The sequence below is a fragment of the Maribacter zhoushanensis genome, from assembly GCF_029350975.1.
GTDB lineage: Bacteria > Bacteroidota > Bacteroidia > Flavobacteriales > Flavobacteriaceae > Maribacter > Maribacter zhoushanensis.
On record NZ_JARKMR010000003.1, the window covers coordinates 1 to 43,807 of the forward strand.

Below are 43,807 nucleotides of genomic sequence, written 5' to 3' on the forward strand. Positions count from 1 at the left end.
TTGCTAATTGCTAATTGCTAATTGCTAATTGCTAATTGCTAATTGCTAATTGCTAATTGCTAATTGCTAATTGCTAACAAAACCTCACCCTATATTGTTGTATTTTTGTAGCCTACAAAAAACATAAAACTATGAGTACAACAAATCATATTAGCACAAAGTGGTTGGGCAACATGTCCTTTGAAAGTAATAACCCATCTGGGCATTCATTGAGAATAGATATCGCCAAAGAAGACGGTGGTGATAGTAGCGGATTAAGACCTAAAGCATTAATGTTATCTTCATTAGCGGGTTGTTCAGGTTTAGACGTAGCGGCAATGTTCAAGAAGATGAAGTTAGAGGTAGATGAGTTTCATATTGAAACAATCGCAAACCTAACAGATGAGCACCCAAAGTTTTATGATAAAGTAGTTATTGAATACCATTTTCATGGTGAAAATTTAGCCGAGAAAAAACTACAAAGAGCAGTAGACCTATCCATCGAAAAATATTGTGGGGTAATGGAAATGTTCAGACAATTCGCCGAGCTTGATATTAAGACTTTTTTTCATAAGAAGTAAACAAATAAGTGCAAGTTCAAGTTCAAAAATCAAGTTCAAATAAAAATTATGCCGGATAAAAAGTTTGACCTTGAAGATAGATTGGTGGATTTTGCAGCTAACATTGTACTTTTTTGTAAAGACTTACCATCTGATATGACCGGTCAGTATTATGGTAATCAACTACTAAGATCAGCAGGGAGTTCTGCACTTAATTTTGGTGAAGCGCAAGGAACAAATACCGTTAAGGATTATATCAATAAAGCTTCTATATCTTTAAAAGAATTGAAGGAGTCTAGGGTCAATCTTAAGATATTGACTAAAGTAGAATATGGAAATGCATCTAAAAGAGTTGAAATATTAGACGAATTAGAACAATTAATAAGAATTATAGCAACAATCATTAAAAATAAAAAGTAACCAAAATTCAAATTTTAAAGGAGGTTTAAAGATTCTATTTAAGGGTTTTTGAACTTGAACTTGAACTTGAATTTGATTTTTGAACTTGAACTTGAATAGAATGCGCTGGACAATTAAACCAAAACCAAAACAAGAAGATATTGATGCTTTAGCAAGTGCTTTAAAGGTCGATGATTTGGTGGCGCAGCTTTTATTACAAAGAGGTATTTCTACGTATGATGAGGCGAAGGACTTTTTTCGTCCGCAGTTAGAAGATTTACATGATCCTTTTTTAATGAAGGATATGGATATTGCGGTGAACAGGATTGAAGAAGCCGTTGCCAATGGTGAGAATATTTTAGTGTATGGCGATTATGACGTAGATGGTACAACAGCCGTTGCTCTAATGTCATCGTATCTGTTGAGTTATTATCCTAATGTAGCCACATATATCCCTGATCGATATGCTGAGGGCTACGGCGTTTCTTATAAAGGCATCGATTTTGCGGAGGACAACGGATTTACATTGATCATTGCATTGGACTGTGGCGTAAAAGCCATAGACAAAGTTGCCTATGCAAAAGAGAAAGAAATCGATTTTATCATTTGCGACCACCACAGACCTGGTACTAAATTACCAAGTGCAATAGCTGTTTTAGACCCAAAACGTGAAGATTGTTCATATCCTTATGATGAATTATGTGGTTGTGGGGTCGGTTTTAAATTAATTCAGGCACTTGGTTCAAGAAGAGGAGAAACTATTGATGATGTTATTTATTACCTTGATTTAGTGGCAACTGCAATTGGGGCAGATATTGTTCCGATAACCGGAGAGAATCGGATATTAGCTTTTTATGGCCTGCAGGTTATCAATCAACAACCTAGAATCGGGTTTAAAGCCATTATTGATCAGATTAATAAAAAAGAGTTGACTATTACCGATGTAGTTTTCATTATTGCACCTAGAATTAATGCTGCCGGTAGAATGAAACATGGGCAATATGCGGTTAATCTTTTGACCGAAACCAATATGGATAAAGCAATTCAATTTGCTTCTGAAATTGAAAAATTCAATACAGATAGAAGAGGGCTGGATCAAGAAATTACGATAGAGGCACTAGGGCAAATTCAAGAAAACCAAGAGGAAGAAGGTTTCACATCCGTAGTGTATAAAGATTCATGGCATAAAGGGGTGATAGGTATTGTGGCATCAAGATTAACGGAAACGTATTATAGACCCACCCTAGTTTTTACCAAAAGTGGCGATAAGTTGGCGGCATCTGCAAGATCGGTTAGAGGTTTTGATGTGTATAATGCGCTAGAAGGATGTGCTGATTATATTGAGCAATTTGGCGGACATAAATATGCAGCTGGTTTAACCTTGTTAGAAGAGCAGTATAATAACTTTAAGCATCAGTTTGAGAAAGTGGTTAAAGAAACCATAGACCCCCAAATGTTGATACCGGAGATAACTATAGATACGGTTATTGAGTTGAAAGATATTACTCCTAAGTTGATGCGTATACTTAAACAATTTGCTCCATTTGGTCCCGGCAATATGTCTCCTATATTTATGGCAGAAGATTTACAGGATACCGGGTATGCAAAGGCCGTTGGTAAAGAAGAAGCACATTTAAAAATATCAGCGGTACAACAAGGCAGTCATAAAATTGACGGCATTGGTTTTAATATGGGTGACAAATTACCATTGGTAACAGGTAGAAAGCCCTTTAACGCCGTTTTTTCTATAGATGAAAATGAATGGCAAGGAAATGTCAGCCTTCAACTAAAACTAAAAGACATTAAATGAGAATAGAGCATATTGCTATTTGGGTTACTGATTTAGAAGCAATGCGAACGTTCTATGAAATGTATTTTAATGCGGTAGCAGGAGATAAATACCATAACCCTACCAAAAAATTTACATCTTACTTCTTAAGTTTTAAAGATGGCGCTCGTTTAGAAATCATGCATAAGCCAAGTATACAAGTAGCCAAGAATAATGCTGTACATACTGGTTTCATACATTTTGCCATATCAGTGGGCTCAAAAGAACAAGTAGATTTATTGACCGAAAAGTTGAGAAAAGACGGATTCACAATTGCCGGTGAACCTCGTACTACAGGCGATGGTTACTACGAAAGTGTTATTCTTGACCCAGAAGGAAATCAAATAGAAATCACCATTTAACAATACTATTTATAATTATTCTAAATAAGATGCATATATTTATACTAAATATGTAGATTCTTATGAATGATATCAACCCCATTTACCAAAATGATTTCGGAATTGCCTTTAAATGGAAAAAAGATAAACCTGGTCAGAACAATAAAGTGCAAGTTATTTTTAGGGATATTGGACTTTTACTTACATTAAGTGAACTAAGACATTTTTCTAAATGCATAGCAGATACCGTTAAAAGTGGAAAGGGTAATTTATGTGGCGATTGTAAAACAAAAGATACGTGCAGATCTTTATTGCTGAATACCCCTGCGCATCAAATTACATTTGCAATTAGTTATCAAGAAGCCATTGAAGTCAGAGATTTAATAAACGGTACTTTATTTAAGCTAGAATTAGATTCTTTTTTCGGTGAATTAGGTATCGGTTAATTACTGATACCAGTATAATTTTAAAGGAGAATTAATAGGGTATTCTGTATATGCCTTGTTATTAATTAAATATCTTTGAGTCACTATTTAGAGATTGCACTATGAGCGTTAATGATCCTTATGCAGCCTTAAAATTTAAGGAATTCAATATATTTCTTCTAGTACGTTTTGCCATGGTTTTTGCCTGGTCAATGCAGTTTATTGTTATTGAATGGCAAGTGTATTCCATGACAAAAGATCCCTTATCATTAGGTATCATTGGTTTAATGGAAGTAATACCTGCAGTGAGCATGGCACTTTTTGCAGGACATATTGTGGATCAAAAAGAGAAACGTAACCTACTCGTAAAATGTATTCTTGGTTTTTCTGTAATTAGTTTTGGTTTGTTTATGCTGAGTCTTCCTTCAGTTTTAGAAACGTATAAGACCAAAACAATTCTTTACGGAATATATGCCTTGGTTTTCTGTGGCGGTTTGGTACGCGCCTTTTTAGGACCAACTATATTTTCATTGATCGCTTTGATCGTTCCTAAAAAAATATACCCAAATGCGGCAACTTGGAGTAGTACAACATGGCAAATGGCATCAGTATTAGGTCCGGCTTTAGCAGGGTTTTCCATAAGTCTTATTGGTGTACATTGGTCTATGTGTGTCATCTTCGGTTTTTCATTATTGGCGTTGACGGCACTTTTCAATATTTCTAAGAAACCAATTTTAAATCCTAAGATAGGAGAACCAGTTTTTCAGAGTTTAAGAGAGGGGCTAACATTTGTATTCAAGACCAGAGCGGTATTAGGTGCTTTGACTTTAGATATGATTGCCGTACTTTTTGGTGGGGCAGTAGCATTGTTACCCATTTTTGCTCAAGATATATTGCATGTTGGTTCAGAAGGGTTCGGAGTATTAAGAGCTGCACCAGCAGTAGGTGCTGCGTTAACCATGTTGGGATCCACTAGATTTCCTTTACATAAAAATGCAGGAAAGAAATTATTAATTGCCGTATTTGGTTTCGGTGTGTGTATGATCGTATTTGGACTATCTACATATTTTTGGTTATCTGTTATTGCCTTGTTCTTAAGCGGAGCGGTAGACGGGGTATCAATGATTATTAGACAGACTATATTGCAATTAAAGACACCTGATAACATGCGTGGGCGTGTAGCTTCGGTAAATTCAATGTTTGTGGGTTCGTCTAATGAGTTGGGTGCTTTTGAGAGTGGCTTAACCGCAAAATTGATGGGTACGGTTACCGCCGTAGTTTTTGGAGGAACTATGACCTTATTGACAGTGGGGCTTACAGCAATTGTTTCGCCTAAATTTAGAAAGCTAGATTTACAGAAAGATGTAGAAGATCACGAGCGCTAACACGGTAGATTTACATCATAAAAAAAGCCCCTTTTTAAAGGGGCTTTTTTTATTGTAGGTAATGCTTAAGAAATTCATCATTAAGCGGGGAAACTTGTAGGTAAGCTTTAGATTTGGGAATCAACACTTATTCTAAACAACAGTGTAAAGATAGAACCAATGTCTAGTTTGTACTAACTTTTGTTGTGAACTAGAATATTTAACATGTAAGAAAAGAATTACACGTGGTTTGATAGGATATTAAGTTTTATTTTATCCATTTTCGATGAAACTTAAATAAGAATTGGGGATTGTTTAGTTGCCTTAAATGGACTAATTATTTTGAATTGTTTAATCCTAAATAATATCTAGAATTTTTATAAGTTAAGTTGTTTAAGGATTGACAGAAGAACATAAAATATTAAAAAAGCCCCTAAAATAGGGGCTATTCTTTACATTTTGTACACTTAAAATTTGGGTTTTAAGCTAGGTAAGCTTGTAGGTGATGTGAAGATTTGGGGTCAACACTTAAACTTAATAACACTGTAAAGATATAACGAAGGACTAGTTTTAAAAAACTATTGTTGTGAAAAGCTTATTTCTTGTTGTAAGAAAAAGATTACAAAATGAATTGTGTATTTCATCGGTGTTTTTATGGAAGTTTAGCTAAACTCTTTCAGTGAAAGTTGCATACCGTCAAACTCGGCATAAGTGTAGTAATTGATCCAATCGCCTAGATTGGTATATTTTGAATTTTCTTTCAATTCAATTTCTAAAGGAAGATGTCTATGACCAAAAATGAAATGGTCGTAATGGTTGGTTTCTAGTTTTCTATGCGCGTATTGTACCAGCCATTCTTTGTCTTCACCTAAAAATTTGGCATCATCGTCACCGCTGATCAATTTATTGCTGACAGAAAGATGTTTTGCCAACCGAACACCAATATCTGGGTGCAACCATTTAAAGAACCATTTGGCTACAGGATTGGTGAAAACCTTCTTCATCCTTTTAAAGCCTTTATCGTCTGGTCCTAGTCCGTCGCCATGACCAATAAAAAAGGAAGCTCCGTTAATGGAATATTGCTCAGGTTTATGATAAACAGGTATGTTAAGCTCTTCTTCAAAGTAACCGTTCATCCAAAGGTCATGATTACCTACAAAGTAGTGTATTTGAATGCCTGCATCAGACAGTTCTGCAAGCTTTCCTAATGTTCTGGTAAATCCTTTCGGGATAACGGTGTTGTATTCAAACCAAAAATCGAACAAATCGCCCATCAAGAAAATCACTTCGGCATCCGACTTAATCATATCTAACCAACGAATAAACTTAAGTTCTCTCACCCTACTTTCTTCCATAGTAGGTGCGCCTAGGTGGTTATCGCTAGCAAAATATACTTTTTTCCCTGCAGGAAGTTCAATGTTCGTCATCAGGGTGTAAATATAATAACTGTTTTGCGTACCAAGGGAATACGTGGATTAAAATAAGCATACGTGAATCTAAATTACACAGCGGCATCTTTCTCGTTCAGTACTATTTTTATAGGCAGGTGATCGCTATAACCTTTGTCGTTAAATGTAGATGAATTAGGTCTACCAAATTTTACGGGTTTTTGGTAAGAACCAGATGTAAGTTCTGGGTAGGCAATGATTTCTGCAGTACTTAATTTAAAAGGTAAATCTGATTTCTCTGATAAAATACTCTTTGAAATCATGAATTGATCAAGCATATTATATTCATTACCAAATACAAAAGTACCTATCTGCGCATCTAAAAACCGATGCATTACATTGTAGAAATACTTTAGGCGCACTCTATTACTTTTTACCAAAGCTTTGTTATTGATGGCTTTTAAATATGCTGTAATACTCTTGTTGAAGGGATTGTCATTAAAATCTCCCATTAATACGATGTTGGCATCATTACCTTGCTCTTCGTAAATTCTCTCGATCCAATAAGATAAATTTTCGGCAACCATAATTCTAAATGGCTCGCTTTCGAGTTCACCGCCAGATCTAGATGGCCAATGGTTAAGTACGCATACCAGCTTATTGCCATTGGCAGTATTGATATGAACTTGAAACAAATCTCTGGTAGTATTTCTTTTTATAATACGTAGACTAAACGTTTGCTGTTCTGGTCCGTACTTGGTTTTATCATAAATAAGGGCAGTGTCAATACCTCTTTTATCATCACCTTCAGAAATTACAAAACCGTAGTTCTTATTTAAGGCAGCACTCATGGCATCTATAAGTAGCTCAATAACATACTCGTTTTCTACCTCACAAACACCCAATATATCTGGACCTTCACCGTTATTGAATTTTGAAATAACAGCTGTTAGATTGGCTATTTTTTGGTCTAGAATAGCAGCACTCCATCCGTCGAGTTCCTTACCCAAGTGGTTGTTTAAAAATTCACTTCGCCTGGGAGAATTTTCTACATCGAACAGGTTTTCAAGATTCCACCAGTAAATATGATGCTTGGTCATGTGGTTATATATTAAGGAATTGCCCTAAAAATAAAACAATTTATAAGCTTGTAAAGAAAGTAAAAGGTTAAGTTTTGTTGAACTTAATTATCACTAGCATACCATTCTGCAAAAGAAGTATCTGTTTCTTGCAGTTTTAAAGAGAATAATGAAATGTTCTCTGGAAGGCGAGATTTAATTTTCGCTGCAAAATCGATTACCATATTTTCACTAGTAGGTTGGTAATCTGCCAAAATAACACTGTGTCCTCTATCAGTTAATTCTTTGGCAAGTTCAACATGAGGTGTGTTTTTATTGAATACCGTAGAATGATCAAAAATGTCAACGATATCTTCTTTGACTATTTTCTTTAGATCGCCAAAATCTATCACCATTCCTAATTTTACGTGGCTGGTGTCTGTAATAGGTCTACCTATAACGGTTACGGATAATTTATAGCTATGGCCGTGTACATTTCTACATTTACCGTCATAACCGTAAAGTGCATGTCCCGTTTCAAAATTGAATTGTTTGGTAATACGAATATTGCTCATAGCCTATAATTATATGGCAAAGGTAGGGAATCTTTAAAAGGATTTATATAGAGAAATCATTCTAAAACAATCTCGGTATTTCCAGTGATTAAGCTAACGTGGCAACAGTCTGCACCAACTTCATAATCTTCAGTGATGACCTCTTCAGCAGCAATAAAGCCTTTGAAAGTAAGTGTTTCCGTAGTATTTTGGTATTGAATACGATTGGCGTCACTAAGAATAGGGTAGAAACCTTGCTCTTTAAGGTATTGATATTCATCGCCGTTAAAATCTTCAGCTATATTTTTACCTGTTTCAGTATCTATGACCTCATAACTATCTAATGCAATAGCTTTGCCCGATGCATCTTTTATACTGACCGAAATGGTAACAAAATTTAGGGTGCATATAGCCGTAGCACAATCTTGTTGTTCAATAGAATCATCTTTGTCGTTACAGGCAATAAGAAATATAGATAGAAAAACTAATGTGATTTTTGCGAACATAAAACTGGTTTTTAATAAGATGCTCAAATACCGATTAGTTGCGTAGGCTGTTGAATTACCTCTTGTACTTCTTCTTTGCGCGCATTTTGTTTACGAAATAAATGATCAAAACAGATAGTGCAAGAACTGGAAATACTAGGTTACCGTTTAAAAATTGAAAGAAATCCATACTAATTATTTAGAAACAGAACGACGCCCTGATTCAGTTATTGTTTATTTTTTAAATTTTGACAGTGCGTTTCTAGTAAAATCAGAAAGGGCTAATTTTCCGGTGATAGCTGCGCGTTCTGTCAATAAGGTATCCCAATGGTCGGTACCTTCCCATAAAACTTTCTTCCATTCAGTTAAAGCTTCAGCATTATAGCTAGCCAATTTGTGAATGAAGAAATCGAGTTCCTTATCCATTTCCTGTGCAGAGTCGTACACTTTATTGAACAAGCCTTTTTCTTGAGCCCAATACGCACTTTTCCATTCTGTAGGTGCCAAAGACATTTCGCCCATAGCGGCAGTACCTATTTTACGAGCTACAGCAGGGGCAATTACTAAAGGAGCAATACCAATACTAAGCTCAGAAAGTTTAATAGATGAGTTTACGTTAGAATACACATAATCACAAGCAGCGGCAAGACCAACGCCACCACCAACAGTTTTGCCATGTACACGACCTACAATTACCTTTTTACACGTACGCATGGCATTGATGACATGTGCAAAACCGCTAAAAAATGCTTTACCTTCTTCAAGATTAGAAACTTCAAGTAACTCATCAAAAGAAGCACCGGCACAAAAAGCTTTTTCTCCTTCAGATTTTAATAGGATAACAGATACGGCCTCATCTTCAGAAAGCTCATTAATAGTGTCTGTTAAGCGTTCTAGAAGTTCAGAAACGAATGAATTACTAGCAGGATGCCCAAACTCTACATGAGCAACTTTACCATCTATTCGTGTATATAAACTTCCATTTTTTCTTGAAGTGACCATAGCATTTTATTTTACTTGATAATCGAGATTACATACTTTGAGATTTGTCTCAAAGTAGCTGATACAAAATTACGGATTTTGCAATAAAGGTTTGAATTTGTTTCTGAATTTCCATACTAGTGCACCACCTCTAATAAACATCCAAACGGTGAAAGCAAGCCATATACCTGTTAATCCCCAGTGAAGATATTTACCTAAAAATAGCATGGGCACAAAGCCTAAAAAAGTAGCTACAAGCAAGGTATTTCGTAAATATTTCATTTCACCAAGACCTTTAAAAACTCCATCTAAAACAAAGGCAGTGCTATTAAACGGAAGCCCCAGAATAATAATATAGAAGATGCCGTAAAAAGCAGAAAGCACCAAAGGCTCATTAGAAAATAAGCTACCCAATGGTTTGTAGAAAATAGTAGCCAAAGCCATAATGACCAGGCTAACAATGAGGCCATATTTCGTAATCTTTTTAGCCAATAACCAGAGTCCGTCATAATTGCGTTCCCCTAATAATCTACCGCCCATTATATTACCAGCGGCACCATAGCCATCAATAAAAAAGGCAGAAAACAACCATAGATTTATGGCAATGGTATGCGCCCCTATGTATTTATCACCGAGTGCAGTAGCTTCTCTAACGGCAAGAATAAGCGCAGTGTTCAAGGCAATGGCACGAACAAATAAATTTAAGCTCATGACTACTAAACGACCAAGTTCTTGGTGAACAGGTAATTTTAGTTTTAGGCTAATATCGGTCTTCGTTAAAAGTAAATAGAATGCCATGATTGCCATTATCGCTTGTGCCAACAAACTGGCATAGGCGGCACCTTCTAAATACATGGCAGGGATGAATCCTTCAATACCATATACAAAGGCAAAATCAAGAATAACGTTCAAGACCGCTCCTGTAATAGCAATGACCATAGGCCAATAGGTGTTCTGTAATCCGCGGAAAATACCCATCACAGCGAAAACGAATAAGGTTAATGGAAAACCCCATACCCGAATGGAGTAGTAGCTAATACAGTATTGCAATATTTTTCCTTTGGCATTTAAAAGTTCAAAGATTTCTTGAACAACAAAAATGGTAGATAGCAAAACTAGAATACTCAATGCAATGTTGAGGTAAATAGCCTGTGCGGGCAGTGTTTTAACGGCTTCTAATTTACCGGCACCTAAGTATTGTGAAATAATGGAAGATATAGCACTACGCGTTTGCCCAAGAATCCAGATCAGCATAGAAAGAAAAGAACCTACAATACCTGCTGCGGCAAGAGATTCTAGCCCGTCTAACGGAATATTCCCCACAATAGCCGTATCTGTTATGGACAATAGCGGTTCGGCAATACCTGCAATAGTTGCAGGGATGGCCAAGGCGTTTATAGATTTAAAATTAACGGAAGTTTTCAAAAAATAGGGTTTCTATAGTACAAGTTCGTAGCAATGAAAAGGATGTTCACTTTGTTTTGGAAAAAAGATATCTCCTAATTTGGTATAACCACGCTGCTCGTAAAATTTCTGATTTCTTTTGTTCTGGCTAAAGGTATCTAACCTAACGGATACGGCATTGTTTTCTCTGGCAAAACTTTCGCCGAAGTCCATTAAACGTTGGGCAAAACCTTTACTTTGATATTTAGGGTGCACTGCTAGGCGATGAATATAGTAGTTGTTTACATTTTCTGTTAGCCAGTTTACAGAAGTGTATTCTTCATCCATAAGAAGAGAAACAACAATACAACCTACTATTTCGTTATCAATTTGAAGCACATAAAGTTCATTGCGTTCTATGTCATTTTCAAATGCCAGTTTAGAAGGGTAATCGGTCGTCCATTGGTAAATACCATTGGCTTCCATAGCAATTCTACAAGCATCTGTCATTTTAAGAATTTTGGGTATTTGCGATATCTTTGCCGGTGCTATCATAAAAGCGATTTAATTAAATTGTAAATTTAGAGTTATAAACAACACTTTTTATCATGATGAATATTCTTGTTCCGATCGGGACCTCCTCAAATGCGAATCAAACATTACAATATGCAGTAGATTTTGCACAAGACTTTGGTGCAGAAATATATGTAATGGAAGTTTTTAATGTCAGCGGAAAAACAGGAACGCTTGCCAATATAACACAAAAGGTAGCCGATAATTCAAAGGAAAGATTAAAGGAAGTAGTCGGTACAGTAGATACAAAAGACGTCTCTATAAAAATAGCAAGCTTTAACGGTGAGCTAAAAGACGGACTAAAAGAAATTGATAAGGGTATTGGTATAGATTTAATTATACTGGCGCCTAGAAGTAATGACATTAAGGAAGAGAATTATTTAGGGCAAACTTCAGGAGCCATTATAAAAAGAACGAACATACCAACATTGATCGTACCAAAAGGAACAGCGTATAAGTCGTTTAAAAATATATTAGTTGCTTTTAAATCTGGTATTCTAAAAAGAAAGAGAATTCTTGATCCATTAATTGAGATGAAGAATAAGCACAACGCCAATGTAAATTTATTGATGGTGAAAACTCCCGGATATTCAGATGACGATTTAAAGATAAATACGGCATTGATGGACATTTCTTCGCAGTTGACCTTTACAGAAAACTCAACAACGTATCATGGCGTTTTAGAGCATTTTCAAGCAAAACAACCCGATTTATTGTGTGTTTTTAGAAGAAAACGTGGTTTTTTCAAGAAATTATGGGAAAAGAGTACCATTTCAAAATCAGAGTTTTATGCCCCTGTACCGGTATTGGTGCTTAGTGTAAAGAAAGATTAAGTAGTGCTTTGTTGGCATAGTAAAATGTTTTGGGGGATTAGCCTGCCCGACTTTTTAGGCGGGCTCAGTTGGCTACCCGCCCATGCCGAAAAAAGCATGTTCGGGCAGGGAGCGCAATTTTTCAGATAATGAGTTATATATATGTTCTTTACAGCGATATTTTCAAAAGGTTCTATGTTGGAATGACTGACGATTTAGAGAATCGTTTGGTAACACATAATTCTAGTAAGGTAAAAAGCACAAAGCCTTATGTACCTTGGCGAATTGTTCATACGGAGGAATACAATAATAAACAAGAGGCTAGAGTAAGAGAAAAGTATTTAAAATCGGCTGCAGGAAGAAGATGGAGAAAGAGTAATATTATTTTGGGGGATTAGCCTGCCCGACTTTTTAGGCGGGCTCAGTTTGTTGACCCATAAAGCCGAAAAGATACTTTTGAGAAGAGAGTAAGATCTCTATGAAAATGAATTATATTTACAAGCTTTAACGCGATACATACGGAAAATCATTTTTTCGCTTAATTTATATTAAATATTTTGGGGGATTAGCTCAGTTGGCTAGAGCGCTTGCCTGGCAGGCAAGAGGTCACCGGTTCGAATCCGGTATTCTCCACGTCTTTATAGCCTTCACGAAAGTGAGGGCTTTTTTTATGGTTTTTAGTAAATAGTGTAATCAAAGAAGTGCGTCCTGAAGGTTTTCTTAAAGGTTACCACTACCTGACCGCTATTCTACATATTGGGCTTTTCAAAGTTTAAACTTCCTTTACAAAAGACTATTCTTCACAAGAAATTCGCCAAAAGCTATTTTAACAACTTTTTCAGATATACAATATCATGAATAATAAAATGTTATTATAACACGATTATTAATGATATATAAACCCCCCAAAAAAGAAATCATTAAAATGAAGAAATTTATTTTCACTTTTCTATCCATAATATGTTTATTCAGTTGCTCTGAGAATGATACTGAAGAACAATTAAACCTTATAAATATTCAATTAAACTTAAATCAAGTAGAAGAATACTCAAATGACTATGACTTTACAGACTTTATGGTAAAAGTATACGATTCTAAAGAAGATTATTTTAATGAAACAAATACTGTGTTTTCAGGTAATATAGATACTACTGGCAAAATCTCAATTTCGGAAAATTTAGAGGAAAAGAGTTACTATGTAGATATTTATACAGAAGATAAAGTGTTGAGTAATTGGGAAGTAATAGATTTAGATGTAGACGCTTCTAATATTATAAAGTTTTCCCCTGCAAACAACAATGAGTTTTATGCTGAGGTGTACATGACAGATAATAGAAGGTTCGTTGGTAATTGGTCTTTTCTATCTTATGAGCAGATTAATAATGACAATGAAGAAAGAACGCATAAAGTGTTTTTATCCATCAACAAGGAATATACGGCCACTTCATATGAAACGTATGAAGAAGTAGCATATCAATTACATTTTAAATTACTTGGAAATGGTCTTTTGGAATTGGCTGCCATAGAACCTAGTCCAGATAATTACCCAGTAAGCCAGACTAGTTCACAAGATTTAGTAGTACAGATAGAACAAGATGGGTTATTACATTTCACAAATTACGCTGGTAATAAAGCGGTTTATGTTAGAAATTAGATAGAATTTTACTCACTACATATTAAGAATTATAAAAGCCTTCACATTTTTGAAGGCTTTTATAATTTACCTTTTCAAAATTCCTATTTGTAAGTTAACAAATAGGAATGTTCTAGTTTTTAGGTTACAATATCATTCTACAAACTAGAACTAATACAAAACAACGTATCATCTACGTTCACTGGTGGAGTAGATATTTTGTACAGAATAATACCAGATGCGTGTGTTGTGTACTCATTTAGTTTCTCACCAAATTCATTGGTAATATAACCTACAACATCACCTTTTTTAACGGCATAACCAGCTTTATGGTCGCTATAGAAAAGTCCTGTTTCGGTAGCACTTATGTACGTTGGGTTGTTTAGCTGAATAAGATTGGCATGCGGAGCAGTTCCTTTATCGTACATATCCATATTGTTCAACATGTTATATACGCCGTTTTTTATAAAGCTTACGGCATCTTTCTGAACATTGCCCAATTTTCCACTTTCAAAGCTCAAGGCTATTTTACCATCTTGTGAGGCTTGTTTAAAAACATACTTTGCGGGTTCATTGTCTTTTAAGGTAAAAGGGTATGAAACAATGTACTCAAATCCACTAATTTCAGTTAGTTCCCTAGCTTTTTTAGTTTGTTCAGGGTAGTTTTGGTTGTCGTAGAATAGCGCAAACGGAATAAGGTCTTCATTAACACCACCTCCATGAATATCTAAAAAAACATCACTTACAGGTATTATGGTATTTGTAATAAAATCTGCTATTTTCTGGGTGACACTACCAGAGGATTTACCTGGAAAAGCACCGTTAAGATTCACCCGGTCATACGGATTAACGATAGAAGTTCTTGAAAAGAAAGAACTGGTGTTTGCAATAGGTATGATGATTAAAGTACCATTTAAGCTATCCATATTTATTTCTCTCAAAAGCTCTTGAACCCCTACAATAGGTGGGTATTCAAACCCGTGAACTCCCGCTACTACTGTAAAAACAGGCCCCTCATTCTTACCTTTTAATATAGAAATAGGTAAAAAGACTTTATTATTTCTAGAATCTTGAAATTCTATACGAATGTTGTCTTTTGATGGTCTTGTCGCATTTGAAAATACTTGGTTAAAGTTGTTTTGAGCTAATGCGGTAGAAAGCGAGAAAAATATGAAAAGGGAAGAAAGAAGTTTTGACATGATAAGATATTTTAGTTCTGATTTGTATGGTATGACTAAGGTATTAAAAACGTAGTAGCTAGTAAAACTTTCCACAGAGCACAATTAAGGCATACAAACAGATAAAACTTTTTACTTAATACTATTTTGCAGCCAACAATCAACTAAATCCCTAACTTGCAGGTGCTTCATTAAGCAAATCGTTTACAATTATGATAAATAATGAAATCAATACCATTTGGTTAGACCTTAATGAGGAATTGTATCATTTTATTCTAGGTAAAGTAAAAGATGAGCAACAGGCAAAAGATCTTCATCAAGATGTGTTCTTAAAGATACAGACCAAAATTCATCAACTGCAGCACACGTCTAAACTGACATCTTGGGTATATCAGATTACGCGAAATACGATTATAGACTATTTTAGAAAGCAACAAAATCCTACTGTTGATGTGGTAGATTTTGATATGCCAGAGAAAGAAGCCCATGATTTTGATTATTCTAAATTGACCAATTGCATCAATCAGAAAATAGGTGAGTTATCTGCCCAACATAAAGAAGCTATTGTCTTGACTACATTTCAAGAATATTCTCAAAAAGAGCTGGCAAAGCATTTGAACATATCGTATTCGGGCACAAAATCAAGAGTTCAAAAAGCTAGGGAAATTTTAAAAGTTCAGTTGCTTTCTTGCCCCAATGTAGCCTCTGACCCATCAGGTAAATTACTTGATTTTGAAAATAATGAAGAATAGCTACGTCTTTTTCTAGTGTAGCACGTCTATCTATTATAAACCTTAATTAAGTTATGATGGATAATCAAAAACAAGTTACCGTACAAATACTAAATGCTTTTACTGAAAATGATAAAGGCGGCAACCCTGCAGGTGTTGTATTGAATGCCGATGCTTTATCGCATGAAAATAAATTAACCATTGCCCAGAAAGTAGGACTTTCAGAAACCGCGTTTATATCGCAATCTAAGACGGCAGATTATAAATTAGATTTCTACACACCCACCAAGCAAATAGCACATTGTGGGCACGCCACCGTTGCCGCTTTCTCCTATTTAAAACAATTGGGATTATTAAAGTCTAATTCTTCTTCTAAAGAGACCATAGACGGAAATAGAAAAATAGAAATACAAGACGATTTAGCATTTATGGAGCAAACGGCTCCCTCGTATATAGATGTATCAGAGAAAAAGAATGCTATTTTGAATTCCTTAGGATTGAGCAAAAAAGACCTTTTGCCCAATGCACCAATGCAAGTGGTCAATACAGGAAATTCCTTTCTGTTGATTCCCGTGAAAGATGCAAAGACCTTAGAAGATATTTCGCCAGATTTTGATGACATAGAGAGTATCAGTGAGGCATATGATTTAATAGGGTATTATATATTCACCACTGATACCACAGCAGAGATTGACGCCACTGCCAGAATGTTTGCACCACGTTATGGCATCCTTGAAGAAGCAGGTACAGGAATGGCCGCAGGTCCGTTAGCAAGTTATTTGTTTCATGTGTTGCAGTTAAAGAAAACCACGTTTAAAATTCAGCAAGGCAAATACATGAGTCCGCCATCTTCAAGTGTTATTGAAGTACAATTGCAAGTGAAAAATGAGCATATAACCGGATTAATGGCTGGTGGTAAAGGGGTAGTAGCAGCGCAGGTTGAAATTGATTTTACTGAATAATGGTGAAATGGTGAAGACAACTATTGTCATTTTGAACGTCGTCCTAATGCTACTGTGCTAATACTTAACTTTTTAGTTTACCATTAATGATTCAGTATTGTTAAAGGCTGAAAACTTGAAGATTCAAGTTTAAATGTTAAACTTGTTATGTTTATTTAGAATAAGTAAAAATAATTTGTGTGTGTCTAGGTGATGAATTAGATTTGACCTCTATTTAAAATAAATCTAAATAAAATATAATGAAAAGAGTTATTCTGGCGGTAGGTATTATCGGTCTAACATTAGTAGGTTGTTCATCAGATGATGATTCAGCAGCAGAAGTTGTAATAGACAATTCTACCGAGGCATCAGCGGTAATAGAAAATTATGCAGACTTGGTATTGGCTAATTATCAAGCTGCTTTAGTAGACGCAGAAGCTATGAATGTAGCTATACAAACTTTTGTTACAACACCAACAGAAGAAAATTTTGAGGCAGCCAAAGAAGCTTGGTTGACTTCTAGAGAAAGCTATGGTCCTTCAGAGGCGTTTCGTTTTGCAAACGGACCTATAGATACGGGAGATACTGAAGAAATTGAAGGATATTTAAACTCTTGGCCTTTAGATGAGGCGTATATTGATTATGTAGAAGGTGATGAAACTGCAGGAATTGTAAATAATGCGGAAGATTTTCCAATAATATCCAAAGAAATTTTAACTGGTGAGAACGGTAATGGTGGTGAAGAAAATGTTGCTATTGGTTACCATGCAATTGAATTTTTACTTTGGGGTCAAGATTTAACGGCACCTTCTGAAAATTTAGCTGGGCAAAGAGTATATACTGATTTTGTAGATGGTGGTACTGCTGCTAACCAAGATCGTAGAAGAGATTATTTAGCGGTAGTTGCTGATTTGTTGACAGATCATTTACAAGTTGTAATTGAGGAGTGGACAGGTGATTACAGATCAACTTTTCTGGCTTTAGACGAAGATGAAGCGTTGGATAATATGATCAGCAGTATTGCAGAGCTATCAAGAAGCGAATTAGCTATTGAGCGTATGGCCGTAGCATTACAAAACCAAGACCAAGAAGATGAGCATTCTTGTTTCAGTGATAATACAGACAGGGATATTAGGTTGAACTTGGCAGGTATCGTAAATGTATATACCGGAGCATATGGTAATGTTAGCGGTAGTTCTATACAAGACTTGGTAGAAGAAGCAGATGCTGATTTAGCTTCAGAGTTAGATGCTTTGTTGGCTACAGCGGTTGCAGATGTAGATGCAACATTGGATCCTTTTGATTTGGCGATCGTTGATGGCGAATCTAGTGTAGAAGGAGCAAAAGTACAAACAGCCGTACAGGCATTGGTTGCTTTTGGCGATAAGCTTTTAGAAGCTAAAGTTGCTTTGGATATCGATTAAATATAAAGTAATGCACTTCTTGTATAATGGATTGTGTTAAGCGGTCCTGTTTAACGGAATAGTAAATTAAAACTGGATTTTTTAAAATCCAGTTTTGTTGTTATATAAAATGAACAGAATTTCAATAACGTTTTTATGTCTGCTGCTTATTATTGTTGCCTCTTGTGGTAAAGATGAGGTAATTATTCCCTTAATGGCAGAGGAAGGAGAAGAACTATCCGGTGGTTCTACATCATCAAGTAATTTTTCTGCAGAAGCCTTTGGTTTTGCTTCCCCAGATCTTACGTTCGATGAACGTGTAACCTTTGGGGTGGGCAATTCTCTTTTTAATCAAAGTTGGGTAACCGCACCGGCATCTACAACCGCAAGAGATGGTCTAGGTCCTTTTTTCAATGCAAGAAATTGTTCTGGGTGCCATTTTAAAGATGGTAGAGGGCGTCCTCCAGAGTATGATGGTGAGTTTTCAACCGGTCTTTTGCTACGCTTGGGTATTTTACAAACTAATGAAAACGGCGAAAATATTGGTGATCCCATATATGGTACTCAATTTCAAGACAATTCTATTTTAAGCGTTGATAAAGAAGGTACGATCATTGTTACCTATACTCCTTTAGTAGAAACCTATGCAGATGGTACCGAGGTAGCTTTGCAAATGCCAGAATATTCATTTACTGGTCTAAGTTATGGTGGTTTAAGTGCCTTAACAAGAATATCGCCCAGAGTAGCCAATCAAATGATTGGTTTGGGGCTGTTAGATGCTATACCAGAAGCAACCTTATTAAGTTATGCCGACCCTAATGATACCGATAACGATGGTATTTCGGGGAAAACCAATCAAGTCTACGATGTTGAAACGGGAACTAAGGTGATAGGTCGTTTTGGTTGGAAAGCCAATCAACCTAATATAAAACAACAAGTAGCGGCTGCATTTTCTGGAGACTTGGGTATAACGTCATCACTTTTTCCTAATGAAAACTGTCCCGATCCTTTAGATTGTAATGATTATCCCAACGGGGGCACACCAGAAATACCGGATGATAACTTAGAAAACGTCACTTTTTACGCGGCTTCGCTATCGGTGCCTGAAAGAAGAGATGTTGACGATCAAGATGTTTTAGAAGGTAAAGAGTTGTTCGTAAGCATAGACTGTGCTAAATGCCACATACCAAAACTAGAGACCGGTGTATATGAAATAGAGGCATTGGCAAACCAGACCATTCGCCCTTATACAGATTTATTGTTGCATGATATGGGAGATGGGCTAGCTGACGGTCTACCCGATTTTGATGCAAACGGTAATGAATGGAGAACACCGCCATTGTGGGGTATAGGATTAATAGAAACAGTAAACGGTCATACCAATCTATTGCATGATGGTAGGGCCAGAAATATAGAAGAGGCCATAGTATGGCACGGTGGTGAAGCTTTGGCTTCAAAAGATAAATTCAAGGAACTTTCTGCAGAAGAAAGAAATAAAATTATTCAGTTTTTAAATACACTTTAAGAAGATGAAAAAGACAATAGTATGTATAGCATTGGTAGCGTTCGCATTCTCATGCGGTAATGACGATAGTGTAACTAATGAAGAGCCCCAATCGTTACCTGTTGAAGAAGGGCGTAGCCAGCAAATATCAGATGTATATGATTATCAGATTAAGGTAAATCAAGCAGCACATGTGGCGGTTTTAAACAATTTGGTAACACAAAGTTTGGTCTTTGAGGAAACAGCTACTGAAACTGAGCTATTAGCTTTACAAGATGCTTGGAAAACAGCTTTTTTAAATTGGAAAAGTAATGAGGTATTTAACCTAGGTGCCATTCAGAGTTCATTTATACATACTAGAATCAATCAATGGCCAACCAATTACGAGGCATTGGAAGAAAATATTGCAAGCGAAGAAACGCTGAACAATGATTTTGTATCTAGTGTAGGGGCAAATACTAAAGGGTACAGTGCCATTGAATATTTGTTATTTCATGAAACCAATGCTGTAATACTTACCGAATTAACAACAGGTGAAAATGCCGAAAGGCGCATGCAGTACTTATTGGCACTGATAGAAAATTTAGCGGAACAAGCAGAATTTTTACAAACGTTTTGGGAAGGTGTAGAACCTAGTTTTAAGAGTAATTTAGAGACCGGTGTCAATGGAAGTCAAAACCAAGTGGTCAATGCAATTATTGCCTCATTAGAGGCTATGAAGGGTACTAAAATAGAAGAAGCGCTAAATGCCGAAACTGATGGCGAAACTTATTTTGAGGCATATAGGAGCAGAACCAGTAAAGAAGCCTTGATTGTTAACCTAAATACGTTGTACAAAAGCTATTTGGGTGCATATGAAGCCCAAACAGGTTTTGGTCTAGATGATTATTTAATAGAGGTATTGAACAGGCCAGATTTAGACATTGCGTTGCAAGAAGCTTTTGTAGTTGCTATGAGCGATTTAGAGGCTATTGACGGAGCAATTGAAGATACTTTGGTGACAGATGTTGCGGCACTTGAGACCCTTAGAACAGATTTACAAACAATTATTGGTTTGTTTAAGACAGATTTTTCAAGCGCGGCCAATATAGTGGTTACCTTTAACGATACAGATGGAGATTAAATAGTACAGGTAAATAAGTTAAGGCTTGTTACATCATAAGTACAGCAATTATAATTAAGGTTAAAAGCAACTTTTCATTACTAAGTTCTTTTAACCTTGTTTGTTTTTAATTTAACCCACTTCATAATTACGATTTCAAAATTGAATGTTGTTTCTGAATTTCCTACTTTATAAATAGCTGATTCATGTACCAAATAAGATGGATGATGTAGTTCTCAGTTACCGTTTTTAAATACCGTGATTACCCTATTTCCTTATTACATTTTAGGTAGCATTTTGAGTTTTTAATATCATATCTCGTAATGTTTCCTTCTCTTTTTACGGTTATCCGTAATGCTACATTGAAGAAAAATACTACCTTTCTAGTCGGTTTTAAAACACTACTTCCCCTGCCGTTTTAAAGTTTTAGTATTCAACATGTTGTTGTGTTCAATTCAAAAAAATATTATTAAAACTAAAATAGTAAATGTATTTATCTAAAATTTATATAAATAATTTCAGAAACTTTAAGAACAAAGAAATTGAATTTAATGATGGTGTAAATGTAATAATTGGACACAATAATGCTGGAAAAACTAATTTAGTTAAAGCTTTATCATTAGTAGTGGATAACGATAGACCAAAACGATTGAATATAGATGACTTTAATAAGAATGTAACTTTAGACGAGCTTAAAAAAAATCCGCCTAAGATTAGTATATCTGTTACTATAACTAAAGGCGAAGAAGAAACTTCTGATGATTTAGTAACAATCTCTAATTGGTTAACAAAACTAGATAATTCATATGAGGCTTTATTAACTTATGAGTTTTTTTTACCTGAAAAACAAAGAGAAAAATATATAAAAGCGTTATCCTCAATAACAGATAAAACACCTATCGGAATTAACAAAGCTTGGAAATTAATAAAACATGAATTTATAAGATTTTATGGATATAAAATTTGGGGTGGAGAAATATTAAATCAAGCCACGGCTGATTCAGAATCATTACAAAAATTTGATTTTCAATTTTTAGACGCTATTCGTGATGTAGAGAGAGATATGTTAACAGGTCGTAATACTCTTTTAAGAGAAGTCTTTGATTTCTTTATAGATTACGAAATTAAAATTGATGAACGAAAGACTCGAGAAGTAAAACATGCTGAAATTAAAGCAAAAAAAGAATTATTTTCAGAACAAGCAGATGTTCTAATAAAAAACTTGGGGGATAGAATAGAGAACGGAAAACAAGAAATTCTTTCATATGCCAATAAAACAGGTGCATCTTTCTATAACGCAACTCCTACTTTTGAAGGGAGTATCTCCGAAAATGAAATGTATTCGGTATTAAAACTTATTGTAGAATATAAATCAGGTATTAAGATTCCTGCAACTCATAATGGATTAGGTTATAATAATTTAATTTTTATGTCTTTACTACTTGCAAAGATGCAGGTTAATGCAGATGTTGACTATTTAGATAGTAATGCAAAGGTATTTACAACTCTTGCTATTGAAGAGCCTGAAGCGCACCTTCACCCTGCAATGCAGTATAAGTTTCTTAAATTTTTAAATGAAAATAAAAAAGAAAAAAAAGTACGTCAAATATTTGTAACTACTCATTCGACACATATTACTTCAGCAGTTTCCTTAGATGAAATTATTTGTCTTCATAATGAAAATGGAGAAACATCTATAGGTTACCCTAATAAAGTATTTCCTGTAGACAAGAATAAAAAATATGTTCAACGTTTTTTGGATGCAACAAAATCCGATATGCTTTTTGCTCCAAAAATTATTTTTGTTGAAGGATTAGCAGAGCAATTATTAATGTCTCTTTTTGCTAAATACTATAATATACAATCAGAAAAAGAATTCAATTTAAAACAAGAAACAGAACCAACAGATGAAATATATTCTTCTAAAACTATAGAAGATAACCATATCGCTATTATAAATGTAAACGGAAGATATTTTGAGCATTTCCTGTATTTATTTGATAAAAATCAACCAAATACCATTCATAAAAAAATTGCTTGTTTAACAGACAAAGACCCAACTTCAAAATTAAAAACAGAATCTAAGTATCGTAAATGCTATCCATTTGAATACTTGCAAGATTTAACTTTGAATGACTATAAAGATAACTCAACTGATAATATCACAAAATATCAAACTCACCCTAATATTCGATTTTTTAGTCAAGATCCAAATCAAGGAAAAACATTTGAATATGACCTTGTACTTTTTAATCCAAGTCTGAAATTACTGATAACGGAATCTATGAGTAATACTACTCAAATAGAAAGTTTAATGAACCTATATAAGGATAACACAAAAGGGGTCTCAGATTTTTTAGAAATACTTACTTATGGTTCTGACACAAATCCTAACAAACAAAACATTGCAATTAGAGATGGTATAAATAGTTCTAATTGGACAAATGATGATGATAAAAAGAAAGCCATTATCGCATCAAGATATTTAATTTCCATAGGAAAAGGTGAAAATGCTTTAGAATTAGCATATATATTAGAAGATAATTTAAATAAATTCGGCACAGCTGAATATATCGAATTTACAGTTCCAACTTATATTAAAGAAACAATAAATTGGATATGTCAATAACTACTATAAACTCTGATTACAAAATAACTGATATTGACAATAATTTCAAGGTTTCGGCTGGTCCTGGTGCAGGTAAAACTTATTGGTTGGTAAACCATATTAAGAATATATTACATAATTCAGATAAGCTATCAATAACAAGAAGAGTAGCGTGTATCACATATACAAATACTGCTGTTGAAACTATTTATAAGCGTTTAGGTACTTCATCTGCACAAGTAGAAGTATCTACAATACACAGTTTTTTATATCAGCATATAGTGAAGCCATATGTTTCATTTATTGCTGAGGAATATAATATAGATATCAGTAAGGTTGATGGTCATGATGAAATAAAAACAAGTTTTAAAAAAGTTAGTAATTGGATAGAAGATCACCCAAATTCTTCAACCTTAAGACACCCTTTCACTTTTAATCAATTAACTAGATTACAAAACAATAAAACAGCATTAATTAATTGGTTTAATTCTATTGCTTATAATTATAATCCAACAAACAATGATATTGACATTAGTCTTGTTCGTTCTGAGGCTTACTATATAGAAGGTAATGACAGAAGGTATTTAAATAGAATTTGTTTAAACGCTTTAGAGCATAATCTAATTGAATACAAGAAGCAATATTGGAATGAAGGTAAGGTTTCACATGATGATGTATTATTTTTTAGTTTCCAACTACTAAAAAAGTTCCCATTTATATCTGATGTATTACTAGCTAAGTTTCCATATTTAATAATTGATGAATTTCAAGATAGTAATCCAATTCAATTAGAAATTTTCAAAATATTAGGTTTAAGTGGAATAAAAACTGGTGTTATTGGAGACCCTATACAATCTATCTATGGATTTCAAGGTGCAAATCACACTCAGTTTAATTCTTTTACACTACCTAATCTAAGAGAGTATACTCTTAACGAAAACAGAAGGAGTAGTAATGAAATAATAGATGTTCTCAATTCGATTAGAACAGATATAAGCCAAGTAAAATATAGGAATGTTACAATCGAAAAACCTATCATTTATATAGGAGATATGACTATTGCTTTACAAAGAGCAAAAGAAAAGTGTGCATTGGAAAATGTTCAAACTCTGTCAAGGAGCAACTTTCTTTCCAACGCCTTGAAAACTGAGATAAATGGTGTTGGCTTAGATAGTAAACTTTTAGAAAAACTGTTAATAAAGGATTCTAATAGGGATAGAAAATACTTAATACACTCTTGTATAAAATCAATAGCTTATGCTAGAGAGAACAAATTTAAAGATGCTATTAAAGAATTAGAAAAACTCTTTAGCTATAAGGTTGATAAAATAAGAGGGAAACGTAAATCCTTAAAATATATTTCAATATTATTAAATGCATATGATGAATATAAATCTGCTTCTTTAATACAGTTTTCTGAATTTGTTAGATTAAACGTTGATTCAAATATGACGAAAGTTAGCAGAGGTGCCGTCAAGTTGTTTTATGAAAATCAAACCTTCAATCAATTATCACTTTGTGTTTCAATACCTGAAGATTTAAGTTTACACAAAACAATTCATAAATCAAAAGGTGACGAATTTAATAATGTTCTACTAGTTCTAAAAAAAGAAAGTGACATTAACTTTTTAATTACCCCAGATTTAGAAAATTTAGAAGAGCAAAGAATTAATTATGTAGCTGTGAGTAGAGCAGCAAATAAACTTTTTATATCTGTACCAACATTAAATGTGGTAAAACAACAAGCATTAAATCATTTGTTTGATATTAATAACGTTTAAAAAACTACATATAAAAAAGAACTAAGCTATAAAAAAATCAAATTCTCCCTTAATCTGAAACAATATTATTCTAGGCTCATAGCTTCTAAAATCACATATTTTTGAGCTTTTTTCGTTTGCTCAATTAAGTACTTTATCAAACAACTATTTACAATCAAAACCGTTATAACCAATCAACTTAAACTACAAAATGGGATTAGATTTAATAACGCAAAGAGATTGTGAAGTAAAAGAAATTGTACCTCAAGAAGAACTTTTAAATCAAATTAAAGACCGCAATAGAGGTTTTGCAGTTTTAAATATGATTATTGAAAGTGGTAAAACCAGAGAAGAAGCACTAGAAACTTCATTTACACAGACCTTAGTGACACCAGAAGGAAATAAAAATGTAAGTGTAAAAGTTTCTGATTTAATTGAAAAGACCAACCATTTAGAACAGTTAGGGAAGAAGTGCGAAAATTGCCCTATTTCACAAAATACAGCATTTGGTTGTGTTGGATATGTCTCTTATCCAATTTCACAAAAATGTGAAAAATGGCTTGCAACAATTGCCGAAGAATCAAATAAAAAAGGGTTACCGTATTCTACAACAATAGTTTTTATTGAAGATCAAAATGTAAGCGGACAACGATTTGGCGAAATGCGTAATCACGGGCAAACATTCTTTGAAAGTTCAAAACCAACAGAAATTGTTTTAAGCAAAAGTCTCTTTAAAAAGAAAACAATAGACACAAATAAACTACTAGAAGTAACTGTATTAAATGGGCTAATGCAAACCACTCATATCAACTACTTATTAATGTTATTTGGTGGTATTGTTTCGGATCACGTGGAACCAAAAGACAGATATTCTAAATTCAACAATGAAGACAAAAAGTATGTTTATCTAGACTTGAATTTACCAAAAGACAGTGACAAAAGTATTCTGGAATTCTATAATTATTTTCAGCATCTATTTATAGCATTAATGAACGGGCACGATGTATTTATGGATTGAGAACTTTACTTGTTAAGCAAAGTTTATATCTCAAATAAATACTTTAAACTGTTTAATACGGGGTTTTCTATAAAGCCGTATGTATTCCTATCACAGAATATATACTACTCAACCTTATTTCTTATTTTTAGATAATGAAAGAAGGCTTAATAAAAGATACTTATGAACTAATAATAAAAGAAATACAGACTGTTATTACGGTTTGTTATCTAGTGGCTGTTGGTATAGGTATGATTTTTAATTATAAAAAGTATGCTGAGTTTGGCATTAATATTTTTGATTACGGTGACGTTTTTGATTTTTTAATAGCTCCATTTGCAGATGTTTACATCATTCTTTTTGCAGCGGCATCTACACTGTTTATTTCCATACTATTTTACCTTGATTATGTTTGGTTAAAGAGATGGCCTAAATCATATTCAAAAATGAATTTAGGGCGCGATAAAAAGAAGTGGTTTAAACAATACAGAATTACAGTAATAGCGATAAGTTTTATTATATACTTGTTTTTATCTGCTGGTTTTTACGGTAAATACACGAAGAAAAAAATAACCAATCAAAGAGATATTACCATTACTATGGTAGATAATGAAATGAAGAAGGGTAAGCTCATTGGCAAGACCAAGGATATTGTTTTCTTATTAAATGATGACGGTGTTTTTGCAATACCCCTTACTTCTGTGGTAAAACAGATAAAAATAAAGTAATGGGCATTTTCGGCATGTCTAAAAAAGGGAGTGATAAGTCCCGTGTATTAAACACGGACAATGGCATTTTAGGTCCCACATTTCTTGAAGGTTTTACGGAGCATATAAAAAACCCTAAAGAATTACACTCGCATGAATGGCGAAGAAAACTGGGCAGTTCTTCAGGCCACAGTAAATTTAAAATTAAATACTACGGAGAACTTCACGAAAATTATAATAACCTTATTGTAGAAACTAATTTTGCACCAGCTTTGATAGTTGCTGTTCATGTAGTGTCTGGTGAAGAAATACTTTTATTTGACGGTTGTAAACACGGCTATAATGCCATGTTTTGCGATACTTTTACAAAAGAGCAAATTACGAATAGACCAATAACAAATCATTATAAGGACAGCAAAGCAAATGATATTTTTGAAATAACCATTTCTACTTATAACGGTATTGACTATGAAGATGAGTTTAGAGAAGAGGTAGATGAGAATGGGCTGTTAGAACTTATAGACGGTACTAAAATAGATTTTGAAAGTGTAAAACGTAATGGCTATGATTCATTACAAATTTGGGCAACAAATGATAACGGAGAAATCATAGAATTAGTATCTGAAGAATTGGCTTAAATATGTTCTTTTAGTAATTCATTGTTATTTATTTTTTGATCAATTTCTCTAGCGTATCAGAATGGTTTAAATGTTAAAATCACACAAAAATTTTTATGCCGTTCATCGATTATTGTAATGCGTTCAGCGTCAATAATTAAGATAATTTGTAAGAAAAAATTAATAAATCCTACCTTTTTTTGTAGGAAAGTATCATTAAAATATAATATATTTACCATCCAATCAGAAGTTTCGAATAGTTTTGTTCCCCCACAAAAGTTTATGAAATTCTATGTAAAGTACTTCTTGGGCAAGACTCAAAGTAGGTAATTATATAAGTATTAAAGGAATGAAAAATTCATTGAAAATTGCAGCGATTGCTTTTTCTTTATCAATTTTATTTACATTTTATTATTCTTACACTAGCATTGTTGATCAAGATGCTCAAGCTAACATCGAGCATTTTGATGGTAGCCTTAATACCGTGCAAAGTATAGCTGTTGCAGGTGTTTCCAATGTTTCGGCTAACGGTACTATTGGTAATGAAGACCTAAAGGCGGCAACGAAACAAACTTTCTTCAACGGCTTAATTTCCGCAATTACTTTAAAATATTTATCTGCTGCAGATAAAGACATTTAATCCCTTGTAAACAGCGTATCTAACTTGCTAAAACTTTTCGCACTCTAAGGGTTGAAATTGGAGCTGTTCATTGTATTTTAAAACCGTTTTCATTTTTGTAGGAAAAATATGAGTACGTACAAAACAACAACTTGTTTAGCAATTGAAATCTGGTATTCTAATGATTTACTTTTCAAGAGCCACAAAAGAATTTAAACATAATATATAGGTCTTAGAATGGTGGGTATAATAAAGCGCTTAGCTAATTTTGTTTTCAAAAGAATATAGCGTAATTCAATTTGTAAGGGTATTAATTAAATTATTCTTCAACGTATTAAGCATCAAATATTTAGTCTCTTAAAGTTCAAATTGTTTAAAAACTTACGTTACATTGTAAGAATCTATCCACGTGAATTTCCTAACTTTCGGCATTATATAAGTAGTTGCAAATAGTTTTGTTCCCCCAATAAAATTTATGAAATACTATGTAAATACTTCATTATCAAGGCTCAAAATGAGTAATTATATAAATGTTTAATTTAATTTTTAAAGGAATGAAAAATTCAATGAAAATGATGGCAATAGCTTTTGCTTCATCAATTTTATTAACTTCTTGTTATTCTTACACAAGTGTTGTAGGTAGTGGCGCACAAGGTAACAGTCAAAAAACAGAGTGGAACCATTACGTAGTTTACGGTTTGGCTCCTGTAGGTGTTTCTGATTCTAAGGCTATGGCCGGTGGTGCAGAAAACTATACGGTTACTACAAAACAAACATTTGTTAATGGTTTGGTATCTGCTCTTACTTTTGGTATTTATACACCAACTACAACTACAGTTACTAAATAATTATATTACAAAAATGGAGGTTGCTTTTTAGCAACTTCCATTTTATGATTTTATATATCATGAAGAAAATTATCTTTTACATTGCTGCAATTATCGCCTTCTTTATGCTGATCAATATTGCAAGTATTCTAATATCTGATTTTAGTAGGCTAACCGACTATGGTTTTGGCTATTTGGCAGGTAAGGTGATATTGTTTTTCATTTTTACCGCTGTTGCTATATTTTTGCGAAAAGAGGTGATTCGCCCTAAAGAGATTTCTTAGAAAATAATCTATTCCCAATTTTTATTATTTATTGAAGTAGCTAGAATTTTCTTTTAGTTACTATCTCCCTAATACCCTAATATCCACCAAAAAGTACACAACATTCGAAAATGTGTGTAAGTCCTAACGGCATCTTGGCACATACCTTTGTCCTATTCTTTTAGACATTTAAAAAATAGGCGATATGAGTACAACACAATTTGGTAAAAAAGGGTGGACCCCTGATAGAATCAAAAGCCTTAAAGGCAAAACATATATAATTACCGGAACAACCAGTGGTACTGGTTTTGAGGCGGCAAGAATACTGCTGAAAAAAGGGGCTAAAGTGGTAATGCTGAACCGTAACCCTAAAAAGGTTGCCGATACGTTGACAACCTTAAAGCAAGAACTTGGCAATGCCATACCGGTAAGCAATATAGAAATGGACTTGGCATCATTGGCATCGGTTAGGAAAGCTGCGGAAGAAGTACTGAGAACCGTGCCACAAATAGATGCCCTTATGTGCAATGCCGCCATTGCGCAAGTACCCAAACAAACATTTACGGAAGATGGTTTTGAAAGTCAGTTAGGGGTAAACCACTACGGTAATTTCTTATTGCAGGCTTTACTGTACCCGCGTATAGAAGAATCAAAAGGGCGTATAGTGACAGTGGGCAGTATGGGTTATAATCTAGGTATTAAGACCATACAGTTCAATGATATGAACTGGGACAAGAATTATAACCCCAACGCGGTATATAGCCAAAGTAAGCTGGCACAGATTATGACTGTTTATGAATTACAGGATAAACTGAAAGCAGCGGGAAAAACTGGTGTAAAATCTTATGCCTGCCACCCTGGAGCTTCTTCAACATCATTGATCAAGACCAGCGGTAGCTTGTTGACAAGATTTATTTGGCAGATCATGAAATTAACACCCATGGTACAATCTGCAGAGAAAGGGGCATACCCAGAATTGATGTGTGCCATCGAGCCAGATTTGGATCAAACCGCATTTTATGGACCAACAGGTAAAAACTATTGGACAGGTCCGGTTGGGGAATGTAAACTAGAACCACACGCAAAAGACAAGCCGGTTATGGAAAAGCTTTGGGAGCTTTCGGAAAAGGAAACAGGTGTAACGTGGAATTTGTAAATTAGTAAATGACCAAAATTATAGATATGGATATTTTAAAAGAAGCTACAAATTGGGCAAAGGCAGAGTTGTTTTCAACTCCGTTCTTCATGCTGTTCGGTTTAGCATTTTTAGTGGCAAGCTTAGGGTTTTGGCAATTGGGCAAAACAGATATCGCCAGAGCGTATATAATTCCTACATTGGTAGCGGGCAGTTTACTTTTGATAATTGGGTTGGGATTGTTCTTTACCAATAAATCAAGAATTCCCCAATTTGAAAAAGCCTACAAAACAGATGCACCGGCGTTTGTAGCATCAGAATTGGAGCGTGCCGAAGCTACCTTAAAAGAATATGATACTATTGTATTTAAGGCGATACCCATCATAATTATAGCTTGTGCCATAGTACTGCTATTTGTAAGTACACCGGTTTGGAGAGCTAGTATGATTACTACCATAGCCATGCTGACGGTTATTTTATTGGTAGATGGTACCGCCCATGCCAGAATAGATGGGTATAATAAACAATTACAATTTGCAGCTAAAGAAATGAACAAGTAGTATGCAGCATTTTAAAACATTATCATCCTATATAGCGTATTTGGAACTACCTGGTCCGGAACACCCTATGTTGAGTGTATTTTCGGCAACGGGAGATGGTTTTTTACCATGCCCCAAAGAAAGTTCGCCGCCCATTACCAACGATTGTTATACCATTAGTTTTAAGAAGTTTGTACAGGGTGATTTAAACTACGGTCGAACTAAGTACGATTTCAATAACGGAGCGCTATTTTTTATAGCGCCAAGGCAAGTATTGCAATGGAACGAGGCAGCGGTATTTGAGCAAAAAGGTTTTTCGATCAGCTTTCACGAGGACTTTTTAAAAGGAACGGAGTTGGCGCATCAAATCAAAAAATATGGTTTCTTTTCCTACTCGGTCAATGAAGCATTGCACCTTTCACCAAAAGAAGAAAAGCAGATAGAATCCATTGTCGAGAATATTGAGGTTGAATATCAAAATAACCAAGACGAGTTCAGTAAGGACATTATTATTTCTCAATTGAGCACCTTGTTGAAATACGCCAATCGCTTTTATGAGCGACAATTTTTGAACAGAAAAGAACTTTCTACAAGTTTGTTAGAACGGTTTAATACGCAGTTGTTGAAGTACGTAGAATCTGGTCAGCTACAGGAAAATGGAATACCTAGCATAGAACAGATTGCTGATAAAATGGCAATTTCGCAACGTTATCTAAGCGACACCTTAAAAAAGGAGACCGGTAAGACCACCACGGAAAATTTGCAATTGTTGTTAATAGATGAAGCTAAGAATATGTTGCTGCATCCCAGTAAAAGTATTGCTGAGGTAGCATATGAATTAGGTTTTGAATATCCACACTATTTTTCAAGGTTGTTCAAAAAGAAAGAAGGTATTAGCCCAACGGCTTATCGTGAGAAGTTTAGTGTGAACTAGTAATAAATTTTCTAATTTAGAAAAATGAAAAAGCTTAATACAGTTCAGATTATTGCCATAGTTGTAAGTGTTGCAGGTGCAATCATGGTCATACTTAACGCTACTATTGAAGACATTACATATAAGGAAGTATTAGCTTTTGATCAGCTGGTTTTTTGGTCAGGTATTTTGTTATGGGGTTTTGGTGGTATGCTTGCCCATAAAAGAAAATCAAAAACAATAGAGGAGGATTAAATAAGCCAGTTTCAATACCGGTTATTATAAAAATTTAAAGGCATTAGTGCTAATTCTTTACAGATATTGGTCATAATTCATATTAAAGAATAATGAATGTTTTAAATCAAATACAAAGCCCTCACTAAATTTATAATGAGGGCTTTTTAATTAATTTATGTCTAACAGGATGCTGTTTTATTCTTTCACCAACTCCTTGCTCAGTTCCTCTAAAGAAACCCCTTTGGTTTCTGGCATTTTGGTTATAGCCCATATAAGTTGCAATACCATCATGCCACAGAAAAAGTAATAGATATACCATACCTGGTCTTTCAATACACCTTGTGCAGAATCTAAGAAAAACGGAGTGATCAGTGTTATAATCGCTGCAAATACCCAATGTACACTAACACCCCAAGATTGCCCGTATGCACGAACGCTATTAGGGAATATTTCTGAGATAAATACCCAAATAACCGCACCTTGCCCAATGGCATGAGAAGCAACAAAAGTACAGATGAAGGTAATGGTAAGTGTAGATCCTAAATTCATTTGAAAACAAAGACCCACCATAATTAAACTAATAATGTAACCTATAGATCCAATAATGATCAATTGTCTTCTACCTAATTTATCCAATAAACGTATACCAATAAAGGTGAATACAAGGTTAACGATACCAATGGCAATAGAATTAAATAAAGATTCTTTACCACCTAACCCGGCCTGTTCTAAAATTTCTGGTGCATAGTACAGCACAAAATTAATACCTGATAATTGATTGAAAAATGCAATAAAGAAAGCCAGCCAAAGCACCTTTGAGTATTTCTTTTGAAACAGTTTTTCGCTTTTGGTGGTATGTTGCAAATCGGTCTTTATTTCAGCTAAATGTTGAGAAGCCTTTTCTTTAGGGTATATAATCTCTAATATTTTCAATGAAGCTTCATCGTCTTTTTTATGTAAGGCCAACCATCTTGGACTTTCTGGTACGGTCAATACCATTACCGTGTATATCAACGCGGGTATGGCTTCAACACCCAACATCCAACGCCAATCGTTAGCACCATCAAAACCTTTTAATAACCAGTTAGAAACAAAGGCGATTAAAATACCGAATACCAACCAAAACTGATAGAGTCCGCCAAGCTTACCACGATTCTCTTTAGATGTAATTTCAGAAATATAAATAGGAGCGGCAACAGATGAAATACCAACACCAACACCGCCAATGAAACGAAATACGGAAAAGGAATATGGGTCTTGCGCCAAGGCAGATCCCAAGGCAGAAACCAAGAATAAGATACCTACCCAAAGTAAGGTCTTTTTACGTCCTAAATTTTTGGTAGGAATTCCACCAAAAAGAGATCCTACAACTGTTCCCCAAAGTGCCATACTCATTATAAAGGTACCGTGAAATAGGGGTGAGGTGTTCCACAACTGTTTTATGGGTTCGTTAGCGCCACTGATAACAACGGTGTCAAATCCGAATAAAAATCCTGCAAGCGCTACGGTTATAGACCAAACGATAATTCTGTTCATTGTTGAGTATTAAGTTGTAGTTAAATATAATGAATGAAATCCGTTAATTCTTAATCTAAAAGAACAATAAAAAAAATAGAGATTTGCTACCTTGTGGTATAATTAAAAATTGAACCATGAAAGATTTAAAAAATAAAGTAGCCTATATAACAGGAGGCACCAAGGGTATTGGATTTGCTGTTGCACAAACATTGTTAAAACAAGGCATGAGAGTTGCCGTTAGTGGTCGATCTCAAGAGAGCGTAGATCAGGCGCTAAAAGATTTTGATAACGAAGCGGTTTTAGGTATTGTTTCTGATGTTGGCAAGATAGCGGATGAAAAGAGTGCAGTAACTAAAATTATGGAGAAATGGGGTCAGGTAGATGTGGTTTTAGCAAATGCCGGAGTTGGTAATTTTGCGCCCATAGATGAGATGACAGATGATGAATGGCATCAAATGATAAATACTAACCTAAATGGAGCTTTCCATACATTGAAGGCATCTGTTGAAGAGTTGAAAAAGTCAAAAGGATATTACATAACATTGGCAAGTTTGGCAGGTACCAATTTCTTTGCAAAAGGAGCTGGGTACAACGCTTCTAAATTTGGAGTAGTTGGCTTTACGCAAGCGGCAATGCTAGATTTAAGACAGTATGATATTAAAGTATCTACTATTATGCCGGGATCTGTGTCCACACATTTTAATAACAACGAACCAGATGAAAAAGATGCATGGAAAATTCAACCAGAAGATATTGGTGAATTGGTATTGGATCTTTTACAAATGAACGAAAGAACCTTACCTAGTAAAATAGAGGTAAGGCCTACAAGACCGGACAAGAAATAGTATTACACTTCTTTCTCTGTAAAAGGAATGTCAGCATTACAGATTTCTGTAATCAACTGACCAAGTATCTGCTCGAAATCAGAAATTACCTCATTATTTATAATGTGATTTTTTGGTCCTCGAGCAGCTTCTTTTTGAGCGAATAGCAAAGTGCCATCGGCAAAATTCTTAAGGGATATAATACCTGCTTGTATGGTTAGATTTTCTGTGGGATGCGTTTTGAAAAACATTAATCCGTAGCAAAGTAATTGAAACGCTTTGCTGAATTGGTACTCATCTGTCAAGACATCCCAATCCATTAGTTCAACATTACGGCGTTCTACCTTACCTGTTTTGTAATCTATGATACGGGTTATGCCATCATATTCATCTACGCGATCTAATTTTCCTTTTAAGATAATAGGGAAATCTAACCCTGGTACAGTTAATGGTACAGACAATGCCTGTTCTAGCGCAATAATTTTAATGCTATGGTCTTTTATAGCAGCTATTTCAGCATCAATAAACGTTTGTATGTATTTCAGGATAACATGAAAAGAAATATAATTTTTACCGGAACTTATGTTTCCTTCTTTGTACGTTTTCTCAAAATTACGTGCTACTGATGTAGAAACGTTTTTACGAATATCGTTCAGTAATTCTTTGGTTAAGGTTTTTCCAACTAGCGGTGTGTATAGCTCTTCTAAACTATCATGAACAATGGTGCCAAAGGTATTTGGTGCCAAAGTTTCCTCTACTTGCATGACTTCATTGATATTCAATAAATTCTGCTTATAAAAATCAATAGGGTTTCTAATATAATTACTCAGTGAGCTTGGTGAAAAGCCTTTTCTTGCTTTCTCACGAATAAGCTCCATTAAACTTTTTGTCTTATCAACCTGCTCTATTTCTTTTGTAATAGGCTGAATAGTGGGTGTGGCAATAAAAGATTTTATATCTGTTCTATTGTCGTCAGTTAATAGTTGGGTAATTAACCTACTTCTTTCGCCACCTTCTAAAGCATCTGGTTCTGTATTATAAAGAACGTATACATTTTTGGCACGTTGCAGTAAACGATAAAAGTGATAGGTATAAACCGCATCTTTCTCTTTATATGTAGGTAATCCGTTTTTTATTTTTAGGTCAAAGGGTATAAATGAGTTATTAGATTTCCCTGATGGTAAAACCCCCTCATTTACAGAAGTAATAATAATTGTTTCAAAATCTAGCAATCTACTTTCTAACATCCCCATAATCTGGATACCTTCAATAGGATTCCCCTGAAAATCTAAAGTTTCTGAACTCAATAATTGACTAAACAGATGCTTAAGACTTTTTAGATTATTGATGTATGTAAAGCTTGTGCATAAATCTTTTAATTGATTGAATAGGGTGAAAAATTTATATAACTGTTCTAATAGTAAAGAATTCTGTTTTACAATTTCTATAATTCTGATGGACTGAATAAGTGCCAGAAAGTTATCTATAAGCTTGTTTGGATTATTCTTTACATCTTCAAAAAGTAAATGTATAGCCGCATTTTCTGGTAGCAGTTCACGTATTTGAGTATTGGTGATGTAAGACCAGTTATTCGTTTTGATTTTTGAAACTAAACGCTCTGTAGAGACTTCGTTAGCATCAAATAGTAATACAGCATATGAATGTGTCAAAAGATTCAGTAAATGCTTGTAGAACCATCCCTTTTCGGTTTTTTGTTCATGAAACTCAATAAGGTTGGTAAAAAAGCTAGCCAATGTTGTAGATTCTAGCTTTTGCCCCATGGTAATATTCGTGGCAGGAATATTGTCAGGAATAGAATTCAACAACGGATTCAATAATTCTTCATTACCTAGAACAATAGCAGCGTTACGCAAGGAGTCTGGGGATTCATTTTTTATGTTGTACAGCAAGTCACCCACATAATTGACTTGTGAGATATTTTTAGGAACACCAATAATTTCAATATTCTTTTTGGTATTGTAGTAATTGGTGAGCCCTGCAAGAGGTTTGTCTTTTAAAATATTCCAAGTGCTTTGGTAGTTGCGTATAAAAAAACCAGCATCATGAATATTGTCTTGTAGAAAGTAAGGGTCAATATCCCAATAAATAGAAGCATCTGTCTTTTCAAGAATGGTTTGGATGAGAATACTTTCTGCCGTGTTCAGTGCATTAAAACCTAAGAACACATGTTTTTTGTTGGTGTTGCTGAGGTAATTTGGTAATTCTGAAACCGAGGTTTTGTAAATAAGACCCTGGTGTCCTAGTCCCTGTTCAAGTAACCGGTTATTAAACTGATGGTATATACCCTCAAGATACCTCCAGAAATGAAGATAATTTTCAATCATCTCAGAATTATCTGTATTTAATGACCAGTGGTTTACCTCTTGTATAGCGGCTACATTTTGGTATAAGGTAGATGCGTCAACTAAATAACGATCAACTTCATTAAAATCTTGTAAAAGTATTTGTCCCCATTTTAAGAAAGAATCGAAAGATTCTTTTTCATAGTCCCCTACTTTTAAATAGGCATTATAGAGTTCAAATAATTGCGTGGTAGTATTTGCGGTAACTAAGTTAGAAACCTTTTCTATGAAATCTTCTATACTATAGATTTCTGGAGCAAGTACTGTTTTGGTAAGAGATTGCGATAATATTTTTTTAAGAAAAACACCTGCACGTTTACTGGGTAGAATAAAAACTACATTACCAGTATCTGGGTTATTCTTTATTACTTCTTGTACTACATCTTTTATAAAGCTCTGCATGGTGTAAAAATAAAAAAGCTCCGCAATATTGCGGAGCTTTTATTTATTAAAACACTTAGGTTTTTATTAAACTTATTTTACTAAGTTAATTTCTACCCTTCTGTTTTGAGCTCTACCAGCTCTTGTATTGTTTGTAGCCATTGGCTTAGACTCACCGTAACCTACAGCAGATAATCTAAACTCTTCGATTCCTTTGTCTACTAAGAATTCTTTTACAGAAAGAGCTCTTGACTCAGAAAGGCTTTGGTTTAATTTTTCGCTACCTACGCTGTCAGTATGACCTTCAACAGTAAACTTAGCGTTAGGGTATTCTTTAAGGATTGTGATAATGTCAACCATTACAGAAGTAGATTCAGCTTTGATAGAAGATTTACCTGTATCAAATAAGATAGTTCTAGCGTAATCGTTCAATTGCTTTTGAACTTCTTCAGTTACTTCAGGACAACCAGCGTTAGCTACTGTACCAGCAACATCTGGACATTGATCATCTTTGTCAAGTACACCGTCACCGTCTTTATCAGCCCAAGGACAACCTTTGTTTTCAGCAGGACCAGCTTCAGAAGGACAAGCGTCATCTTTATCAGCAACACCGTCACCATCAGCATCAGGACAACCAGCTAAAGCAGGAAGACCAGCTTCGTTAGGACAAGCATCATCTTTATCAGCAACACCGTCACCGTCAGCATCAGGACATCCGTTCATTTCTTTAGAACCAGCTTCGTTAGGACAAGCATCTTTGCTGTCTTCGATGCCATCACCGTCAGAATCAGGACAACCGTTGAATGCTTCAAGACCAGCAACTTCTGGACAAGCATCATCTTTATCGTAGATACCATCACCATCAGTATCAGTACCACCAAATTTAACTGAAATACCAGCTAAGTGTTGGAAGTGAGGAGCTAAGTAATCTTCGAAAGCATGCTTGTAAGAAGATTGTAATGTAAGACCTAAGTTTTCAGAAAACCAGATGTTTACACCAACACCACCATTTGCAGTACCAGCACCGATTTCATCGATCCAAGTATAACCACCACCGATTTCTACGAAAGGATCGATAACAGTTTGTCTTTTTATGATATCATATTTAATTGTACCATCTATAGCGTAGTGAGATAAATCGTCAACGCTAGTATCACCTAATTTGCTGATTTTGTTAAGAGAACCTCTTGCACCAACAGAGAAACCATCTCCAATTGACTTAGATACTCCTACGTAAGAGATAGAAGGTAAAATGTTCCAGTGATCGTTCACATTGAAGAATTCGTTACCGAAAGAACTTACATCCGAAGTTGGATATACGTCAATGGCATTAACCCCAAATTGCACTTGCCAAGGGTTATTCTCGTCTTGCGCTTGTATGCTGTTGATACCTACTACAAGTAGGGCAACCGCCAATAATTTGCTAAGATGTTTCATGTATTAAATTTTAAGTTTAAGTGTTTATTAGCTGCAAATGTAACTTGTTAAATATTATTAACAAAATCAATTTCCTATTTTTTTTAGCGCTTTTAATAGATTAAATGCTGCATTTAAACGATTTTTAATTCTTTTCCAACTTCTGTAAACGCCTTAATGGCCGCATCTAAATGTTCTTTAGAATGTGCCGCAGATAGTTGAACCCTAATACGGGCCTTGCCTTTTGGCACTACCGGATAGAAAAAACCGATAACATAAATGCCCCTTTCCAACAATTTGTTGGCCATATCTTGCGATAATTTTGCATCGTACAACATTACGGGGACAATGGCAGAATCTCCATCAACAATGTCAAAGCCTGCGTTTTTAATGCCTTTTTTAAAGTATGCAGTATTTTCTTGCAACTTATCTCTTAAAGAAGTGTCATTCTCCAGCATGTCAAACACCTTAATAGATGCCCCTACAATTGCTGGTGCCAAGGAGTTTGAGAATAGATAGGGTCTAGATCTTTGTCTTAATAAGGTGATGATTTCTTTTTTACCTGTTGTATATCCGCCCATGGCGCCACCTAATGCTTTACCTAAGGTCCCTGTAATAATGTCAATTCTGCCCATTACACCTTTTTCCTCTAAGGTTCCTTTACCTTTCTCACCTATAAATCCGGTTGCATGGCATTCATCGATCATTACTAAAGCATCATATTTATCGGCTAGATCACAAATCTTATCTAACGGAGCTACAATACCGTCCATGGAGAACACGCCATCGGTAACGATAATTTTAAAACGAGCTCCGTCTTCGTTCGCTTTTATCAGCTGCGCTTCTAAATCTGCCATGTCGCTATTTGCATAACGGTAGCGCTTTGCTTTACACAAACGAACACCGTCAATTATAGAAGCATGGTTTAAAGAGTCAGATATGATGGCATCTTCTGCAGTAAGCAAAGGTTCAAACACTCCGCCATTAGCATCAAAGGCAGCGGCATATAATATGGTATCCTCTGTGCCATAGAAATGTGCAATCTTTTGTTCTAAGGTTTTGTGAATATCTTGTGTACCACAGATAAAACGAACAGAAGACATACCAAAGCCATGCGTATCCATAGCATCTTTAGCGGCTTGTATAACATCTGGGTGAGATGAAAGACCTAAATAATTATTGGCGCAAAAATTTATAACCTCTTGTCCTGTATTAATTTTTATAACGGCATCTTGTGGAGAAACAATTACCCGTTCCTCTTTAAAGAGTCCGTCATTTTTAATGTTCTCAATTTCTTGCTGTAAATGTTCTTTGATTTTTCCGTACATATTCCTTTATATATAATCTAATTCTATTTCTGTGTTTATGTATACAATGATTTTGTGATCAATTGTGTAGCCCATATTTGAAAAACTCTGGGCATATGCATTTATTTGATGATGGTATTTGGGGTTTTGTTCCCCAGTTTTATAATCTATAATGGTAGCGTGGTTATTTTTAATCACTACCCTATCTGGTCTTTGAACGGTACCATCTGCAAGTAATAAGTCGCGTTCATTTAATACCTCTACATCACTTTGGTAAAACTGGGTCAAATCTTTATGAAAGATGACCTTTTTTACAATTTCCTTTATCCCGTTTACTTCTTGCTCTTTGATCAGTCCTTTTTGTAGTGCCATTTGTACTGCTCTATCTAAATTTGAAGTCGTGTAAATAGCTCCTAATATATAATGTATAACATTACCTTGGTTAATGGCAATATCTAAACCCTCATCCCATAAAGTACCTGCTAGTGCAAGTATCTTAAAATCGGGTCTATTTTTATTAGTATATATATAAGGTATAGTTAATTGGTCTGTACTAGTTTGTTCTTTAGTGCTTTGTAGCGGTAATTCTCCAAAATCATATGATAATTTATCTTGTTGATATTCGTCAATACTCTTTAAAAAATGAATGAATAGCCCAGAGTAGTAATTGGTATTGTGTTCGCCCTTTTTATCTAGTTTGTTGGCGCTAATGATAAACAGTGCTTTAACCGCTCTGGTAAGTACTACGTACAAAAGGTTAAAGGCATCTAGCTGTAATTTTTGATGGTCTATTTCATACAGCAATGATTCTAACTCGCCATATTCTTGTACTTCTTGTTTTTTATTGATGAGAACTTCAGAAAAACCGAGAAATTCCTTTTTATTTACCGGAAGCCATAATTTAGGATCAATTTCTTCATAAACGTTAGAATCGGCATATGGGAAAATAACTACCGGAAACTCTAAACCTTTAGATTTGTGAATGGTCATGATCTGTACCGATTCAATATTTTCTGGTGTACTAATGCTTGCCGAATTACCTTTCTTGTCCCAATAATCTAAAAAAGACTGCATATCTGAACCATATTTCTGTTCAACGTCAAAAACAAGATCCATAAAAGCAGAAAGGTGAGCGTCAGAAGTAGGGATTAAGTCAAAGGTTTTTATGGCATAAGCTAATCCATCAAACACCGAAGCCTGTCTAAGTTTAGAAGCGTCAAATCCATATATTTCTAAAAGGTGTGCATCTAGCTTGCCTAGGTTCTCATAGATGTAGGCGTGCTTATCATTTTTTCCTTCAGATAGAAAATTTAAAATCTCATATTGAATCTCTTGTTCAGTAGGCTGAACCATATATCGAATAAGCTGCACCAAGAAAATTGCTTTTGCACTTTCGCTTAGTAACAAAGAGTCAGACGAAACAACAGGTATTTTATGCTGCATTAAAAAATCTGCCAACAGTAGACCATGCTTTTTCTTTCTAATGATAATACAGATGTCACTATTGGTGTAGCCTTGGTCTAAGCATTGCTGAATAGTAGTTAAGGTGTTTGCAGCATATTCGTCATCGTTATCTTCTTCTAATAGGGAAATATGTACATAGCCACCTTCTTTCTGATTGGTTTCTTGGGTATTTCCTTTTTTAAAGAACTCTTGGTAAATGTCGTTCTCTAAAAACGGACTTATACTTTGAAAAAAGTTGTTGTTGAAATTGATGACTTCTGCATAACTTCTGTAGTTTTTGGGTAAAGTTACCAGGTCTGATGCTATGGTAAACGGATGCGTTTGGTGTGTTGCCAGTTCTAGAAACTGTTCGGCCTTACCACCACGCCATCTATAAATAGCTTGTTTTGGGTCGCCCACCAAAAACAAGGAGCCGGTACTACCTAATTCATCTTCACCTTCCATGGCACTCCCAATTAAAGGAATGAGGTTTTCCCATTGCATTTGTGAAGTATCTTGAAATTCATCTATAAAGTAATGACGGTATTTTTCTCCAAGTCGCTCGTAAATAAACGGTGCAGGTTGATCCTTGACCTCTTTGGCAATTAGGGTGTTGAATTCTGAAATAGACAATTGGTCTTTTTCTTCTTGAATAATCTTCAGCTCTTTTTGAATGGCGTTCAACAATGCAAAAGGGATAATGTTTCTATTGATATTGGCATAGAGTCCCCTTTTATAAATCAATTGCTTTATGGCTTGGTAATGCTGAAGTAGTTGTGGTGCTAAATCTTCTGGTGCATTTTTAACAGTAGCTTTTACAATTTTGCCTTGAATTAAATTATCCTCTAGTTTGTTATTGTAAAGTTGGGTAGGCGTAAAGTTGCCGGCTATTATTTTCTTAAAATGATTAGGTAATGTTTCTCTTGGGAAATCTTTAAGGTCTAATCCTGTTGCAGTGATAGTATCAATAGAAGCAGAGGCTAGTTCAATAATACGTGCCTCTAGAGTTTTTGTTTGTTTTTTAAGATGGGTTTGTAATTTTAGGAAGTCGCCTAATTCAACATCTTTTAATTGCTTTAAATGTTCAGCATTGTTTTCATCGAAAATGAGTTTACCTATTTTTAAAAGATCAAATCCAATATCCCAGCTACGGTCATCTTCAATTTTTTCTAAAGCAAAATCTAAAAGCACCTTTGTGAATTCTGGGTCTTCACCTGCTTTACTGATTACACGTTCAACGGCTTCTTGTAAAAGAAGATCCACATCAAGTACCACCTCAAAATTTTGCGGGATCTTTAAGTCTTTTGCAAAAGTTCTTATTAGTCTGTGTGTAAACTTATCAATGGTTGAAATATCAAAAAATGCGTAATTGTGTAATATTTGTTTTAACCGAAGTTTGCTTAGTGCGGGTAATTCTTCAAAAGTATAACTAGTTTCATTTAAGATGTCATTGAATAACGGATTTGCATCTTCAATAGACGTAGTATTAGAGAATTCGAACAAGCTGTTCAAGATTCTATGTTTCATTTCATTTACCGCTTTATTGGTAAATGTGATAGCTAAAATCTTTCTAAAATTTTGAGGAGAAGCCAGTATAATTTTCAAGTATACCTTGGCAAGAGCATAAGTTTTGCCGGATCCCGCAGAAGCATTGTATATGGTAAAAGAATTACTAGACACAGATTTTTACCGCAAATTAAGGATTCCTGTACAGTTCTTAACAAATTATTACGTGAATATAAATGTTAAAATCCGTAACTTTGAAATACAATTAATATAAATCTAAAAATACATAAATTATGGCTTTTGAACTACCAAAATTGCCTTACGCTTATGATGCTCTTGAGCCTCATATTGATGCAAGGACAATGGAAATACATCATACAAAACATCATAACGGTTATACAACGAAGTTAAATGCTGCTATTGAAGGTACAGACCTTGATGGTAAGTCTATAGAGGATATTTTAACTGGTTTGGATATGAGTAACGGTGCTGTTAGAAATAATGGTGGCGGATTTTATAATCATTCTTTGTTCTGGACTATCTTATCTCCAAACGGAGGTGGAAAGCCAAGTGGAGAATTAGCAGCTGCAATTGACAGTGCTTTTGGTTCTTTTGAAGAATTCAAAAATAAATTTACTACAGCGGCAGGTACTAGATTTGGTTCTGGTTGGGCATGGTTATGTGTTCATGAAGGTGGTAAAGTAGAGGTTTGTTCTACGCCAAATCAAGATAATCCTTTAATGCCAGGTGTTGAATGTGGAGGACAGCCAATCTTAGGATTAGATGTTTGGGAACATGCATATTACTTAAATTACCAAAACAAGAGACCAGACTATATTGAAGCATTTTTCAATATCATTAACTGGGATGAGGTGTCAAAAAGATACGCAAGTAACAAATAAGAAAGAGTAGAAATATTCTTAACTATCTTGTAAGAAACCACTTATGAATTATTCATGGGTGGTTTTTTTGGTTTTAAAATAGAAAAGGGCGGAGAAGTCTCCACCCTTTTCGTCCCAAATCTTACCATAAACTTAACCTACTTATGCTATGGCAAGACTAAATTACTGGTATTGAGTAAATAAAAAAAGGATTTTTGAGAAAAAAATTAACTTTTATTTAGATGAAGATGTTTTTATAGGGGTGGGTTGTAAGGGGTAACTAGCTGTTTTATAAGCCAATTGGTATAAAATAAAAAGACGAAG

At 34.7% G+C, this 43,807-nt stretch carries 41 protein-coding genes and 1 tRNA gene; 29 read left to right on the plus strand and 13 right to left on the minus strand.

What is annotated here, in order from left to right:
* The first annotated feature begins 131 nt into the window (after positions 1-131).
* The 6 genes from PXD56_RS10415 to PXD56_RS10440 all read left to right on the plus strand — a co-directional run bounded on the left by PXD56_RS10415 (position 132) and on the right by PXD56_RS10440 (position 4,917).
* Entirely contained in the window at positions 132-560 is a 429-nt protein-coding gene (locus PXD56_RS10415; protein ID WP_276493282.1) for an OsmC family protein, read from the plus strand.
* Between the two features lie 48 nt (positions 561-608).
* Complete coding sequence (locus PXD56_RS10420; protein WP_276493283.1) at positions 609-959, plus strand: four helix bundle protein; 351 nt, start codon at positions 609-611, stop codon at positions 957-959.
* A gap of 100 nt (positions 960-1,059) precedes the next feature.
* Positions 1,060-2,748: a single-stranded-DNA-specific exonuclease RecJ gene (gene recJ, locus PXD56_RS10425; RefSeq protein WP_276493285.1), complete on the plus strand. Its 1,689-nt coding sequence runs from the start codon at positions 1,060-1,062 to the stop codon at positions 2,746-2,748.
* Positions 2,745-3,128 (plus strand): VOC family protein, encoded by a 384-nt coding sequence (locus tag PXD56_RS10430; RefSeq protein WP_276493286.1) that lies wholly within the window; start codon positions 2,745-2,747, stop codon positions 3,126-3,128. Before recJ ends, PXD56_RS10430 begins: the two co-directional genes overlap by 4 nt.
* A gap of 62 nt (positions 3,129-3,190) precedes the next feature.
* Positions 3,191-3,553: a hypothetical protein gene (locus PXD56_RS10435; protein WP_276493287.1), complete on the plus strand. Its 363-nt coding sequence runs from the start codon at positions 3,191-3,193 to the stop codon at positions 3,551-3,553.
* 101 nt (positions 3,554-3,654) lie between these two features.
* Positions 3,655-4,917: an MFS transporter gene (locus PXD56_RS10440; RefSeq protein WP_276493288.1), complete on the plus strand. Its 1,263-nt coding sequence runs from the start codon at positions 3,655-3,657 to the stop codon at positions 4,915-4,917.
* 641 nt (positions 4,918-5,558) lie between these two features.
* Here PXD56_RS10440 and PXD56_RS10445 read toward each other — a convergent pair.
* The 7 genes from PXD56_RS10445 to PXD56_RS10475 form a co-directional block, all read right to left on the minus strand.
* Positions 5,559-6,323 carry a UDP-2,3-diacylglucosamine diphosphatase gene (locus PXD56_RS10445; protein ID WP_276493289.1) on the minus strand — a complete coding sequence of 255 codons (765 nt, stop codon included), beginning with the start codon at positions 6,321-6,323 and terminating at the stop codon, positions 5,559-5,561.
* Between the two features lie 74 nt (positions 6,324-6,397).
* Positions 6,398-7,384, minus strand: a complete 987-nt coding sequence (locus PXD56_RS10450) for an endonuclease/exonuclease/phosphatase family protein (RefSeq protein WP_276493290.1) — start codon at positions 7,382-7,384, stop codon at positions 6,398-6,400.
* A gap of 83 nt (positions 7,385-7,467) precedes the next feature.
* Entirely contained in the window at positions 7,468-7,917 is a 450-nt protein-coding gene (locus PXD56_RS10455) for a 6-pyruvoyl trahydropterin synthase family protein (protein ID WP_073241193.1), read from the minus strand.
* A 56-nt stretch (positions 7,918-7,973) separates the two neighbouring features.
* The gene (locus PXD56_RS10460) at positions 7,974-8,402 is read right to left on the minus strand and encodes a hypothetical protein (RefSeq protein WP_276493291.1); all 429 of its coding nucleotides are present in this window, start codon (positions 8,400-8,402) and stop codon (positions 7,974-7,976) included.
* A gap of 213 nt (positions 8,403-8,615) precedes the next feature.
* The gene (locus tag PXD56_RS10465) at positions 8,616-9,383 is read right to left on the minus strand and encodes an enoyl-CoA hydratase/isomerase family protein (RefSeq protein WP_276493292.1); all 768 of its coding nucleotides are present in this window, start codon (positions 9,381-9,383) and stop codon (positions 8,616-8,618) included.
* A 69-nt stretch (positions 9,384-9,452) separates the two neighbouring features.
* On the minus strand, positions 9,453-10,787 hold the full coding sequence (locus PXD56_RS10470; protein WP_276493293.1) for an MATE family efflux transporter: 1,335 nt from the start codon (positions 10,785-10,787) through the stop codon (positions 9,453-9,455).
* Between the two features lie 12 nt (positions 10,788-10,799).
* Positions 10,800-11,300, minus strand: a complete 501-nt coding sequence (locus PXD56_RS10475; protein WP_276493294.1) for a GNAT family N-acetyltransferase — start codon at positions 11,298-11,300, stop codon at positions 10,800-10,802.
* Between the two features lie 53 nt (positions 11,301-11,353).
* On the opposite strand from PXD56_RS10475, the gene PXD56_RS10480 reads away from it, so the two are divergent.
* The 4 genes from PXD56_RS10480 (at position 11,354) to PXD56_RS10495 (ending at position 13,784) form a co-directional block, all read left to right on the plus strand.
* A complete protein-coding gene (locus PXD56_RS10480; protein ID WP_276493295.1) occupies positions 11,354-12,151 on the plus strand; it encodes a universal stress protein in 798 nt (265 codons plus the stop codon).
* 128 nt (positions 12,152-12,279) lie between these two features.
* Complete coding sequence (locus tag PXD56_RS10485) at positions 12,280-12,528, plus strand: GIY-YIG nuclease family protein (protein WP_276493296.1); 249 nt, start codon at positions 12,280-12,282, stop codon at positions 12,526-12,528.
* Positions 12,529-12,689: 161 nt separating this feature from the next.
* Positions 12,690-12,763 (plus strand) — tRNA-Ala (locus PXD56_RS10490).
* A gap of 292 nt (positions 12,764-13,055) precedes the next feature.
* Positions 13,056-13,784 carry a hypothetical protein gene (locus PXD56_RS10495; protein ID WP_276493297.1) on the plus strand — a complete coding sequence of 243 codons (729 nt, stop codon included), beginning with the start codon at positions 13,056-13,058 and terminating at the stop codon, positions 13,782-13,784.
* Positions 13,785-13,921: 137 nt separating this feature from the next.
* On the opposite strand, the gene PXD56_RS10500 is transcribed toward PXD56_RS10495, so the two are convergent.
* Entirely contained in the window at positions 13,922-14,962 is a 1,041-nt protein-coding gene (locus tag PXD56_RS10500; protein ID WP_276493298.1) for a succinylglutamate desuccinylase/aspartoacylase family protein, read from the minus strand.
* 191 nt (positions 14,963-15,153) lie between these two features.
* Here PXD56_RS10500 and PXD56_RS10505 point away from each other — a divergent pair, with 191 nt between their 5' ends.
* The 17 genes from PXD56_RS10505 (at position 15,154) to PXD56_RS10585 (ending at position 31,862) form a co-directional block, all read left to right on the plus strand.
* The gene (locus PXD56_RS10505) at positions 15,154-15,693 is read left to right on the plus strand and encodes a sigma-70 family RNA polymerase sigma factor (RefSeq protein WP_276493299.1); all 540 of its coding nucleotides are present in this window, start codon (positions 15,154-15,156) and stop codon (positions 15,691-15,693) included.
* Positions 15,694-15,746: 53 nt separating this feature from the next.
* Positions 15,747-16,634: a PhzF family phenazine biosynthesis protein gene (locus tag PXD56_RS10510; RefSeq protein ID WP_276493300.1), complete on the plus strand. Its 888-nt coding sequence runs from the start codon at positions 15,747-15,749 to the stop codon at positions 16,632-16,634.
* 239 nt (positions 16,635-16,873) lie between these two features.
* Positions 16,874-18,037 (plus strand): imelysin family protein, encoded by a 1,164-nt coding sequence (locus tag PXD56_RS10515; RefSeq protein WP_276493301.1) that lies wholly within the window; start codon positions 16,874-16,876, stop codon positions 18,035-18,037.
* Positions 18,038-18,146: 109 nt separating this feature from the next.
* On the plus strand, positions 18,147-19,541 hold the full coding sequence (locus tag PXD56_RS10520) for a di-heme oxidoreductase family protein (protein ID WP_276493302.1): 1,395 nt from the start codon (positions 18,147-18,149) through the stop codon (positions 19,539-19,541).
* Between the two features lie 4 nt (positions 19,542-19,545).
* Complete coding sequence (locus tag PXD56_RS10525; RefSeq protein WP_276493303.1) at positions 19,546-20,643, plus strand: imelysin family protein; 1,098 nt, start codon at positions 19,546-19,548, stop codon at positions 20,641-20,643.
* A 466-nt stretch (positions 20,644-21,109) separates the two neighbouring features.
* The gene (locus PXD56_RS10530) at positions 21,110-23,251 is read left to right on the plus strand and encodes an AAA family ATPase (RefSeq protein WP_276493304.1); all 2,142 of its coding nucleotides are present in this window, start codon (positions 21,110-21,112) and stop codon (positions 23,249-23,251) included.
* Positions 23,242-25,011, plus strand: a complete 1,770-nt coding sequence (locus tag PXD56_RS10535; RefSeq protein WP_276493305.1) for a UvrD-helicase domain-containing protein — start codon at positions 23,242-23,244, stop codon at positions 25,009-25,011. The genes PXD56_RS10530 and PXD56_RS10535 overlap by 10 nt, the downstream gene beginning before the upstream one ends.
* A 190-nt stretch (positions 25,012-25,201) precedes the next feature.
* Positions 25,202-26,008: a hypothetical protein gene (locus PXD56_RS10540; protein WP_276493306.1), complete on the plus strand. Its 807-nt coding sequence runs from the start codon at positions 25,202-25,204 to the stop codon at positions 26,006-26,008.
* Positions 26,009-26,142: 134 nt separating this feature from the next.
* Positions 26,143-26,715 carry a hypothetical protein gene (locus PXD56_RS10545; protein WP_276493307.1) on the plus strand — a complete coding sequence of 191 codons (573 nt, stop codon included), beginning with the start codon at positions 26,143-26,145 and terminating at the stop codon, positions 26,713-26,715.
* Positions 26,715-27,332 (plus strand): hypothetical protein, encoded by a 618-nt coding sequence (locus PXD56_RS10550; RefSeq protein WP_276493308.1) that lies wholly within the window; start codon positions 26,715-26,717, stop codon positions 27,330-27,332. The genes PXD56_RS10545 and PXD56_RS10550 overlap by 1 nt, the downstream gene beginning before the upstream one ends.
* A gap of 328 nt (positions 27,333-27,660) precedes the next feature.
* A complete protein-coding gene (locus PXD56_RS10555) occupies positions 27,661-27,951 on the plus strand; it encodes a hypothetical protein (RefSeq protein WP_276493309.1) in 291 nt (96 codons plus the stop codon).
* A 533-nt stretch (positions 27,952-28,484) separates the two neighbouring features.
* On the plus strand, positions 28,485-28,778 hold the full coding sequence (locus PXD56_RS10560; RefSeq protein ID WP_276493310.1) for a Bor family protein: 294 nt from the start codon (positions 28,485-28,487) through the stop codon (positions 28,776-28,778).
* Between the two features lie 59 nt (positions 28,779-28,837).
* Positions 28,838-29,041: a hypothetical protein gene (locus PXD56_RS10565; RefSeq protein ID WP_276493311.1), complete on the plus strand. Its 204-nt coding sequence runs from the start codon at positions 28,838-28,840 to the stop codon at positions 29,039-29,041.
* 184 nt (positions 29,042-29,225) lie between these two features.
* Entirely contained in the window at positions 29,226-30,176 is a 951-nt protein-coding gene (locus PXD56_RS10570) for an SDR family oxidoreductase (RefSeq protein ID WP_276493312.1), read from the plus strand.
* An 8-nt stretch (positions 30,177-30,184) separates the two neighbouring features.
* A complete protein-coding gene (locus tag PXD56_RS10575) occupies positions 30,185-30,715 on the plus strand; it encodes a hypothetical protein (protein ID WP_338088454.1) in 531 nt (176 codons plus the stop codon).
* 1 nt (position 30,716) lies between these two features.
* A complete protein-coding gene (locus PXD56_RS10580) occupies positions 30,717-31,628 on the plus strand; it encodes a helix-turn-helix domain-containing protein (protein ID WP_276493313.1) in 912 nt (303 codons plus the stop codon).
* Positions 31,629-31,652: 24 nt separating this feature from the next.
* Positions 31,653-31,862, plus strand: coding sequence for a hypothetical protein (locus PXD56_RS10585; RefSeq protein ID WP_276493314.1), 210 nt, complete (start codon positions 31,653-31,655; stop codon positions 31,860-31,862).
* 177 nt (positions 31,863-32,039) lie between these two features.
* Here PXD56_RS10585 and PXD56_RS10590 read toward each other — a convergent pair whose 3' ends face one another.
* Positions 32,040-33,380, minus strand: coding sequence for a sugar porter family MFS transporter (locus tag PXD56_RS10590; RefSeq protein WP_276493315.1), 1,341 nt, complete (start codon positions 33,378-33,380; stop codon positions 32,040-32,042).
* 116 nt (positions 33,381-33,496) lie between these two features.
* Between PXD56_RS10590 and PXD56_RS10595 the strand changes: the two genes are divergently transcribed.
* Positions 33,497-34,207 carry an SDR family oxidoreductase gene (locus tag PXD56_RS10595; RefSeq protein WP_276493316.1) on the plus strand — a complete coding sequence of 237 codons (711 nt, stop codon included), beginning with the start codon at positions 33,497-33,499 and terminating at the stop codon, positions 34,205-34,207.
* 2 nt (positions 34,208-34,209) lie between these two features.
* Here PXD56_RS10595 and PXD56_RS10600 read toward each other — a convergent pair whose 3' ends face one another.
* The 4 genes from PXD56_RS10600 to PXD56_RS10615 all read right to left on the minus strand — a co-directional run bounded on the left by PXD56_RS10600 (position 34,210) and on the right by PXD56_RS10615 (position 42,776).
* Positions 34,210-36,951 carry a PD-(D/E)XK nuclease family protein gene (locus PXD56_RS10600; protein ID WP_276493317.1) on the minus strand — a complete coding sequence of 914 codons (2,742 nt, stop codon included), beginning with the start codon at positions 36,949-36,951 and terminating at the stop codon, positions 34,210-34,212.
* Positions 36,952-37,023: 72 nt separating this feature from the next.
* Positions 37,024-38,367, minus strand: coding sequence for an OmpA family protein (locus PXD56_RS10605; RefSeq protein WP_276493318.1), 1,344 nt, complete (start codon positions 38,365-38,367; stop codon positions 37,024-37,026).
* 113 nt (positions 38,368-38,480) lie between these two features.
* Positions 38,481-39,674: a glycine C-acetyltransferase gene (kbl, locus tag PXD56_RS10610; protein ID WP_276493319.1), complete on the minus strand. Its 1,194-nt coding sequence runs from the start codon at positions 39,672-39,674 to the stop codon at positions 38,481-38,483.
* 6 nt (positions 39,675-39,680) lie between these two features.
* Positions 39,681-42,776: a UvrD-helicase domain-containing protein gene (locus PXD56_RS10615; RefSeq protein ID WP_276493320.1), complete on the minus strand. Its 3,096-nt coding sequence runs from the start codon at positions 42,774-42,776 to the stop codon at positions 39,681-39,683.
* Positions 42,777-42,895: 119 nt separating this feature from the next.
* Between PXD56_RS10615 and PXD56_RS10620 the strand changes: the two genes are divergently transcribed.
* On the plus strand, positions 42,896-43,504 hold the full coding sequence (locus tag PXD56_RS10620; RefSeq protein WP_276493321.1) for a superoxide dismutase: 609 nt from the start codon (positions 42,896-42,898) through the stop codon (positions 43,502-43,504).
* Positions 43,505-43,807: the final 303 nt, after the last annotated feature.

What these genes read in the sequence shown, in the direction of transcription:
- PXD56_RS10415 (WP_276493282.1), top strand. Translation starts at nt 132, where the DNA reads ATGAGTACAACAAATCATATTAGCACAAAGTGGTTGGGCAACATGTCC.
- PXD56_RS10420 (WP_276493283.1), top strand. Translation starts at nt 609, where the DNA reads ATGCCGGATAAAAAGTTTGACCTTGAAGATAGATTGGTGGATTTTGCA.
- recJ (WP_276493285.1), top strand. Translation starts at nt 1,060, where the DNA reads ATGCGCTGGACAATTAAACCAAAACCAAAACAAGAAGATATTGATGCT.
- PXD56_RS10430 (WP_276493286.1), top strand. Translation starts at nt 2,745, where the DNA reads ATGAGAATAGAGCATATTGCTATTTGGGTTACTGATTTAGAAGCAATG.
- PXD56_RS10435 (WP_276493287.1), top strand. Translation starts at nt 3,191, where the DNA reads ATGAATGATATCAACCCCATTTACCAAAATGATTTCGGAATTGCCTTT.
- PXD56_RS10440 (WP_276493288.1), top strand. Translation starts at nt 3,655, where the DNA reads ATGAGCGTTAATGATCCTTATGCAGCCTTAAAATTTAAGGAATTCAAT.
- PXD56_RS10445 (WP_276493289.1), bottom strand. Translation starts at nt 6,323, where the DNA reads ATGACGAACATTGAACTTCCTGCAGGGAAAAAAGTATATTTTGCTAGC.
- PXD56_RS10450 (WP_276493290.1), bottom strand. Translation starts at nt 7,384, where the DNA reads ATGACCAAGCATCATATTTACTGGTGGAATCTTGAAAACCTGTTCGAT.
- PXD56_RS10455 (WP_073241193.1), bottom strand. Translation starts at nt 7,917, where the DNA reads ATGAGCAATATTCGTATTACCAAACAATTCAATTTTGAAACGGGACAT.
- PXD56_RS10460 (WP_276493291.1), bottom strand. Translation starts at nt 8,402, where the DNA reads ATGTTCGCAAAAATCACATTAGTTTTTCTATCTATATTTCTTATTGCC.
- PXD56_RS10465 (WP_276493292.1), bottom strand. Translation starts at nt 9,383, where the DNA reads ATGGTCACTTCAAGAAAAAATGGAAGTTTATATACACGAATAGATGGT.
- PXD56_RS10475 (WP_276493294.1), bottom strand. Translation starts at nt 11,300, where the DNA reads ATGATAGCACCGGCAAAGATATCGCAAATACCCAAAATTCTTAAAATG.
- PXD56_RS10480 (WP_276493295.1), top strand. Translation starts at nt 11,354, where the DNA reads ATGATGAATATTCTTGTTCCGATCGGGACCTCCTCAAATGCGAATCAA.
- PXD56_RS10485 (WP_276493296.1), top strand. Translation starts at nt 12,280, where the DNA reads ATGAGTTATATATATGTTCTTTACAGCGATATTTTCAAAAGGTTCTAT.
- PXD56_RS10495 (WP_276493297.1), top strand. Translation starts at nt 13,056, where the DNA reads ATGAAGAAATTTATTTTCACTTTTCTATCCATAATATGTTTATTCAGT.
- PXD56_RS10500 (WP_276493298.1), bottom strand. Translation starts at nt 14,962, where the DNA reads ATGTCAAAACTTCTTTCTTCCCTTTTCATATTTTTCTCGCTTTCTACC.
- PXD56_RS10505 (WP_276493299.1), top strand. Translation starts at nt 15,154, where the DNA reads ATGATAAATAATGAAATCAATACCATTTGGTTAGACCTTAATGAGGAA.
- PXD56_RS10510 (WP_276493300.1), top strand. Translation starts at nt 15,747, where the DNA reads ATGATGGATAATCAAAAACAAGTTACCGTACAAATACTAAATGCTTTT.
- PXD56_RS10515 (WP_276493301.1), top strand. Translation starts at nt 16,874, where the DNA reads ATGAAAAGAGTTATTCTGGCGGTAGGTATTATCGGTCTAACATTAGTA.
- PXD56_RS10520 (WP_276493302.1), top strand. Translation starts at nt 18,147, where the DNA reads ATGAACAGAATTTCAATAACGTTTTTATGTCTGCTGCTTATTATTGTT.
- PXD56_RS10525 (WP_276493303.1), top strand. Translation starts at nt 19,546, where the DNA reads ATGAAAAAGACAATAGTATGTATAGCATTGGTAGCGTTCGCATTCTCA.
- PXD56_RS10530 (WP_276493304.1), top strand. Translation starts at nt 21,110, where the DNA reads ATGTATTTATCTAAAATTTATATAAATAATTTCAGAAACTTTAAGAAC.
- PXD56_RS10535 (WP_276493305.1), top strand. Translation starts at nt 23,242, where the DNA reads ATGTCAATAACTACTATAAACTCTGATTACAAAATAACTGATATTGAC.
- PXD56_RS10540 (WP_276493306.1), top strand. Translation starts at nt 25,202, where the DNA reads ATGGGATTAGATTTAATAACGCAAAGAGATTGTGAAGTAAAAGAAATT.
- PXD56_RS10545 (WP_276493307.1), top strand. Translation starts at nt 26,143, where the DNA reads ATGAAAGAAGGCTTAATAAAAGATACTTATGAACTAATAATAAAAGAA.
- PXD56_RS10550 (WP_276493308.1), top strand. Translation starts at nt 26,715, where the DNA reads ATGGGCATTTTCGGCATGTCTAAAAAAGGGAGTGATAAGTCCCGTGTA.
- PXD56_RS10555 (WP_276493309.1), top strand. Translation starts at nt 27,661, where the DNA reads ATGAAAAATTCATTGAAAATTGCAGCGATTGCTTTTTCTTTATCAATT.
- PXD56_RS10560 (WP_276493310.1), top strand. Translation starts at nt 28,485, where the DNA reads ATGAAAAATTCAATGAAAATGATGGCAATAGCTTTTGCTTCATCAATT.
- PXD56_RS10565 (WP_276493311.1), top strand. Translation starts at nt 28,838, where the DNA reads ATGAAGAAAATTATCTTTTACATTGCTGCAATTATCGCCTTCTTTATG.
- PXD56_RS10570 (WP_276493312.1), top strand. Translation starts at nt 29,226, where the DNA reads ATGAGTACAACACAATTTGGTAAAAAAGGGTGGACCCCTGATAGAATC.
- PXD56_RS10575 (WP_338088454.1), top strand. Translation starts at nt 30,185, where the DNA reads ATGACCAAAATTATAGATATGGATATTTTAAAAGAAGCTACAAATTGG.
- PXD56_RS10580 (WP_276493313.1), top strand. Translation starts at nt 30,717, where the DNA reads ATGCAGCATTTTAAAACATTATCATCCTATATAGCGTATTTGGAACTA.
- PXD56_RS10585 (WP_276493314.1), top strand. Translation starts at nt 31,653, where the DNA reads ATGAAAAAGCTTAATACAGTTCAGATTATTGCCATAGTTGTAAGTGTT.
- PXD56_RS10590 (WP_276493315.1), bottom strand. Translation starts at nt 33,380, where the DNA reads ATGAACAGAATTATCGTTTGGTCTATAACCGTAGCGCTTGCAGGATTT.
- PXD56_RS10595 (WP_276493316.1), top strand. Translation starts at nt 33,497, where the DNA reads ATGAAAGATTTAAAAAATAAAGTAGCCTATATAACAGGAGGCACCAAG.
- PXD56_RS10600 (WP_276493317.1), bottom strand. Translation starts at nt 36,951, where the DNA reads ATGCAGAGCTTTATAAAAGATGTAGTACAAGAAGTAATAAAGAATAAC.
- PXD56_RS10605 (WP_276493318.1), bottom strand. Translation starts at nt 38,367, where the DNA reads ATGAAACATCTTAGCAAATTATTGGCGGTTGCCCTACTTGTAGTAGGT.
- kbl (WP_276493319.1), bottom strand. Translation starts at nt 39,674, where the DNA reads ATGTACGGAAAAATCAAAGAACATTTACAGCAAGAAATTGAGAACATT.
- PXD56_RS10620 (WP_276493321.1), top strand. Translation starts at nt 42,896, where the DNA reads ATGGCTTTTGAACTACCAAAATTGCCTTACGCTTATGATGCTCTTGAG.